Source organism: Streptococcus sp. 9.1, from assembly GCF_016648815.1.
Taxonomy (GTDB): Bacteria; Bacillota; Bacilli; order Lactobacillales; family Streptococcaceae; genus Streptococcus; species Streptococcus salivarius_E.
In genome coordinates this window covers 1-57,671 of sequence record NZ_JACLQS010000009.1, presented here as the reverse complement: position 1 = coordinate 57,671, position 57,671 = coordinate 1, and the positions used below count along the sequence as shown (strand labels likewise).

Annotated in this window: 54 protein-coding genes and 1 other annotated feature (1 of these 55 running past the window's edge); of the genes, 45 read left to right on the top strand and 9 right to left on the bottom strand. The window is 40.5% G+C overall.

The genetic code is table 11. The features are described from left to right. From fabF to H7T93_RS07205, 6 genes are all read left to right on the top strand, one after another. Positions 1-709: the 3' portion of a beta-ketoacyl-ACP synthase II gene (gene fabF / locus H7T93_RS07230; RefSeq protein ID WP_022495982.1), read on the top strand. The gene continues 524 nt to the left of window position 1, outside the view; 709 of the gene's 1,233 nt are visible here — the last part of the coding sequence; its start codon lies off the left edge, out of view; it ends in the stop codon at positions 707-709. Between the two features lie 3 nt (positions 710-712). Next, positions 713-1,207, top strand: coding sequence for an acetyl-CoA carboxylase biotin carboxyl carrier protein (accB, locus tag H7T93_RS07225; RefSeq protein ID WP_002886657.1), 495 nt, complete (start codon positions 713-715; stop codon positions 1,205-1,207). Beyond that, positions 1,204-1,629 carry a 3-hydroxyacyl-ACP dehydratase FabZ gene (gene fabZ / locus H7T93_RS07220; RefSeq protein WP_002885470.1) on the top strand — a complete coding sequence of 142 codons (426 nt, stop codon included), beginning with the start codon at positions 1,204-1,206 and terminating at the stop codon, positions 1,627-1,629. Before accB ends, fabZ begins: the two co-directional genes overlap by 4 nt. Before the next feature lie 118 nt (positions 1,630-1,747). Continuing rightward, complete coding sequence (locus H7T93_RS07215; protein WP_002886659.1) at positions 1,748-3,118, top strand: acetyl-CoA carboxylase biotin carboxylase subunit; 1,371 nt, start codon at positions 1,748-1,750, stop codon at positions 3,116-3,118. A gap of 5 nt (positions 3,119-3,123) precedes the next feature. Continuing rightward, entirely contained in the window at positions 3,124-3,990 is an 867-nt protein-coding gene (accD, locus tag H7T93_RS07210; RefSeq protein ID WP_014633562.1) for an acetyl-CoA carboxylase, carboxyltransferase subunit beta, read from the top strand. Further along, a complete protein-coding gene (locus tag H7T93_RS07205; protein WP_002886662.1) occupies positions 3,987-4,757 on the top strand; it encodes an acetyl-CoA carboxylase carboxyl transferase subunit alpha in 771 nt (256 codons plus the stop codon). The genes accD and H7T93_RS07205 overlap by 4 nt, the downstream gene beginning before the upstream one ends. A 29-nt stretch (positions 4,758-4,786) precedes the next feature. Here H7T93_RS07205 and H7T93_RS07200 read toward each other — a convergent pair whose 3' ends face one another. Next, positions 4,787-5,269 (bottom strand): S-ribosylhomocysteine lyase, encoded by a 483-nt coding sequence (locus tag H7T93_RS07200; RefSeq protein WP_002885585.1) that lies wholly within the window; start codon positions 5,267-5,269, stop codon positions 4,787-4,789. Between the two features lie 143 nt (positions 5,270-5,412). Between H7T93_RS07200 and H7T93_RS07195 the strand changes: the two genes are divergently transcribed. The 5 genes from H7T93_RS07195 (at position 5,413) to gorA (ending at position 12,391) form a co-directional block, all read left to right on the top strand. Then, positions 5,413-7,020, top strand: coding sequence for a ribonuclease Y (locus H7T93_RS07195; protein ID WP_201041717.1), 1,608 nt, complete (start codon positions 5,413-5,415; stop codon positions 7,018-7,020). Between the two features lie 211 nt (positions 7,021-7,231). Continuing rightward, positions 7,232-7,978: a DeoR/GlpR family DNA-binding transcription regulator gene (locus H7T93_RS07190; protein WP_002890068.1), complete on the top strand. Its 747-nt coding sequence runs from the start codon at positions 7,232-7,234 to the stop codon at positions 7,976-7,978. Further along, entirely contained in the window at positions 7,975-8,886 is a 912-nt protein-coding gene (pfkB, locus tag H7T93_RS07185) for a 1-phosphofructokinase (protein WP_002885581.1), read from the top strand. Before H7T93_RS07190 ends, pfkB begins: the two co-directional genes overlap by 4 nt. Next, entirely contained in the window at positions 8,883-10,889 is a 2,007-nt protein-coding gene (locus H7T93_RS07180) for a fructose-specific PTS transporter subunit EIIC (protein WP_195918125.1), read from the top strand. The genes pfkB and H7T93_RS07180 overlap by 4 nt, the downstream gene beginning before the upstream one ends. Positions 10,890-11,038: 149 nt before the next feature. Next, positions 11,039-12,391: a glutathione-disulfide reductase gene (gene gorA, locus H7T93_RS07175; protein ID WP_201041716.1), complete on the top strand. Its 1,353-nt coding sequence runs from the start codon at positions 11,039-11,041 to the stop codon at positions 12,389-12,391. 224 nt (positions 12,392-12,615) lie between these two features. Here the strand turns inward: gorA and H7T93_RS07170 are convergent, their stop codons facing one another. Together H7T93_RS07170 and H7T93_RS07165 are read right to left on the bottom strand one after the other, a co-directional pair. Then, positions 12,616-13,860 (bottom strand): bifunctional folylpolyglutamate synthase/dihydrofolate synthase, encoded by a 1,245-nt coding sequence (locus H7T93_RS07170; RefSeq protein ID WP_002885570.1) that lies wholly within the window; start codon positions 13,858-13,860, stop codon positions 12,616-12,618. A 44-nt stretch (positions 13,861-13,904) separates the two neighbouring features. Beyond that, entirely contained in the window at positions 13,905-14,366 is a 462-nt protein-coding gene (locus tag H7T93_RS07165; RefSeq protein ID WP_002885527.1) for a DUF6556 family protein, read from the bottom strand. A gap of 108 nt (positions 14,367-14,474) precedes the next feature. On the opposite strand from H7T93_RS07165, the gene H7T93_RS07160 reads away from it, so the two are divergent. The 13 genes from H7T93_RS07160 (at position 14,475) to H7T93_RS07100 (ending at position 27,398) form a co-directional block, all read left to right on the top strand. Continuing rightward, positions 14,475-15,620, top strand: a complete 1,146-nt coding sequence (locus H7T93_RS07160) for a cysteine desulfurase family protein (RefSeq protein ID WP_002885484.1) — start codon at positions 14,475-14,477, stop codon at positions 15,618-15,620. 54 nt (positions 15,621-15,674) lie between these two features. Then, the gene (gene thiI, locus H7T93_RS07155) at positions 15,675-16,898 is read left to right on the top strand and encodes a tRNA uracil 4-sulfurtransferase ThiI (RefSeq protein ID WP_155211752.1); all 1,224 of its coding nucleotides are present in this window, start codon (positions 15,675-15,677) and stop codon (positions 16,896-16,898) included. A 105-nt stretch (positions 16,899-17,003) separates the two neighbouring features. Then, positions 17,004-18,515 (top strand): accessory Sec system glycosyltransferase GtfA, encoded by a 1,512-nt coding sequence (gene gtfA / locus H7T93_RS07150; RefSeq protein WP_002890077.1) that lies wholly within the window; start codon positions 17,004-17,006, stop codon positions 18,513-18,515. Continuing rightward, the gene (gene gtfB, locus H7T93_RS07145) at positions 18,508-19,827 is read left to right on the top strand and encodes an accessory Sec system glycosylation chaperone GtfB (RefSeq protein WP_175057413.1); all 1,320 of its coding nucleotides are present in this window, start codon (positions 18,508-18,510) and stop codon (positions 19,825-19,827) included. Before gtfA ends, gtfB begins: the two co-directional genes overlap by 8 nt. A 4-nt stretch (positions 19,828-19,831) precedes the next feature. Next, complete coding sequence (locus tag H7T93_RS07140; RefSeq protein ID WP_175057414.1) at positions 19,832-20,368, top strand: GNAT family N-acetyltransferase; 537 nt, start codon at positions 19,832-19,834, stop codon at positions 20,366-20,368. Between the two features lie 112 nt (positions 20,369-20,480). Continuing rightward, positions 20,481-20,555, top strand: a sequence feature (ribosomal protein L21 leader region). Positions 20,556-20,595: 40 nt separating this feature from the next. Continuing rightward, complete coding sequence (gene rplU, locus H7T93_RS07135; RefSeq protein ID WP_002885597.1) at positions 20,596-20,910, top strand: 50S ribosomal protein L21; 315 nt, start codon at positions 20,596-20,598, stop codon at positions 20,908-20,910. Positions 20,911-20,945: 35 nt separating this feature from the next. Next, entirely contained in the window at positions 20,946-21,236 is a 291-nt protein-coding gene (gene rpmA / locus H7T93_RS07130) for a 50S ribosomal protein L27 (RefSeq protein WP_002885483.1), read from the top strand. A 57-nt stretch (positions 21,237-21,293) separates the two neighbouring features. Then, positions 21,294-21,989: a GNAT family N-acetyltransferase gene (locus H7T93_RS07125; protein ID WP_175057415.1), complete on the top strand. Its 696-nt coding sequence runs from the start codon at positions 21,294-21,296 to the stop codon at positions 21,987-21,989. Positions 21,990-22,188: 199 nt separating this feature from the next. Then, positions 22,189-22,563: a DUF1149 family protein gene (locus tag H7T93_RS07120; protein WP_002885550.1), complete on the top strand. Its 375-nt coding sequence runs from the start codon at positions 22,189-22,191 to the stop codon at positions 22,561-22,563. A 1-nt stretch (position 22,564) separates the two neighbouring features. After that, complete coding sequence (locus tag H7T93_RS07115; RefSeq protein WP_014633954.1) at positions 22,565-23,407, top strand: DegV family protein; 843 nt, start codon at positions 22,565-22,567, stop codon at positions 23,405-23,407. 60 nt (positions 23,408-23,467) lie between these two features. After that, on the top strand, positions 23,468-24,235 hold the full coding sequence (gene dapB / locus H7T93_RS07110) for a 4-hydroxy-tetrahydrodipicolinate reductase (protein ID WP_048676350.1): 768 nt from the start codon (positions 23,468-23,470) through the stop codon (positions 24,233-24,235). Further along, on the top strand, positions 24,232-25,434 hold the full coding sequence (locus H7T93_RS07105) for a CCA tRNA nucleotidyltransferase (protein ID WP_201041715.1): 1,203 nt from the start codon (positions 24,232-24,234) through the stop codon (positions 25,432-25,434). The genes dapB and H7T93_RS07105 overlap by 4 nt, the downstream gene beginning before the upstream one ends. An 83-nt stretch (positions 25,435-25,517) precedes the next feature. After that, positions 25,518-27,398 (top strand): ABC-F family ATP-binding cassette domain-containing protein, encoded by a 1,881-nt coding sequence (locus H7T93_RS07100; protein WP_022496253.1) that lies wholly within the window; start codon positions 25,518-25,520, stop codon positions 27,396-27,398. A gap of 78 nt (positions 27,399-27,476) precedes the next feature. Here H7T93_RS07100 and H7T93_RS07095 read toward each other — a convergent pair whose 3' ends face one another. The 3 genes from H7T93_RS07095 to H7T93_RS07085 all read right to left on the bottom strand — a co-directional run bounded on the left by H7T93_RS07095 (position 27,477) and on the right by H7T93_RS07085 (position 29,973). Further along, entirely contained in the window at positions 27,477-27,980 is a 504-nt protein-coding gene (locus tag H7T93_RS07095) for an HdeD family acid-resistance protein (protein ID WP_013990123.1), read from the bottom strand. A gap of 68 nt (positions 27,981-28,048) precedes the next feature. Continuing rightward, positions 28,049-28,810 carry an NUDIX domain-containing protein gene (locus H7T93_RS07090; protein ID WP_064520584.1) on the bottom strand — a complete coding sequence of 254 codons (762 nt, stop codon included), beginning with the start codon at positions 28,808-28,810 and terminating at the stop codon, positions 28,049-28,051. A gap of 56 nt (positions 28,811-28,866) precedes the next feature. Continuing rightward, positions 28,867-29,973, bottom strand: a complete 1,107-nt coding sequence (locus H7T93_RS07085) for an AAA family ATPase (protein ID WP_064520585.1) — start codon at positions 29,971-29,973, stop codon at positions 28,867-28,869. 357 nt (positions 29,974-30,330) lie between these two features. Between H7T93_RS07085 and gdhA the strand changes: the two genes are divergently transcribed. From gdhA to metG, 20 genes are all read left to right on the top strand, one after another. Next, positions 30,331-31,683 (top strand): NADP-specific glutamate dehydrogenase, encoded by a 1,353-nt coding sequence (gene gdhA / locus H7T93_RS07080; protein WP_037597452.1) that lies wholly within the window; start codon positions 30,331-30,333, stop codon positions 31,681-31,683. Positions 31,684-32,263: 580 nt separating this feature from the next. Beyond that, complete coding sequence (locus tag H7T93_RS07075) at positions 32,264-33,511, top strand: YfhO family protein (RefSeq protein WP_260314200.1); 1,248 nt, start codon at positions 32,264-32,266, stop codon at positions 33,509-33,511. A gap of 156 nt (positions 33,512-33,667) precedes the next feature. Beyond that, complete coding sequence (locus tag H7T93_RS07070) at positions 33,668-34,078, top strand: peptide deformylase (RefSeq protein WP_139724742.1); 411 nt, start codon at positions 33,668-33,670, stop codon at positions 34,076-34,078. A 187-nt stretch (positions 34,079-34,265) separates the two neighbouring features. Beyond that, complete coding sequence (locus tag H7T93_RS07065) at positions 34,266-34,709, top strand: MarR family winged helix-turn-helix transcriptional regulator (protein WP_070839705.1); 444 nt, start codon at positions 34,266-34,268, stop codon at positions 34,707-34,709. A 3-nt stretch (positions 34,710-34,712) separates the two neighbouring features. Further along, positions 34,713-36,527, top strand: a complete 1,815-nt coding sequence (locus H7T93_RS07060) for an ABC transporter ATP-binding protein (RefSeq protein WP_070839708.1) — start codon at positions 34,713-34,715, stop codon at positions 36,525-36,527. Further along, positions 36,517-38,295 carry an ABC transporter ATP-binding protein gene (locus tag H7T93_RS07055; protein ID WP_195520172.1) on the top strand — a complete coding sequence of 593 codons (1,779 nt, stop codon included), beginning with the start codon at positions 36,517-36,519 and terminating at the stop codon, positions 38,293-38,295. The genes H7T93_RS07060 and H7T93_RS07055 overlap by 11 nt, the downstream gene beginning before the upstream one ends. A gap of 107 nt (positions 38,296-38,402) precedes the next feature. After that, positions 38,403-39,026, top strand: a complete 624-nt coding sequence (locus tag H7T93_RS07050) for a GNAT family N-acetyltransferase (protein ID WP_195520171.1) — start codon at positions 38,403-38,405, stop codon at positions 39,024-39,026. Positions 39,027-39,173: 147 nt separating this feature from the next. Continuing rightward, complete coding sequence (locus H7T93_RS07045; protein WP_013990132.1) at positions 39,174-39,797, top strand: GTP pyrophosphokinase family protein; 624 nt, start codon at positions 39,174-39,176, stop codon at positions 39,795-39,797. Between the two features lies 1 nt (position 39,798). Beyond that, the gene (locus tag H7T93_RS07040; RefSeq protein WP_014633969.1) at positions 39,799-40,476 is read left to right on the top strand and encodes a response regulator transcription factor; all 678 of its coding nucleotides are present in this window, start codon (positions 39,799-39,801) and stop codon (positions 40,474-40,476) included. A 13-nt stretch (positions 40,477-40,489) separates the two neighbouring features. After that, positions 40,490-41,713, top strand: a complete 1,224-nt coding sequence (locus tag H7T93_RS07035; RefSeq protein ID WP_059749077.1) for a sensor histidine kinase — start codon at positions 40,490-40,492, stop codon at positions 41,711-41,713. Positions 41,714-41,950: 237 nt separating this feature from the next. Next, positions 41,951-42,688 (top strand): UMP kinase, encoded by a 738-nt coding sequence (gene pyrH, locus H7T93_RS07030; RefSeq protein WP_002885551.1) that lies wholly within the window; start codon positions 41,951-41,953, stop codon positions 42,686-42,688. 14 nt (positions 42,689-42,702) lie between these two features. Continuing rightward, positions 42,703-43,260, top strand: a complete 558-nt coding sequence (gene frr, locus H7T93_RS07025; protein ID WP_002885567.1) for a ribosome recycling factor — start codon at positions 42,703-42,705, stop codon at positions 43,258-43,260. Between the two features lie 89 nt (positions 43,261-43,349). Continuing rightward, entirely contained in the window at positions 43,350-44,207 is an 858-nt protein-coding gene (cvfB, locus tag H7T93_RS07020; protein WP_201041714.1) for an RNA-binding virulence regulatory protein CvfB, read from the top strand. Positions 44,208-44,215: 8 nt separating this feature from the next. Continuing rightward, positions 44,216-44,431, top strand: coding sequence for a YozE family protein (locus tag H7T93_RS07015; protein ID WP_002885591.1), 216 nt, complete (start codon positions 44,216-44,218; stop codon positions 44,429-44,431). 239 nt (positions 44,432-44,670) lie between these two features. Continuing rightward, a complete protein-coding gene (locus H7T93_RS07010; RefSeq protein ID WP_021144621.1) occupies positions 44,671-45,939 on the top strand; it encodes a LysM peptidoglycan-binding domain-containing protein in 1,269 nt (422 codons plus the stop codon). Positions 45,940-46,018: 79 nt separating this feature from the next. Further along, positions 46,019-47,083 carry a PhoH family protein gene (locus H7T93_RS07005; RefSeq protein WP_021144620.1) on the top strand — a complete coding sequence of 355 codons (1,065 nt, stop codon included), beginning with the start codon at positions 46,019-46,021 and terminating at the stop codon, positions 47,081-47,083. 125 nt (positions 47,084-47,208) lie between these two features. After that, positions 47,209-47,907 carry a hypothetical protein gene (locus H7T93_RS07000; protein WP_022496241.1) on the top strand — a complete coding sequence of 233 codons (699 nt, stop codon included), beginning with the start codon at positions 47,209-47,211 and terminating at the stop codon, positions 47,905-47,907. Between the two features lie 152 nt (positions 47,908-48,059). Further along, positions 48,060-49,151 carry a hypothetical protein gene (locus H7T93_RS06995; protein ID WP_195918136.1) on the top strand — a complete coding sequence of 364 codons (1,092 nt, stop codon included), beginning with the start codon at positions 48,060-48,062 and terminating at the stop codon, positions 49,149-49,151. Positions 49,152-49,280: 129 nt separating this feature from the next. Next, positions 49,281-50,159, top strand: a complete 879-nt coding sequence (locus H7T93_RS06990) for a hypothetical protein (protein ID WP_195918137.1) — start codon at positions 49,281-49,283, stop codon at positions 50,157-50,159. Positions 50,160-50,268: 109 nt separating this feature from the next. After that, entirely contained in the window at positions 50,269-52,272 is a 2,004-nt protein-coding gene (gene metG / locus H7T93_RS06985) for a methionine--tRNA ligase (protein WP_195918138.1), read from the top strand. Between the two features lie 202 nt (positions 52,273-52,474). On the opposite strand, the gene H7T93_RS06980 is transcribed toward metG, so the two are convergent. From H7T93_RS06980 to H7T93_RS06970, 3 genes are all read right to left on the bottom strand, one after another. Beyond that, on the bottom strand, positions 52,475-53,320 hold the full coding sequence (locus H7T93_RS06980) for an aldo/keto reductase (RefSeq protein WP_175057422.1): 846 nt from the start codon (positions 53,318-53,320) through the stop codon (positions 52,475-52,477). A gap of 10 nt (positions 53,321-53,330) precedes the next feature. Next, positions 53,331-54,227, bottom strand: coding sequence for a LysR family transcriptional regulator (locus H7T93_RS06975; RefSeq protein WP_175057423.1), 897 nt, complete (start codon positions 54,225-54,227; stop codon positions 53,331-53,333). 234 nt (positions 54,228-54,461) lie between these two features. Further along, positions 54,462-55,202 (bottom strand): CPBP family intramembrane glutamic endopeptidase, encoded by a 741-nt coding sequence (locus tag H7T93_RS06970; RefSeq protein ID WP_201041713.1) that lies wholly within the window; start codon positions 55,200-55,202, stop codon positions 54,462-54,464. Positions 55,203-55,612: 410 nt separating this feature from the next. Between H7T93_RS06970 and H7T93_RS06965 the strand changes: the two genes are divergently transcribed. Beyond that, positions 55,613-57,550 (top strand): GbpC/Spa domain-containing protein, encoded by a 1,938-nt coding sequence (locus tag H7T93_RS06965; protein ID WP_201041712.1) that lies wholly within the window; start codon positions 55,613-55,615, stop codon positions 57,548-57,550. The last annotated feature ends 121 nt before the right edge of the window (positions 57,551-57,671 follow it).

The window sequence follows — 57,671 nt, the reverse complement described above, 5'->3', positions numbered from 1 at the left end:
CCGTGAAATTAAATTCGGTTTGCATGATGTTGTCTTGGCTGGTGGTGCTGAAGCTTCAATCACTAAGATTGGTATCGGTGGTTTCAATGCTCTTACAGCACTTTCAACAACAGAGGATCCAGAACGTTCATCAATTCCATTTGATAAAGACCGTAATGGTTTTGTTATGGGTGAAGGTGCAGGGGTTCTCGTTATCGAAAGCTTGGAACATGCTCAAAAACGTGGTGCTAACATCTTGGCTGAGATTGTTGGTTACGGATCAAACTGTGATGCCTACCACATGACAACACCAACTCCAGACGGTTCAGGTGCTGCTAAAGCAATTAAATTGGCTATCAATGAAGCTGGTATCAAACCTGAAGATGTTGATTATGTCAATGCTCACGGGACATCAACACCTGCTAATGAAAAGGGTGAAAGTGGTGCCATTGTTTCTGTACTTGGTAAAGATGTTCCAGTTTCATCTACTAAATCATTTACAGGTCACTTGCTAGGTGCTGCTGGTGCAGTTGAGGCTATTGCAACAATCGAAGCTATTCGTCATAGCTATGTACCGAAAACTGCTGGTACAAAAGAATTGTCTGACTACATCGAAGCTAATGTTGTTTATGGTGAAGGTCAAGAAGCTGATATTGAGTATGCAATTTCAAATACCTTCGGTTTTGGTGGACACAATGCTGTTCTTGCCTTTAAACGTTGGGAGGCTTAATTCATGAATATTTCTGAAATCAAAGATTTATTGGCTCAATTTGATGCATCAACTTTACGTGAATTTTCATACAAAAATAACGGTGAAGAATTGAACTTGAGCAAAAATCAAACAAGTTCAGTAACAGCTGCCCCAGTAGCTCCTACAGTTGAAGTAGTTGCGCCAGCTCCTCAAGCTCCAGTTGCTCCAGTAGTAGCACCTGCCGCTGTTGAAACTCCAGCAACACCAGTTGAAGAAGCTTCTGCTCCTGCTCAAGCTGCTGAAGGTGAAGTGGTTGAAAGTCCACTTGTTGGTGTGGCTTACTTGTCTCCATCACCTGAAAAACCAGCCTTTGTTTCTGTTGGTGATACTGTTAAGAAAGGTCAAACGCTTCTTATTGTTGAAGCAATGAAGGTGATGAATGAAGTGCCAGCACCTAAAGATGGTGTTATTACTGAAATCTTGGTAGCGAATGAAGAAGTTGTTGACTACGGAAAAGGATTGGTACGCATCAAATGACAATTGATATTAATGCTATTCGTGAAGCTTTACCACACCGTTATCCAATGCTTTTGGTTGACCGTGTGCTAGAAGTTTCAGAAGACGAAATCACAGCTATTAAAAATGTAACGATCAATGAACCTTTCTTTAATGGACATTTTCCTCAATACCCAGTTATGCCTGGCGTTCTTATCATGGAAGCTCTTGCGCAAACAGCTGGTGTTCTTGAATTGTCTAAACCTGAAAACAAGGGCAAATTAGTCTTTTATGCAGGTATGGATAAGGTTAAATTTAAAAAACAAGTGGTTCCTGGTGACCAACTTGTTATGACAGCTAAGTTTGTTAAACGTCGTGGAACAATTGCTGTTGTTGAAGCTAAGGCTGAAGTCGATGGTAAACTTGCTGCATCAGGTACTTTGACTTTTGCTATTGGAAGCTAATGTTTTGTGAAAATCCTTCTGGCGACAGTCGGAAAGGATTTTTCTTTAGACATTGGTCTATCACATAGAAAGGAAATCAACACAGACTATCAAAAAATGTCTGATGTTATCTTGTTTTATGTTTAAAAAATTATTGATTGCCAATCGTGGTGAAATTGCAGTGCGTATTATCCGTGCAGCGCGTGAATTGGGTATCCAAACGGTTGCTATTTATTCTGAAGCGGATAAGGATTCTCTCCATACTATGCTCGCTGATGAAGCTATTTGTATCGGGCCTGCAAAATCAACGGATTCTTATTTGAATATGAATCGTGTCCTATCAGCTGCTATTGTGACTGAGGCTCAAGCTATTCATCCAGGGTTTGGTTTCTTGAGTGAAAACTCTAAATTTGCCACTCTCTGTGAAGAAATGAACATCAAGTTTATTGGTCCTTCAGGCGAAGTCATGGACAAGATGGGTGATAAAATCAATGCCCGTGCTGAAATGATTAAGGCTAATGTCCCTGTAATTCCTGGTTCAGATGGTGAAGTCTTTACAGCTGAGGAGGCTTTAGAGGTTGCCAACCGTCTTGGTTACCCAGTAATGCTTAAGGCTTCTGCTGGTGGTGGCGGTAAGGGGATTCGTAAGGTTAACACTGAAGAAGAGTTAGCTCCTGCCTTCGAATCTGCGTCACAAGAAGCTAAAGCAGCCTTTGGTAATGGGGCGATGTATATTGAAAAAGTTATTTACCCAGCTCGTCATATCGAGGTTCAAATTTTGGGAGATAGCTATGGTAATATTGTTCACCTAGGTGAGCGTGATTGCTCTCTTCAACGTAATAACCAAAAGGTTTTGGAAGAATCACCGTCAGTTGCTATTGGTAAGACACTTCGTCACGAAATTGGTTCAGCGGCTGTCCGTGCCGCTAAGGCTGTTAATTATGAAAATGCGGGTACTATCGAGTTCCTTCTTGATGAGAAAACAGGTCAGTTCTACTTTATGGAAATGAACACCCGTGTTCAAGTTGAGCACCCAGTTACAGAATTTGTAAGTGGTGTGGATATTGTTAAAGAACAAATCCGTATTGCCGCGGGTGAAAAACTCTCTGTGACCCAAGATGATATTGAAATCAAGGGGCATGCTATTGAGTGTCGTATCAATGCAGAAAATCCTAAGTTCAACTTTGCACCTAGTCCAGGGAAAATTAGCAATCTCTACCTACCTAGTGGAGGTGTTGGTCTCCGTGTAGACAGTGCAGTCTATCCTGGCTATACTATTCCCCCTTACTATGATTCAATGATTGCCAAAATCATTGTTCATGGAGAAAATCGATTTGAGGCGCTCATGAAGATGCAACGTGCTCTTTACGAGCTCGAAATCGATGGTGTTGTGACTAATGCTGACTTCCAGTTGGATTTGATTTCAGATCGTAGCGTTATCGCTGGGGATTATGACACTTCCTTCTTGATGGAGACCTTCCTACCAGCTTATCAGAATCGTGAGGAATAGAGTTTATGGGATTATTTGATCGAAAAGAAAAGTATATCCGTATCAATCCTAACCGTTCTGTACGTAATGGGATTGATCACCAAGTGCCAGAAGTTCCAGATGAACTTTTTGCAAAATGTCCTGGTTGTAAACAAGCTATTTATCAAAAGGACTTGGGACAAGCTAAAATTTGTCCAAATTGTTCTTATACCTTCCGTATTTCCGCTAAAGAACGTCTCGATTTAACAGTTGATGAGGGATCTTTCCAAGAACTGTTTACAGGTATTAAAACTGAAAATCCATTGAATTTTCCAGGTTATATGGAGAAACTAGCAACGACTAAGGAAAAAACTGGTCTTGATGAAGCTGTCGTGACTGGTGTTGCAACTATCAAGGGGCAAAAAACAGCCTTGGCCATTATGGATTCTAACTTTATTATGGCTTCAATGGGAACTGTTGTTGGTGAGAAAATCACTAAACTCTTTGAACATGCGATTGAGGAAAAACTTCCAGTTGTTATTTTTACAGCATCTGGTGGGGCCCGTATGCAAGAAGGAATCATGAGTTTGATGCAAATGGCTAAGATTTCAGCTGCTGTAAAACGTCATTCGAATGCTGGCTTGTTGTATTTGACTGTATTGACAGATCCAACAACTGGTGGGGTTACAGCAAGTTTCGCCATGGAAGGTGATATCATCTTAGCTGAGCCACAAACCTTGATTGGTTTTGCAGGTCGTCGTGTCATTGAAAACACAGTTCGCGAAACTTTGCCAGATGATTTTCAAAAGGCTGAGTTCCTTCAAGAACATGGTTTTGTTGATGCCATTGTTAAACGTACAGAGTTGGCTGATACCATTGCCACACTCTTATCATTCCATGGAGGTGTTCAATGAGCGACGTAGCACGTATTTTAAAAGAAGCGCGTGACCAAGGCCGTTTAACTGCTTTGGACTTTGCCCAAGGAATCTTCGATGACTTTATTGAACTTCATGGCGACCGTAATTTCCGTGACGATGGTGCCATTATTGGTGGTATTGGTCGTTTAAATGGCCAAGCGGTTACTGTAGTGGGTATCCAAAAAGGTAGAAACCTACAAGATAACCTTAACCGTAACTTTGGGCAACCTCATCCAGAGGGCTATCGTAAGGCTCTTCGCCTCATGAAACAGGCTGAAAAGTTTGGTCGTCCAGTTGTTACCTTTATCAATACTGCAGGTGCTTATCCTGGTGTTGGAGCAGAGGAACGTGGACAAGGTGAGGCAATTGCGCGTAACCTTATGGAAATGAGTGATCTTAAGGTGCCAATTATTGCCATCATCATTGGTGAAGGTGGTTCGGGAGGAGCTCTTGCCTTGGCGGTAGCCGATAAGGTTTGGATGCTTGAAAATACCATCTACTCTATCTTGAGTCCGGAAGGGTTTGCGACTATTCTCTGGAAAGATGGCTCACGTTCAGAAGAGGCAGCAGAGTTGATGAAGATTACATCAGGTGAGTTGCTTAACATGGGAATCGTTGATAAGGTGATCCCAGAACGTGGTTACTTTACAAGTGAAATTATTGAAGCAATTAAGACAGCAATTGTAGATGAGTTGGCAGAATTAAGCCAATTATCAACAGAGGACTTGCTTGAAGCGCGTTATCAACGTTTTAGAAAATACTAAAAAAACATTGGGATATATCCCAATGTTTTTTAAACGGTATGGCGTTCGAAGGCTTGGTCTGAGATACCTTGTTCAAGGATAAGTTTAGCCCATTCCTTAGCTGAATGAAGACTGTGATCCTTGTAGTTACCACAAGATTCAATGGTAGTCCCTGGAACATCTTCCCATGTAATCTCGTTAGCAATAGCTTCAAGACTAGATTTGATAACTTTGGCAATTTCTGTAGGATCTTGTTTACCCCACATAATCATATGGAAACCTGTACGGCAACCAAATGGTGAGCAATCAATAAGGCCATCGATACGTTGACGGATCAGTTTAGCGAGTAGGTGTTCGATAGTATGAAGACCACCTGTATCAATACTGTTTTCATTAGGTTGAATCAAACGGATATCAAAGTTTGTGATGATATCTCCTTTAGGTCCAACTTCCTCTGAAATAAGACGGACATAAGGTGCTTTTACAATAGTGTGATCAAGTTCAAAACTTTCAACAGTAACGTCTTTTGGCATGGTAATACCTCCCTATTCTAATAGAGTTATGATACCACAAAATCAGTTTAAAGTTCTAGTATTTATTTGAGAAAAAGCTATAAATATGATACACTAGAAGACGGTTTTCTTTAGGGAAACCTTAGAAAAGTTGAGGTAAAGACATGATAAACATGATAATTTTAGTTGTCTTTGCACTCATTGGTTTAGTCGTTGGATATTTAGCAATTTCTATTAAACTTAGCAAAGCTAAGGAACAAGCAGAAACTACCTTGCTAAAGGCAGAACAAGACGCTGTGAACCTTCGCAGTCAGGCGGAACATGATGCAGATCATCTGCGTGTGACTGCTGAACGCGAAAGTAAGGCTCAACGTAAAGAGTTCTTGTTAGAAGTAAAAGAGGAAGCTAGAAAATATCGAGAAGATATTGAAAAAGAATTCAAATCTGAACGTCAAGAGCTTAAACAAATGGAAAATCGTTTAACAGAACGTGCAACCAGCCTTGACCGTAAGGATGAAAATCTATCAAGTAAAGAACTTACCCTCGAGAAGAAAGAGCAGAGTCTTGCTGACAAATCTAAACATCTTAATGAGCGTGAAGAGAATGTGACTCAGTTGGAGGCTGAGAAGCAAGCTGAACTTGAACGTGTTGGTCAGATGACCATTGCAGAGGCGCGTGAGGTAATCTTAACGGAGACTGAGAATAATCTGACTCATGAGATTGCAACACGTATCAAAGATGCAGAAGCACAGGTTAAAGATACTGTTGATAAGAAGGCCAAAAACTTGTTGGCGCAAGCTATGCAACGCTTGGCTGGAGATTATGTTACTGAACAAACAGTAACCACTGTTCATCTTCCAGATGACAATATGAAAGGTCGTATCATTGGACGTGAGGGGCGTAACATCCGTACGCTTGAAAGTCTAACAGGTATTGACGTTATTATTGACGACACTCCAGAAGTGGTTGTCCTTTCTGGTTTTGATCCAGTTCGTCGTGAAATTGCACGTATGACTCTCGAGGCCTTGATTAAGGACGGTCGTATCCATCCGGCTCGTATTGAAGAGTTGGTTGAGAAGAGCCGTCAGGAAATGGATAACCGTATCCGTGAATATGGTGAAGAGGCAGCCTACGAAATTGGCGCTATGAATCTTCATCCTGATTTGATTAAGATTATGGGACGCTTGCAGTTCCGTACGTCGTATGGTCAAAACGTCCTTCGTCACTCAGTTGAAGTTGGTAAATTAGCAGGTATCATGGCTGGTGAATTGGGTGAAAATGTTGCCCTTGCTCGTCGTGCTGGATTCCTTCACGATATGGGGAAAGCCATTGACAAAGAAGTCGAAGGTAGCCACGTAGAGATTGGTGCAGAGTTTGCACGTAAGTACAAAGAACATCCAGTTGTGGTCAATGCCATTGCCAGCCACCATGGCGATGTAGAACCTGAGAGCGTTATTGCAGTTATTGTAGCTGCAGCAGATGCTTTGAGTTCGGCTCGTCCAGGGGCTCGTAATGAATCTGTTGAGAATTATGTCAAACGCCTTCGTGATTTGGAAGAAATTGCATCAAGCTTTGACGGTGTTCAAACAAGCTTCGCCCTTCAAGCTGGTCGTGAAATTCGTATTATGGTTCATCCAAACAAAATCTCAGATGATGAAGTTACGATCTTGTCTCACAAGGTACGTGAACAAATTGAGAAGAATTTGGATTACCCAGGAAATATTAAGGTTACAGTCATTCGTGAATTCCGTGCGGTTGACTATGCCAAATAAGATAAGAGAGCCGAAAGGCTTTTTTATTTTGCCCTTCATACTGAAAGGGATATTCTTTTTGAAAATGTAAGAACTTTCTTATCAAATTGCGTCATTTTGGTAGATAAGTATTTTATAATGAAATATTTTGATTTTTTTTGACTGTTTCTAGTTGACAGTTATTAAAAATTTAGTATAATAGTTTTTGTAAACGATTACAGAAGGAGAGATTATGCTAAAGTCTGAACGTAAGCAGATTATCTTGTCTCAGTTGAAACAAGATGGTTTTGTCACTTTGGAAAACTTAACTGTTTTGTTAAGTGATACTTCCGAGTCGACGATTCGTCGCGACTTGGACGAGTTAGCGGCAGATGGCCAACTTAAACGTGTTCATGGTGGTGCTGAAAGCATTCATGGTCTAAAGGAAGAAATTGCCAATAGTCAAAAAGCTATTAGAAACGTTCAAGAAAAGGCTCAGTTAGCTGGTTATGCTGCCGATTTGATTAAGGAAGGTGATGTCGTCTTTCTTGAGGCTAGTACAACAAATGAACTTTTGATTCCACATTTGGCTAATCGTCAGGTAACGGTTGTGACTAATTCTATCCACCATGCGGTTAAGCTGGTAGATCTTGGTGTTAGCACTAGGATTGTTGGAGGAAAGGTTAAACATTCAACGGATGCTTCTATTGGAAGTACTGCTCAAGAGCAAATCAGACAACTGAATTTTGATTGTGCGTTCATTGGTGCTAACGGCGTTGATGCTAATTATTTCACCACACCAGACATGGAAGAGGCAGTTATTAAACGGACGGTTATAGCTAATGCTCAAAAAGCCTATGTTCTAGCGGATGCCTCTAAACTTGGTCAGATTACCTATGCTAAGGTAGCCGAGGTCGAGAAAGTAACCATAATTACAAATGCTTCGGAAGAAGAGCTCCTAAAAGAATTAAAAGAGAAAACGAGGGTTATTGAAGTATGATTTATACTGTAACGCTGAATCCATCAATCGACTTCATTGTTCGTATCGACAAGGTAGAGATTGGTGAGGTTAACCGCATGGAGAGTGATGATAAGTTCGCTGGCGGTAAGGGGATTAATGTTAGTCGTATTTTGCAACGTTTAGGTGTCGATAATACTGCAACGGGCTTCATCGGTGGTTTTACAGGACGTTTTGTTACAGATGGTTTGGATGCAGAAGGTATTAAAACCAAGTTTGTAGCTGTGGATCAAGACACACGTATTAATGTTAAAATCAAGGCTGACCAAGAAACTGAAATTAACGGTGCAGGACCTGTCATTAATGAGTATCAATTGGCTGAATTGGAAGCAGTTCTTTCAAGTGTAAGTGCTGATGATGTGGTTGTTTTTGCTGGATCAGCACCAAGCAATCTTGGAAACAAGGTCTATAACAAATTGATTCCACTAGTGCGTGAAACTGGTGCACAGGTTGTCTGTGACTTTGAGGGTCAAACCTTGCTTGATTCCTTGGCTTACCAACCACTCTTGGTAAAACCAAATAATCATGAGTTAGAAGCTATTTTCAATGTCAAACTTAATGGTTTGGCTGATGTTGAAAAATATGCGCGTGAAATCCTTGCTAAGGGTGCACAGAACGTTATCATCTCAATGGCAGGTGATGGAGCGCTTCTTGTTACTCCAGAGGCTGCTTACTTTGCTAAACCAATCAAGGGAACAGTAAAAAACTCTGTTGGTGCGGGTGACTCAATGGTTGCTGGTTTCACTGGTGAGTTTGTTAAATCAGGTGATCCAATTGAGGCTCTCAAGTGGGGAGTAGCATGTGGAACATCTACGGCTTTCTCAGATGACTTAGCGACAATTGAATTTATTAAAGAAACATACAATAAAGTAGAGGTAGAAAAACTATGAAAATTCAGGATTTACTGAACAAAAAAGTCATGTTGCTTGACCTTCAAGCAACTACAAAAGAAGCTGCTATCGATGAAATGATTAACAGCTTGGTTGACAACGGTGTTGTGACTGACTTTGATGTTTTCAAAGCAGGTATTATGGCTCGTGAAGCACAAACATCAACTGGTTTGGGTGATGGAATCGCTATGCCACACAGTAAAAATGCTGCAGTAAAAGAAGCGACAGTACTTTTTGCTAAATCTAATAAAGGTGTAGATTACGAATCACTTGATGGTCAACCTACCGACCTCTTCTTTATGATTGCAGCTCCAGAGGGAGCAAACGACACTCACTTGGCAGCTCTTGCTGAGTTGTCAAAATACCTTATGCAAGATGGTTTTGCAGATCGTTTGCGTAAGGTGACTTCTCCAGATGAAGTGATTGCTGCTTTTAATACTGGCGAAGAAGAAGCACAAGCTGAGGAAGCTAAGAAAGCACAAGCTGTTAAAGAAGCAGCTTCAAGCGATAAACCACTTATCGTAGCTGTAACAGCTTGTACAACTGGTATTGCTCACACTTACATGGCTGAAGAATCACTGATTAAAACGGGTGAAGAAATGGGAGTCAATGTTCGTGTTGAAACTAACGGTGCTTCAGGTGTCGGAACACCATTGACTGCTGAAGAAATCAGTAAGGCTGTAGGTGTTATCGTAGCGGCAGACAAGGCAGTTGAAACAGCACGTTTTGATGGTAAAAAATTACTTTCTAAACCAGTCGCTGCAGGTATTCGTCAACCTCAAGAATTAATCCAAAATATCTTGGATGGTAAGGCTGAAGTCTTCCATGCCGAAAATGCTGGAGCTGCTCAAGAATCAAGTGAGAAATTGAGCCTCGGTGGTGCCTTCTATAAACACTTGATGAGTGGGGTATCACAAATGCTCCCATTCGTTATCGGTGGTGGTATCATGATTGCGCTTGCCTTCTTGCTTGACCAAATCATGGGTGTTCCTAAAGATCAATTGTCACATTTGGGTAGTTACAATGAACTTCCGGCTCTCTTTAAATCAATTGGTGATATTGCTTTCAGTTTCATGTTGCCTATTCTTGCAGGATATATTGCCTATTCAATTGCTGAGAAACCAGGTTTGATTGCCGGTTTTGCAGCTGGGGCTATTGCGAAAGCAGGTCTTGCTTATGGAAATATCGTAGTCTATGCAAAAGTTGCAGGTTTAGATGAGAATGCAGCAAAAGAAGCAGTTGATAAGATTTCTTCTCATCAAGTGTCATCAGGATTTCTTGGAGCATTGGTAGGTGGTTTCTTAGCTGGTGGAATTGTACTTTTGTTGAGAAAATACATTAAGGTTCCACGTGCACTCGAAGGTGCAAAATCAATCTTATTGATGCCTCTTCTTGGAGTGGCCCTCACAGGATTTGCCATGTTAGCAGTGAATATCCCAATGGCAGCAATCAATACTGGTCTTAATAACTTCTTGTCAAGCTTGTCAGGTAGCTCAGCAGTTCTCCTTGGTCTCCTTGTAGGTGGTATGATGGCAGTGGATATGGGTGGACCAGTCAATAAAGCAGCTTATGTTTTTGCTACAGGTACTCTTGCTGAAACTGTAACTTCAGGTGGTTCAGTTGTTATGGCAGCAGTTATGGCAGCTGGTATGGTTCCTCCTTTGGCAGTCTTTGTAGCAACCGTATTGTTCAAAGATAAATTCTCACAAGAAGAACGTGATTCTGGTTTGACAAATATCGTTATGGGACTCTCATTCATCACTGAAGGTGCGATCCCATTTGGTGCAGCTGACCCAGCACGCGCTATCCCAAGCTTTATCGTCGGTTCAGCTCTTACAGGTGCTCTCGTAGGTATGGCAGGAATCAAATTGATGGCACCACACGGAGGTATCTTCGTTATTGCCCTCACATCAAATGCCCTTCTCTACCTTCTCTTCATTTTGATTGGTGCTGTGGTATCAGGTATCCTTTTCGGATTCCTCCGCAAACCACTTGATAAATAAGATATGATTAAACAATCTCGTTGAGTACGGGGTTGTTTTTTTGTGTCGTAGCAGATTTTTGTCAGGGTACCTATTTTATGATAAAGTATAGGCAGAAATGGCTTATCTAGTAGCTAATACGCTGTATAAAGAAACATAAGAGGTAAAATATGGTAAAAGAATACGATTATATTGTCATTGGTGGTGGTTCTGGTGGGATTGCTAGTGCTAATCGTGCTGCTATGCACGGCGCTAAGGTTATTCTCTTTGAAGGAAAAGAGGTCGGCGGTACCTGTGTCAATGTGGGTTGTGTGCCTAAAAAGGTCATGTGGTATGGTGCTCAGGTTGCTGAGACTCTTCACTGCTATGCGGGCGAGTATGGCTTTGATGTGACGCTTAATAAGTTTGATTTTGCAAGGCTTAAGGCCAATCGTCAGGCTTATATCGACCGTATCCATGGTTCTTATGAGCGTGGTTTTGACAGCAATGGCGTTGAACGTGTCTACGAGTATGCAAGATTTGTTGACCCTCATACGGTTGAAGTAGCGGGGGAGCTTTATACAGCACCCCATATCCTTATTGCAACAGGTGGTCATGCTCTTTATCCAAATATTCCAGGTAGTGAATATGGGATTACTTCAGATGGTTTCTTTGAGTTAGATGAGGTACCAAAACGTACAGCTGTTATCGGTGCTGGCTATATCGCCGTTGAGGTTGCTGGTGTTCTCAATGCTCTTGGTAGTGACACGCATCTCTTTGTTCGTAAGGATCGCCCATTACGTACCTTTGACAAGGATATTATCGATGTCTTAGTCGATGAGATGGCTAAATCAGGTCCGACCCTTCACACGCATGCTAATGCTACAGAAGTAGTGAAAAATGCTGACGATTCTTTGACCATTAGCTTTGACAATGGAGAAACGATCACTGTTGATTGCCTCATTTGGGCTATTGGTCGTGCAGCCAATACCTCTGGCTTTGGTCTTGAAAAGACGGGCGTTGAGTTGACTGAACGAGGTAACATTTATTCAGACGCCTTTGAAAATACATCAGTTCCTGGTATCTACGCCCTTGGTGATGTGACTGGTAAACTAGATTTGACGCCAGTTGCAATCAAGGCGGGACGTCAATTGTCAGAGCGACTCTTCAACAATAAAGCCGATGCTAAGCTTGATTACACTGATGTAGCCACTGTGGTCTTTAGCCACCCAGTTATTGGTTCTGTTGGTTTGACTGAGGAAAAAGCAATTGCTAAATATGGTGCGGAGAATATCAAGGTCTATAAATCTAGTTTCACTCCAATGTATACAGCTCTTGCAAACAATCGTCAGCCGTCAACTATGAAATTAGTAACACTTGGTGAGGATGAAAAAATCATCGGTCTTCATGGCATTGGCTACGGTGTCGATGAGATGATTCAAGGCTTCTCTGTGGCTATTAAGATGGGAGCAACTAAGGCTGATTTTGATAATACGGTTGCCATTCATCCAACCGGTTCAGAAGAATTTGTAACGATGAGGTAAAAAGGTGAAGTCTGTTAACTGAGAGTTTCAGACTTTTCTTTGTGTCTGAATGGCTTCAATTGAAACCATTCACTCAACGGGTTCAGAAGAATTTGTGACGATGCGGTAGAAAAGTGAAGGCTGTTAACCGAGAGTTTCAGACTTTTCTTTGTGTTCAAATAGCAGCCTACACTTTGTGTAAAATTATAGATTGTCTAAATAAAATAAGGCCTTCAGGCCTTATTTTATTTAATTAAGTAGTTTCTTACTGCTGATATAAAGTAAAGAGATCCAGTGACAACAAATAAGTCCTCAGAATCTGATGATTCAGCTTGTGCTAGCCAGTCTCTATAGTCGGCTGCACGTTTGAAGTCTTTGGGATAGTCGTCCAAGGGCAGTGCCTCAAAAAAGTCAAAGCTGGTTACCGTTATATCATAATCTTTCAATTCCTCTAGTAAGTCTGCCAAAGGCTTTCGTCTAAGTCCTGCAAAGAGGATATGTACCCTACGATTAGCGAAGTTATCTTTTAGTACCTGCTTTAAGCTGGCAATTCCTTGAGGGTTATGGGCACCATCTAGATAAATGTTATTTCCTATCCACTCACTACGACCAGGCCAATGCGTCTCTTCGATTCCTTCTTGGATGCTCTTATCGGTAATCTTAGAAAATGTTTGAGCTAAGAGATGGGCAGCAGTGACAGCTAGCCCAGCATTGTTTTCTTGATGCTGTCCTAACATTGGAAGTTTAAGATTTGGACTTTCCCAATGGTCATAAGAAATTTGGATCGTTTGATCTTCTTTCGAAAGCAGCTGAATTTCCCTATCAATGATGGCTAAAGGAGCTTGTAGGTCATGTGATTTTTGGTCGAAGAAATGTTCAACTTCTGTAGAGACCCGACCAAGTAAGATGGGTGTATTTTCTCGCATGACGCCTGCCTTATGATTGGCAATGTCCAAAAGGCTATTGCCCAAGGTCTCAGTGTGATCAAAGCCAATCGAAGTACAGATGACAAGCTCCGGCGAAAGAACATTGGTCGAATCAAGTCGTCCACCAATTCCAGCTTCAATGATAGCCATATCAACCTGTTTAAGGTCGAAGTAGAGGAACATGAGTAAGGTGACCAATTCAAATTCCGTTGGTCTGCCAAAATTAGTGTGCTCTTCTAAACCATTGAGAATAACCTGAGCTTTCGCGACAAGGCTAATCAAATCCTTATCAGGAATTTCTGTGCCGTTAATACTAATACGTTCGTTGAAGCGAGTAATATAAGGGGAGGTGAAAGTCCCGACCTGATAGCCTGACTTTGTTAGGATATTTTGTAGGTAGCTAGTTGTTGACCCCTTACCGTTGGTCCCGACAATATGTACCGTTGGATAGTGAGACTGGGGATCTCCAGCTTGTTTCAAGAGCCAACGCATACGTTCGAGTTGAGGGCGACGGCCATTGCCCTTGAAAGAATGGATAAAATTTAGAGTTTCTGTATAGTTCATAGGATTATAGAAAAAAGGCAGGGTTTCCTAGCCTTTTACATGTCTTAGTTAGAAGCGGCGTCACCAGTTGTTGCACCACCAGTAGTCGCATTGCCAGATGTTGTGTCTGCAGTAGCTGCTGATGAAGAGGTAGTCGTATTGCCACCCGTTGTTGTATCTGCAGATGACGAATAGGTGTTAGTTCCTGCTTGGCTACTTGTTTCTGTTTCTGAATCAGTCGCATTGCCATAACTAGATGAGGAAGCACTAGATTCTTGAGTCTTATTATTGCCTTCTTTGATGACTACAGTTGATTGATTGGCTGATGAATCAGAAGTGTCCTTATTTTTAGAGGCTGTGAAATTCATGATAGTGATTGAAGCCACGATGATTGACAAAATTGTCCCGACGGCAGTAAGGACTTTTTGGAAGGCAGTGAAGCCTTTTGTAACGTGTTCAGTCACCTTTGGGGCAGATTTTTTTTCTTCTTTTGATGAATGATTACGGCGTGAGTAATTTTCAGACATGATGCTCTCCTTAAAAATATTTCGTACTTTCTATTATATGATTTTCTCGCAAAAATTGCTAAAAAAATTATGCTATAATAAATAGTAAATAAAAATCGAGGAAAAATCATGATTTATTTTGATAATTCGGCCACGACGGTGCCTTATCCAGAGGCACTTAGAACCTATCAAGAAGTGGCTACTAAAATTTTTGGGAACCCATCCAGCCTACACCAATTAGGAACATCTGCGACACGTATTTTGGAGGCTTCTCGTAAGCAAGTTGCGGAACTCATTGGAAAATCAGCCGATGAGATTTTCTTTACGTCTGGAGGAACCGAAGGTGATAACTGGGTCATCAAAGGTGTAGCTTTCGAAAAAGAGCCTTACGGCAAACACATCATTGTTTCTGATATTGAACACCCTGCGGTAAAAGAATCTGCCAAATGGCTTTCAGAGCATGGTTTCGAGGTATCTTATGCACCAGTAAATGATCAAGGGTTTGTGGATGTTGAAGCTCTTGCTGGATTATTGCGCTCTGACACGATCTTGGTTTCGGTTATGGCAGTCAATAATGAAATTGGATCAATTCAACCTATTCAAGCCATCTCAGATCTCTTGGCTAATGAGCCTACCATATCTTTCCATGTGGATGCTGTTCAGGCTATTGGGAAGATTCCAGTATCGTCCTATTTAACTGATCGTGTAGATTTTGCGACATTTTCTGGTCACAAGTTTCATGCTGTTCGTGGTGTCGGTTTTGTCTACAAAAAGGCAGGGAAAAAGATTACGCCACTCTTAACCGGTGGTGGTCAAGAAAAAGATTTTCGTTCAACAACTGAAAATGTTGCCGGCATTGCGAGTATGGCCAAGGCCTTGCGCTTGGTAACTGACAAAGAGGAATTTTCTCTTCCTAAAATTGCCAAGATGAAAAAGATTATCTTTGACGAATTGGCTAAGTACGAGGATATTACTATTTTCTCAGGTGAGGGTGAAGACTTTGCTCCCAATATTTTAACCTTTGGAATCAAGGGTGTTCGAGGTGAAGTTATTGTCCATGCTTTTGAAGAGCATCAAATCTATATTTCAACGACATCAGCATGTTCATCTAAGGCGGGGAAACCAGCGGGGACTCTCATTTCTATGGGTGTACCGACTAAGTTAGCCCAAACAGCTGTTCGTATCAGTCTTGATGATGACAATGATATGGGACAGGTGGAACAGTTCCTCACGATTTTCAAGCAGGTCTACGCCAAGACACAAAAAGTGAGATAGCAAGATTTAAGCGATTAAACAATAAAACTAAATTCACATTTAAAAGGAAAAGGAATGACACTAACATATTCAGAAATTATGGTTCGCTATGGTGAATTGTCTACCAAAGGCAAAAACCGTATGCGCTTTGTCAATAAACTTAGAAATAATATTAAAGATGTCCTATCCATCTATCCAGAAGTTAAAGTGACTTTTGATCGAGATCGTGGACATATCTACCTCAATGGTACAGACTACGAGCCAGTAGCAGAGTCTTTGAAGCAAATTTTTGGTATTCAAGCCTTTAGTCCTGTTTACAAGTTTGAAAAAGATGTCGATGTCTTGAAAAAAGCTGTTCAAGACATTATGACTGGACTCTATCGTGACGGTCTTACTTTTAAAGTAACTGCTAAACGTAGTGACCATGACTTTGTTCTCGACAGTCGTGAGCTCAATCTTACTTTAGGAAATGCAGTTTTTGATGTATTGCCTGACATCAAGGCTCAGATGAAGGGCCCAGATGTCAACCTTAAGGTAGAAATTCGTGCTGAGGCGGCTTATATTTCTCACGAGGAAATCAAAGGAGCAGGTGGACTACCTGTAGGGACTGCCGGTAAAGGAATGCTCATGCTTTCAGGTGGGATTGATTCGCCAGTGGCAGGTTATCTTGCACTTAAACGTGGTGTGGATATTGAAGCTGTCCACTTTGCAAGCCCTCCTTATACCAGTCCTGGTGCACTGAAAAAGGCTCAAGATTTGACCCGTAAGTTGACCAAGTTTGGTGGTAATATCCAGTTCATCGAAGTACCATTTACTGAAATCCAAGAGGAAATCAAAGAAAAAGCGCCTGAGGCTTATTTGATGACCTTGACGCGTCGTTTTATGATGCGTATTACTGACCGCATTCGAGAAGAACGTCGAGGTCTTGTGATTATCAATGGTGAGAGTCTTGGTCAGGTTGCCAGTCAGACTATGGAGTCTATGCAGGCGATTAATGCTGTTACATGTACGCCAGTGATTCGTCCAGTTGTCACTATGGACAAGTTGGAAATCATTGATTTGGCACAAAAAATTGATACCTTTGACATTTCCATCCAACCTTTTGAGGATTGCTGTACTATCTTTGCACCTGACCGTCCAAAGACTAATCCAAAAATCAAAAACGTTGAACAATATGAACGTCGTATGGATGTTGAAGCCTTGGTTGAACGTGCGGTTGCGGGAATCATGGTGACTGAAATCACACCTATTGAAGAAGCGCAAGACGAAGTGGATACACTTATTGAAGACTTGCTCTAGTCTAGGAGGATATAGTACTAACATAGCAGTATTTAGGTGCTACTAGAGTTAGGTATGTCCAAAAAGAAATGTCGATGTTGAGCTTTTACCCAGAAAGGAAAATACATGACTGTTTATAACATCAATTTAGGAATCGGTTGGGCATCAAGTGGTGTTGAGTACGCCCAGGCCTATCGTTCTACAATTTTCAAAAACACAGGTATTAAGGCCAAATTTGTCTTTATGGATATGTTCCTGCAGGACAATCTTTCTGATTTGACCCGTAACATGGGGTTTGAAGATGAAGACGTCATCTGGCTATACAGCTATTTTACAGACCTGAAAATTGCTCCAACGACCTATACTGTCAAGGATTTGGAAAAGGAAATCCCTTATGACATCACGCGTCGTGAGATTAATGGCAAGGTGGTTAAGCTCTTTTGTGCCAAGGAAGATATTTTTTATGCAGCCTACTTGCGTAAAGAGGGTGAAGATATCGTTCACCGTGTGGAAAAAGTATCGCGTGGTTGCTTAATTCGTAAAGACTTTTACTCTTACACTAAGATGTTCACGGAGTACTACACCCCTGTAGATAACAAGGCCCACCTCTATCAACGTCGTTTCTTCAATGAGGATGGTAGTGTTGCCTATGATGAAATTGTTGATGGTAAGGATAGTGTCTTCCGTTTCCCAGATAAGATTTTGTCTTCTAAGCATGAGTTTATTGCCTACTTTATGTCTCAACTTGGTCTAACTGACCAGGATATCGTTATCTTGGACCGTGCCACTGGCACAGGGCAGGCTGTTTTCCGTAATACCAAACCTGCTAAGCTTGGGGTTGTGGTCCATGCAGAGCACTTTAGTGAAAATGCTGTGACAGACAAGACTATTCTTTGGAATAACTTCTACGAGTATCAATTCAGTAATGCAGATAAGGTTGATTTCTTCATCACAGCGACAGAGCGTCAACGCAGCATTATGCTAGACCAGTTCAACAAATACACACCATTTACACCTAATATCGTAACGATTCCTGTGGGAAGTTTGGATAAACTGAGAGAGCCTGAGGGAGAGCGCAAACCATTCTCAATCATCACAGCTTCACGTTTGGCCAATGAAAAGCACGTAGACTGGTTGGCTAAGGCTGTTGTTAAGGCTAAAGAAAGTCTGCCACAAGTGAACTTTGATATCTTTGGTACAGGTGCTGAAGAAGCTAAGCTTAAGGCAATTATCGAGGAAAATCACGCTCAGGATTACATCCACCTCAAGGGTCACCAAGATTTAACAGAAGTCTACAAGGATTACGAACTTTACCTATCAGGTTCTAAGAGTGAAGGGTTCGGCTTGACACTTCTAGAAGCTGTTGGATCGGGCCTTGGTATGATTGGTTTTGATGTCCGTTATGGGAACCAAACTTTTATCAAGGATAATGAAAATGGTTACTTAATCCCTCGATTTGAAAAAGATGACGAGCTTGCTATTGTGGCTGCCTTGGCAGAGAAAATTGTAGCTTTCTTCAATCGTTCAGATTTAGATCATGTTCATCAAGTCTCTTATGATATCGCAAAAGGCTTTTTGACAGAGGAAATCGAGCAGAAGTGGCTTAACTTAGTAAAGGAGATGACTAATCATGATTAATTTATTTGAGAACTATAGTCAAGGTAGTTGGGATCTCCATTACTCGCTGATTGTTGCTGGCTATGTAAATACAACAGTTTGTCTTTCAGATGATGGCTTTCTGCCTAGTGATGTGACCTCACCTTACCTTTATTTCACTGGTTTTGACAAGGTTCAAGGTTCTGCACTTTACTTTAATCAGGTTCCTGTGCCTGACTACTGGGAAATTTTAGGAACAAATAGCAACGCGGAAATCTTCCGTTTTGATAAGAAACGTGGTCATATTCACTATGCGCATCCTGCTCATCAGCGTCTAGTTAAAGCTGTGGATTGGTATGATGAGTCAGGTCGCCTGCGTGTGACTGATCGCTACAATAATAAGGGGTACCGTTTCTCACAAACAACTTACAATGTTAAGCAAGAAGCGACCATTACTAGTTATTTCACTCCAGACAACAAGGAAGTTATCGTCATTAACCATTTGACCAAAGACGTTATCTTGAATTGGAAAGACAAGGTCTACATTTTCAAAAACAAATCGGAGTTTGTAGTCTTTTATCTTAAAGAAGCTGGTTATGATTTGCGACGTATCCTTTATAACTCCTTGTCAACACCTTTCTTGACAGCTATGAATCTTCCGAATTCTGGTCAAGATGTCCTCTTCTGGCAAGAGCCTATCACTGATTCAGTCCCTGGGAATATGCGCCTCCTTCTTGATAGCAATCACCGTCAAACTAAGATTGTAGTGCAAGAATACACAGCATATACGAATCTTCTAAAGTTGGTTAGTCCAGAGCAGGCTTCTCGCGTGGCCTTTCTCGGATTCATGTATCCATTTGCCCGCCAGAACAACTTCCAAAATCAAGCGCTTATCTTGACCAACTCAGATCAGATTGAACACTTGGAAAGCATTGTTAGTGAAGTGCCTACCATGCACTACCATATTGGGGCAATCACTGAAATGTCAAGTCGTTTGATGGATTTAGCTAAATATAGTAATGTTAGCCTTTATCCGAATATTACAACAGAACAGGTTAAGCGTCTCTATCAAGAGGCTGATTTCTATTTAGATATTAACCACCAAAATGAAATCCTGTCAGCGACACGTGCTGCCTTTGAAAATAACCTGCTTATCCTGGCTTTCACGAATACAAGCCATGGTCCAGATTATACTGCACCAAGCAATATTTTCTCACCAATGAATGCTGGGCAATTTAAGCAAACCCTTAAAGAAGCCTTGGGCAACCGTGACTTCCTTAGTCACTTGCTTGATCGTCAACGTGAGCACGCTCATGTAGCAACACCAGAAGATTATAAGAAGGTTATTGGTTAGGAAAATGACACTAGAGGTTCGTAACATTTATCCTCTGACATCAACATTCAAGATGGTCGCTTCGCTTTATGAAGCGGCTTTTCCTGTGGAGGAGAGACTCCCACTTTGGCAATTGTCTTGGAATAATTTGAAAAATGGACAATCTTTCTTGGCTTATTTTGATCAGGGAGTTTTTATTGGTTTTACCTATGCAATCTGTACTGATAACCTGGTCTACCTTCTCTTTCTTGCGGTTGAGGAAAGTAAACAGTCGCAGGGTTACGGTAGTCAAATTTTGGCACAAGTTAGGGAAGAAGCAGGAGAACGACCGTGTGTGCTTACGATTGAACCCATGGATGAGGAGCAAGTCTCTAATCGGGCTCAACGTCTAAAACGTTTAGCATTTTATGAACGAAATGGCTATCAGGCATTGAATCACTTCTATTTTGAAGGAAGTGAACGCTATCAAATTTTGACAACGGATAAGAGCCTTTCCTTAGTTGGTCTGGAGCGGGCTCTAGCTAAGACTTTCCTAGGAAGATATGGAATAAGAGTTGATTAGGGTAATCGTTACTTTGATAAATTTCAATGAGCAGAATAAGAATAATCAAAATAACTTTTTCTCTTGTCATTAGCATGAAAAAATGATAGAATTGTAACGTTGACTAAATGCACGTCCTGTGCAACCGCACGACTACTGTTTACAAGTGGGTTCGCCCCCGCAGTACTAGGCGAGTCTTCACAGAGGGAAACCTCAGACACATTAAAAATTTTAATAGGAGGTGCATCATGAGCACATACGCAATCATCAAAACTGGTGGAAAACAAGTTAAAGTTGAAGTAGGTCAAGCGATCTACGTTGAAAAAATCAACGCTGAAGCTGGATCAGAAGTAACTTTTAACGAAGTTGTTCTTGTCGGTGGTGATAAAACTGTAGTAGGTACTCCAGTTGTTGAGGGAGCTACTGTTGTCGGAACTATCGAAAAACAAGGTAAACAAAAGAAAGTTGTTACTTTCAAATACAAACCTAAAAAAGGTAGCCACCGTAAACAAGGTCACCGTCAACCTTATACAAAAGTTGTTATCAACGCTATCAACGCGTAAGTTAGCGACTAATCACTAAGAAAGGACACAATCTTATGTTGAAAACTCTTGAAAACTTGCAACTTTTCGCCCACAAAAAAGGTGGGGGTTCTACTTCCAATGGTCGTGATTCACAAGCTAAACGTCTTGGTGCTAAAGCAGCTGATGGACAAACTGTATCAGGTGGATCAATCCTTTACCGTCAACGCGGTACACACATCTACCCAGGTGTAAACGTAGGCCGTGGTGGTGACGATACACTCTTCGCTAAAGTTGAAGGTGTTGTACGTTTCGAACGTAAAGGTCGCGACAAAAAACAAGTATCTGTATACCCAGTTGCTAAATAATTAAGCTAAAGTCTGCACTTTTGTGTAGGCTTTTCTTTATGAAAAAAGGAGAATCCTATGCCTTTAAATCACTACCAACAAGAAGTAGGGCCAAGTCTAGCAGATGCTAGTCCGGGTAAAATGCCAGATGTTGCTCTATTAGAAGGTCGTTATTGTAGCGTTGAACATTTGACAGTGTCAGAGCATTATGAGGACATTTTAGACTTTTACTTTACTAATCAGATTCTTTCTGATTGGACCTATATGTATGCCGATCCATTTGAATCTGAAGAAGCTGTACGTCAGTGTTTGGAGGATTATGAGCAATCCGATAACCCTTATTTCTTTGCCATCAGGGATAAGGCTTCAGGTAAGGTTCTGGGAACCTTTTCACTTATGGCTATTACACCAAAAAATCGTAGTGTTGAGATGGGACGAGTGATTTTAGCACCTGCTTTACAAAAGACTCGAGCAGCCACAGAAGCTCAATACCTGCTTATGGAATATGTCTTTGAAGATCTTAACTATCGTCGTTATGAGTGGAAATGTGATAGTCTCAACCGCCCTTCTGCCAATGCAGCCATGCGTTTAGGGTTCACCTATGAGGGGCGTTTTCGTAACCATGCTATCTATAAGGGACGTAGCCGTGATACGGACTGGTTCTCGATTATTGACAGTGAGTGGCCAGTACTTAAGAAACGATTTGAGAATTGGTTGTCTCCTGAGAATTTTGATGAACAGGGACAGCAGAAATGTTCTTTGAGGGATTGTTAGCTGGCAATATAAGGGCTCTCTTCTGATGAAGGAGCCTTATTTTAGTAGTCCTAGTCCTAAATCAAAGCTCCTACTTTTCTAGTGATTATTGTTACTGTCAAAATCAGTCTAAATACTCATTTTTCTGTCAATAATATTCCCATAATAAAGCATATTTATGCTATAATAAAGAGTAATTGTATCAAGGAGAATATGACTAATGGATTTAATTCGCGAAAAAGTATTTGTTAACCGTTACCACTATGATGTTCGTAACCATGAGTGGGAAAAAGAGAATGGTGTTCCTAAAACAAATGTTGAAGTAACTTTCCAGTTGCACAATAAAGATGAAGAAGCTAACAATACGTCTGTTGTAGCTGTTTTGCAATTTATGATTGTCCGTGATGAGTTTGTTATCTCAGGGATTGTTTCTCAAATGGACCACATTCAAAACCGTATCGTCAATGAACCAAAAGACTTCTCACAAGAAGAAGCAGAAGCCTTGGCTGCACCGCTCTTGGATACGCTTCAACGTTTGACTTATGAAGTAACTGAAATTGCCTTGGATCGTCCAGGTATCAATTTGGAGTTCTAAGATGTCTCTTGCAGTTATTACGGACTCATCAGTTAATCTCCCTGCTGAAATTCAGGGCCATGCTGATGTTTATGTTTTAGATATTCCGGTCATCATTGAGGGGCAGCCTTTTGTTGAAGGAAAAAACTTGGATGTCAATCAGTTTTATGAGCAAATGGCAAACTCTGAGGAATTGCTCAAGACGTCGCAACCTAATCTAGCTGACTTGGATAACTTGCTTATGGAGTTTGAGGAGAAAGGTTATACCCATGTCGTTGGGCTTTTCCTTTCTTCAGGAATCTCTGGTTTTTGGGCCAATAGTCAGTTTTTGATTGAGGACCATGCCAAGTTGAAGATTGCTTTTCCTGATACAAAAATCACAGCAGCTCCTATGGGAACCATGGTGAGAAACGTTTTGCATTGGTCAGCTCAAGGGATGTCTTTTGAGAACATTTTGAAGAAGCTTGAGGAGCAAGTTGACCAAACGACGGCTTATATTCTTGTGGATGATCTTAATCATCTGGTTAAGGGTGGCCGTTTGTCGAATGGTTCGGCGATTTTAGGAAATCTTTTGTCTATCAAACCTATTTTGAATTTTAATGACGAAGGAAAAATCGTTGTTTTTGAAAAGGTGCGTACAGAGAAGAAAGCTGTGAAACGTTTGGTTGCCCTAGCTGAGGAAAATCGTGAAATGGAACTTAGTATCCTTCACACCAATGCTCCTGAAAAAGCTGAAGATTTTAAAAAGCAGCTAGAAGCACAGGGAATTAGCGTTTCAACAGTGGTATCCTTATGTGCTGTAATTGCGACACACTTGGGTGAAGGAGCACTAGTACTAGGTATAACACCTAAATTTACCAAATAAGTACTATCCATCTGGAATGGGGTTTGTCTATGATTAAAATCAATAGAGAGGAAAAATGACATGTCTATTAAAGTTATTGTTGCTGGATTTAAAGGAAGAATGGGTTCAACTGCGGTTGAAATGGTCAAGGGAGATGACGAATTGACTTTGGCTGCCTTGCTTGACCCATTTGCGACAGAAAAAGAAGTGGACGGTGTTCCTGTCTTCACAGATAAAGCGGATTTGGTTGGCTTTGACGCAGATGTCTGGGTGGATTTCACTATGCCAGCTGTTGCCTATGAAAATACTCGTTTTGCTTTGGAGAATGGTTTTGCACCAGTTGTGGGTACCACAGGATTTACTGAAGCACAAATTCAGGAATTGACAGACCTTTCTAAAGACAAGTCTATTGGTGGTTTGATTGCCCCTAACTTTGCTATTGGTGCTATCCTTCTTATGAAGTTTGCGGCAGAAGCTAGCAAATATTTCCCAGATCTTGAAATCATTGAGCTTCACCATGACAAGAAAAAAGATGCGCCTTCAGGTACAGCAGTGAAAACAGCTGAACTTATTCGTGAGGTTCGCGAGTCTAAACGTCAGGGAGCTGAGGATGAAGTGGAAACCCTCGCTGGAGCACGTGGTGCTGAGTTTGATGGTTTCCGCATTCACAGTGTGCGTTTGCCAGGGCTTGTAGCTCACCAAGAGGTTATCTTTGGTGCCCAAGGAGAGGGCTTGACCTTGCGTCATGATTCTTATGACCGTATTTCCTTTATGGGTGGAGTTAACCTAGGTATTAAAGAAGTGGTTAAACGTGATCAGCTTGTTTATGGTTTGGAACATTTACTATGAGATTAAGTTATTTGCCTTCTGAATTTCAGAAGGCTTTACCAATATTAGAGAAGATTAAGGCTGCGGGTTTTGAGGCTTACTTTGTTGGTGGTTCGGTACGAGATGCCCTTCTTAACCGTCCCATTCATGATGTAGACATTGCTTCATCTTCATATCCTGAGGAGACCAAGCAGATCTTCGAGCGTACGGTGGATATCGGTATTGAGCATGGGACCGTTTTGGTCTTGGAAAATGGCGGTGAGTATGAGGTGACGACCTTCCGAACAGAGGACGTCTATGTAGATTACCGTCGTCCGTCTAGCGTGTCCTTTGTGCGTTCATTGGAAGAGGACCTCAAGCGTCGTGATTTTACAGTCAATGCTTTTGCTCTTAATGAAAATGCTGAGGTTATCGACAAGTTCGATGGGCTTGCTGATTTGGACAACCGTGTTTTGAGGGCTGTTGGTAAGGCTGAGGAACGCTTTAACGAAGATGCTCTTCGTATCATGCGAGGGCTACGTTTTGCAGCGAGTTTAGACTTTGATATCGAAGAAAAAACTTTTCAGGCTATGACCAGCCATGCCCCACTTCTGGAAAAGATTTCGATTGAGCGAAGTTTCATCGAGTTCGATAAGTTGCTTTTGGCCCCACATTGGAAAAAGGGAATCAAGGCACTTCTAGCGACTAAGGCTTATCAGTACCTTCCGGATTTTCAAGAAACTGCTGAAGAATGGCAGTCTTTTGTGGCAGACTATGTGGAGGACTTTAGATTTACAAGTTCTGAACAGGCTTGGGCGGCAACTCTTTTGGCTCTCAAGCATGATAATCCACGCTCTTTCCTTAAAAAATGGAAGACGTCTGTTAATTTCCAAAAGACAGTTCAGTCCTTGATTGAGATTTTCAATTTCCGTTTGGAGAGAGCCGTGACTAAACAAGATGTTTATCAGTATGGTAAGGAGCTCTTAGAGGCGGCTGAGACTTTGAGACAGGCTCAGGGCTTGGATGTCGATTATGTGCGTATTGCCGATTTGGATGGTCAGTTGCTCATCCATGATAAGCACGAAATCGTTGTGAATGGTGGCACGCTGATGAAGGAGCTAGGATTCAAACCTGGTCCGGACCTTGGTCGTGCACTTAAAGCCATTGAAAATGCCATCGTTGATGGGAAACTAGCTAATGACAAGGAAGCTATTATGGCCTTTGTTCAAGCTATGAAATAAGTTTACGGACGTTATAAAAATGACACACCGCTACAGAGCATGCGTAGGATCCGTAGCGGTGTTATTTGTAAGAAGGAAGTAAGATGTCAGATTTTATTGTTGAAAAATTAACCAAGTCCGTTGGAGACAAGACGGTTTTTAAAGAGATTTCATTTATTATCCATGATTTGGATCGTATTGGGATTATTGGTGTCAATGGGACAGGTAAGACAACCTTGCTAGATGTTGTCTCTGAGCGTATTGGTTTTGATGGTGATGTGTCACCTTTCACTAAGGCTAATGGCTATAAGATTGCTTATTTGACTCAGGAGCCAGAATTTGATGACAGCAAGACAGTGCTTGATACAGTCTTGTCATCAGACCTTCGTGAGATGGCTTTGATTCGTGAATATGAAACCCTTATGGCAGATTATTCTGAGGAGAATCAGGCTCGCTTGGAGAAGGTTATGGCTGAGATGGATAGTCTAGATGCTTGGTCCATTGAGAGCGAGGTTAAGACAGTCTTGTCTAAGTTGGGATTGTCAGATCTCTCGCAAAAGGTCGGGGACCTCTCAGGTGGTCTTCGTCGTCGTGTGCAGTTGGCTCAGGTTCTCTTGAATGATGCAGATCTCCTGCTCTTGGATGAGCCAACCAACCATTTGGATATTGATACTATTGCTTGGTTGACGAATTTTCTCAAGTCTTCTAAAAAGACGGTACTCTTTATTACCCACGACCGTTATTTCTTGGACAATGTAGCCACACGTATCTTTGAGTTAGACCAGGCTAATTTGATTGAATATCAAGGGAATTATCAAGACTATGTGCGTCTAAAGGCCGAACAAGATGAACGAGATGCAGCAGCCCTTCACAAGAAAAAGCAACTCTATAAGCAGGAGTTGGCATGGATGCGAACGCAACCGCAGGCACGTGCAACCAAACAACAAGCTCGTATCAATCGCTTTAAGGATCTTAAGGGTGAGGTTCACCAAACGGTCAATAATGAGGATCTTGAAATTAACTTTGAGACCAGCCGTATTGGTAAGAAGGTAGTGAACTTCGAGCATGTCGATTTCGCTTATGAAGATGGCAAGCAAATTCTCAGTGATTTCAATCTTATCATGCAAAATCGTGATCGTATCGGTATTGTTGGGGATAATGGTGTCGGAAAATCGACCTTGCTCAATCTGATTAATGGTGACCTTGTGCCTACAGCTGGTGTCCTAGATATTGGTGAGACGGTACGTATTGGTTATTTCTCACAGCAAATTAAAGATATGGATGAGAGCAAGCGTGTCATTAACTACTTGCAAGAAGTTGCAGATGAAGTTAAGACAACGGTTGGGACAACCAGTATCACAGAGCTCTTGGAGCAATTCCTTTTCCCTCGTTCTACCCATGGGACACAGATTGCCAAGCTCTCTGGTGGGGAAAAGAAACGTCTTTATCTACTTAAGATTCTGATTGAAAAGCCCAACGTTCTGCTCTTGGATGAGCCGACAAATGATTTGGACATTGCAACTTTGACGGTTTTGGAAAACTTCCTTAATGGTTTTGGCGGCCCTGTCGTTACCGTAAGTCACGACCGCTATTTCTTGGACAAGGTAGCTAACAAGATTCTAGCCTTTGAAGAGGGTGGTGTTCGAGAGTTTTTTGGTAACTACACAGACTACCTTGATGAAAAAGCCTTCTTACAAGAGCAATCAGCCCTCCTCGAGAAGGAAAAAGAGCAAGCTAGCGTTAAAGTTGAGAAAGTTAAAGAAGATAAAAAACGCATGAGCTACTTTGAAAAACAAGAGTGGGCGACCATCGAGGATGAGATTGCTGACCTTGAAGCCAAAATCGAAGAGATTGAAGCAGCCATGCTTGAAAATGCTAGCGATTATGGACAGTTAGCTACCCTTCAACGTGATTTGGATGCTGCTAACGAAACCCTACTTGAAAAGTATGAACGCTATGAGTATTTGAGTGAGCTAGAGGGATAAGCTCTTTAGTAATCAAAGTATGACAAAAGCCCTGCATTTGCAAGGCTTTTTGATGTTTATGTAGTGTCTGGTTTCTTCTTACCACAAGCGGAATGAAAAGGAAAGGACTGAAACACCCGTAAAGATAATTAAGGAAGCTACCAAGCGCCCAATAAGAAAGGCTGAGAAAAACGGAGCACTAAAGAGCAAGAGCCCAAATACCAGACAAATTAAGGCGATTGACAGGGCAGGTTGTCCTGAGAAGCCGAATTGACGTTGGCGATGAGCTTGAAAGCCTTGTGTAAAGGCTGAGACAAGAAGCCACCAAGCGATAATGGTTACAGCTACACCTGAGAGCACCCATGCTGATGTTGATAGCAAAATAATCCCAAAAACAATGGAAATGATACTCTGAAGCAGTTGGAAGAAGGAGCGGTTTTCGTTATCTCGTTTAAAATAAACCATGAGACTTGAAACACCAGATATGAGCATCACTAGGGCAAACAGCCAACCAACGATGGCAAGAAGGTTTGTAGGATTAGCGAAGAAAAAGACACCCAAGAGTGTAATGAGAATGCCACTAATCAATGTAAAACTTTTCATAGGATACCTCTTATTAATTTTTCTTAATACTACTATGTAAGCATCAAATTGTCAAACAAAGACCTTCTTTAGAGTGGTTTAATATGATAAGTATAGGTGGCAGCTTTTCTGGTTCTAGTAGCTACCTGACGGCCTGTCTTTTGGAAGAGATGTTTAAAACGCCTCAAGAAGTTTGTAGAATCCATCTTAAGGTAGTCTTCATTAAAGGTCCCAAAAAGTTGACGATAGGTGGTTAGAGTATTTTCCTCAGGCATAATAGAAAGGATAGTTGGATAGTATTCGAGTCGTCCCTTGATACGTTCCATAGCTGTTAAGAGAATTTCCCAATGGTCGAAGGCAAGATCATCGTGTGACAGCGCCTTATCACCATCAGTAAGTTGCAGTTTACCATCTACCATGGCAATGTCTAACCAATGCGTAGACGCCGCATCGTCGGCCGCCTTTTCTACTTGAATATCATTAAAAGTCATGAAGCAGAGATAAGCCACTGTGATAGTCCACATCCGAGGATCCCGATAAGGTGTTCCCACTGTAATGAGTTGCTCAATGTGATCAGGGTTGAGCTTAACGGATGTTTCCTCCTGAACTTCGCGACAGACAGCTAAATTGAGATCCTCTTGCTCCTGAACGAAGCCACCACTGAGAGCATATTTTCCCATGAAGGGATGATTTTTTCGCTTGATAAGTAAGGTTTGGACTCTTCCTTCATAATAGCGGAAGATGACCGAGTCAACGGTCACTGAGGGCTTCACGTACTTATCCATTTCTTCTCGCCGATAGATGTCCAAAAATTCCTTTTCACCACCAGAGTTTTCGAAGGTTTTAGTCATAGGTTTCCTCCTTTATTTATTGTAAGTTCAAATGATGATGGCTTTACATCAGTCTTCTAAATCTCGATGTGTAGACGTTCCTTGATTGCCTTCTTAGCGTGATGGTAGTTATCCGCAAAGAAGCTGTCGCTATTACTATTTTCCCCTAAAATAACGATTTTATCCTTAAATGGTGATAGGAGGTCTAAGAGGTGCTGGGTAAACCAGTCACGTGTTTGGTTATCAGCCATAGTCATGTCACGGAAACCATCATCCACATAGTTTGATTTTGGCAGAATCACAAAAATCAAATCCCACTTTTCACGGGCCTGGGTTACCTGATAGAGCCTATCCAGCATGTCAAATTCTTCTTTAGAAATATTTTCTTTCAAATAGTAATCGATATAAACCTTGGTGACTGTTGAGTTGGTATCGGCAAAGATAAGTCCTGAGTGCTGCCCTTTATCAATGATATCAGAGGTCTGGGCATATTGATCTGTCAGGAGGTGAATATAATCGTTAGTATCTAACTCGTCATCTCGTACATTATACTTTTCTTGATACTCCCTAGCATATTCCAGAGAGCAGGGAGCGTTGTAAGTTCGGGCCAAATCTTTAACAAGAGTAGTTTTTCCACCACTAGCAGAGCCCACGACAAGGACCTTATGAGTAAAGTGACGACGGAAAGGCTTGGTGATAAAACTCCAATTTTCCATAGGATTGTCGCGAATCTCGGTAGCAGAGATGTTGATAATAGAGCGTTCGATGAGTTCTACCTGAGCTTGAGGATAATAGCGATTGAGCTCGGTCACGTACTCTGGCTCTCCAACATAAAAGGTAATCTTTTCAGGATTATCCGTATTTTTAGAGATAAGCTCTTTGACACGATTAACCCAAGGTACCCATCCCTCGGGATAGGCTGGTATCCCAGCCTCATCCAGTTTATCCACAACGACTAATTCATCATCATAGAAAACTTCTCGAACATAACGGAAACGGCGGTTGAGCGATAGGCCTGCGCGTGTCCCTCGATCTTCTTGTGTGTTGCTGCCACTTACGATGACGAGCACATTGTCATTAGCGCGTTTTGCCTTGGTAATAAGGTCAACGTGCCCAACATGCATTGGAGCGAAAGTTCCAAAAACAATGCCGATGTGCTTTCCTGATAATTGCTTTCTTTTCATAAAAAATGATCCTTTTCAAGATTTAGTAAAATTACTAAATTCATAATAACATAGTTGGGGATCTTTGTAAATGTAAAAATAGTAATTTTACTAAATTGTTTTTAGGTTATTTTAGATTTAAAGTTCAAAAAAAGTTTAAAAAATTTTGGAGAAAAACTAGAAAAATAGAATCCGTTTACATTGTTGAATTGATAACTTTTTAGGAGTAGCTTAAAAAAGATAGATCACTTGCTATGTCATAAAAGCTAACATAAAAATCAAAAAAATAGCAGAAAATACTTGACAAGAAGATTCTGAAAATTTATACTATTCATGTAATTAAATTACTAAGGTAATTATTTGAAAGGAAACATTGATATGACAACAGGTAAAGAGTACGTTGCTAGCGTTTTTGAAAAAGTGAAAGCTCAAAATGGCCATGAGGCTGAGTTCCTTCAAGCAGTTGAAGAAGTTTTCGATTCACTTGTTCCTGTCTTCGACAAATATCCTAAATATATTGAAGAAAACCTTTTGGAACGTTTGGTTGAACCAGAACGTATCGTTTCATTCCGTGTGCCATGGGTTGACGATAAAGGACAAGTACAAGTAAACCGTGGTTTTCGTGTACAATTCTCATCAGCTATTGGTCCTTACAAAGGTGGTCTTCGTTTCCACCCATCAGTAAACCAATCAATCATTAAATTCCTTGGTTTCGAACAAATCTTTAAAAACTCATTGACTGGTCAACCAATCGGTGGTGGTAAAGGTGGATCAAACTTCGATCCTAAAGGTAAATCAGATAACGAAATCATGCGTTTCTGCCAAAGCTTCATGACTGAATTGAGCAAACACATTGGTGCAGATACAGACGTACCTGCAGGTGATATCGGTGTTGGTGGACGTGAAATTGGTTATCTCTATGGCCAATACAAACGTCTTCGTAATGAGTACACAGGTGTTCTTACTGGTAAAGGTTTGAACTGGGGTGGATCACTTGCTCGTACAGAAGCAACTGGTTACGGTGCTGTTTACTTTGCAGAACAAATGCTTAATGCACGTGGTGAAAACTTTAACGGTAAAACAGCAGTTGTTTCAGGTGCTGGTAACGTTGCCATCTACGCTATTGAAAAATTGCAAAGCCTAGGTGCTAAAGCGGTAACATGTTCTGACTCATCTGGTTTTGTTTATGATCCAGACGGAATCGACGTTGACTTGTTGAAAGAAATCAAAGAAGTTAAACGTGAACGTATCGTTAAATATGCAGAAGCTCGTCCAAATGCAACCTTCACACCTGCTGGTGGTGAAAAGACAGTTTGGTCTATCAAAGCTGACTTGGCATTCCCATGTGCAACTCAAAATGAATTGGATGAAACAGATGCAGAAACACTTGTAGCAAATGGTGTATTGGCTGTTTCAGAAGGTGCTAACATGCCTTCAACTTTGGGAGCTATTGATGTCTTCCTTAAAGCTGGTGTATCATTTGGTCCTGCCAAAGCTGCTAACGCTGGTGGTGTTGCTGTATCAGCTCTTGAAATGGCACAAAACAGCGGACGTACACAATGGACATTCGAAGAAGTTGATGCTAAACTTTACGATATCATGAAAGGTATCTACGAAAATGCCGCAGCAGCTGCTAAAGAATTTGGTCATGAAGGTAACCTTGTTGTGGGTGCCAACATCGCTGGATTCCTTAAAGTTGCAGACGCTATGTCAGCTCAAGGTATTGTTTAATTAACAGCCTTGACCTGATTAATAAGCCTCTCGATAAAATAAGAAAAGAAGCCTGCGGGTTTCTTTTTTTGTTTAGACAGACTTAGGAGGAAGAGGAGTTCCGTGCTTTTTTTGGTATAATGACCTTGTAAGAAATCTCTTTCTAGAGCAGATTTTTATGAATTAGAATATGAGAGGAATAATTTTGAGTGTTGGAAAGGGTCCCTGTGGGGTAAAAAAGAAGAAGTATACTAATCAGACAATCATTCTAATAAGTTTCTTAATCAGTATGGTGTCAATACTGCCTATGTTCTTTTTTAGGGACAAGCTTTATGGTGATGATATTGTCTTTCACATTAACCGACTCTTATCTTTGGATACTGTCTGGAAGAGTCCTATTAATTTTACGACTAACGGAGGGACCGGACAATTAATCAATACCTTTTATCCCTGGTTAACTTATTATCCTATTTTCATAATCTATAAGCTGACTCAGTCGGTCTTTGTAGCCTGGATGAGTTTTCAGTTTCTTGTTCGCTTTGTAACTTGTTTGCTTAGTTTTTACGGATTACGTTTATTGAAATATTCTGATAAACAGGTGATGATATTTTCTACCTTTTATCTCTTTTCGGGGTATTTCTTGCACAATTCTTATTACCGGGCGGCCGTTGGCGAAACGCTAGCGATGATTTTTCTACCTCTAGTTTTCGTTGGCGTTCGTTTGATAACTTTTGGAGATTACAAGAAATGGTGGATTTTGACTCTTGGGATGCTTGGTTTAGTTTATTCCCATGTCTTATCGGTCCTTTTGGCTTCTGTTGGGATTTTCTTTGCGGTGGTAACTAGTTTTTGGATTTGGGATAATAAAAAAGAACGTGTCCTAGGATTTCTTAAGGCCACCCTTGTCACTCTTAGTATGTCTCTAGCTTTCTTTGTTCCTATGATAGAGCAATTCAAGTATGTCACTCTACGAACGACTTTTAAACCGCTCCTATCAAAGACAGCTTTAAGTCTGGCAGACAACTGGGAGTTGATTCTAAAAAGTGATTTAAGGACTCCATCAGTAAATCTTCTCTATCTCCTGGGCTTATTGCTAAGCCTGATTTTTGCTAAGCGTTTTGTGAAGGATAAGGAAGCTAGAATTTACCTTTTTATTTCTTTTGTTTTGGCCTTTTTGACTTTGAATAGTTTTCCTTGGCAGTTCTTACAGGCAAGTCCAGTGTCCAACCTTCAATTTCCTTGGAGATTATGGAGTTTTGCTCTGCTTTTCTTCAGTTTAGCTTTGGCGAATATTTTAGAAAATATTTCTATAAAGGCATCGACAATACTTGTCTTGTTAGGTCTTTGTCTAAATATGTTTCAGATTGTTACTGTTCAAGATAAGATGACTAAAGCAAAGAATATATTGCCAAGCGATACCAAAGTCACGAGAGAAATGCTGGCCAAGGGAACTTATAAAAATATAAATGGGGATTATACCAATAAAGAAGAGCCTTTTGGCTTTGTCTTTGACAAACACCTTTTCTTGGATAATCAGGAAATCAAGCCATTCATCAGCCGTTCTCCCAACGAGCTAGTACTTACGGTGACCAACGAGTCTAAAGAATCTAAGGTCTTGTCGTTGCCAGTTTTCTACTACAAAGGACAAGAAGCAAGGATTGATGGGAAGCGAGTAACCACTTACTTAGCTAAGGAAAAGAATCCAACTAATCTAGTCTTACCACCAGGTAAACATGGTGTTGTTTTGACCTATAGCTATACTACAGTTGCTAAAGTGGCAATGAGTGTTTCAACTATTAGTCTTTTGGTTTTTATTGGTTATTTGTATAGAGTGAAGAAAGATGACTAAAAAGGAGCCTGCGGGTTTCTTTTTTTGTCTGTTTTACTAGAGGGTGGGCCTTTTGATATAATAGGTCAAGGTGATTTATTTGGAATGAAGACCTTTGGTTCCGATAAAAGAAGGATATATCATTTCATAGTTTAGATAAGAGAAGGGAGTAAATAGATGATAAAACCTATCGTAAAGGATATCTTTTTCCTTGGACAAAAATCGACAGAAGCGACTAAAGAAGACCTCTATTTGGCTAAAGATTTGCGTGATACATTGGAGTTTCATAAGGATGCCTGTGTGGGTATGGCTGCCAATATGATTGGAGTTAAAAAGCGTGTCATTATCGTAAATATCGGTTTTGTTAATCTAGTCATGTTTAATCCTGTTTTAGTCAGCAAATCCTCACCTTTTCAAACAGAGGAGTCTTGTTTATCTTTAGAAGGAAGTCGTCCAACCAGACGTTATGAGTCGATTGAGGTAGCTTATTTAGATGAACAATGGATGCCTAAACAGTTAAGTTTTTCTGGCATGCCAGCTCAAATTATTCAACATGAATTGGACCATTTGGAGGGTATTATTATTTAGATAGCCTAGCTCAAGCGTTGTTAGGTTTTAGAGTCCAAAGCCTTAATAATCACAGTTACGTGAGTGAGAGTGGAAAAAAATATTCTTTTTCACTCTTTTTTAGTTCTCATAGGAACTTTTTTCTTGACAATAGTTCTCATAGAAACTAAAATAGTTTTCATGAGAATTATTTAAGGAGGAGCTTGCAATGCATGGAAAAGATCCTTTTAGTGACTTCAGAGAATTCATCAATACCATGGAATCTCGCGTGCAAGAGTTAGGTAAAGCGTATGGCGTTGAGCATTTAGCTGGCCCGCAAGGATTTGCTGTCAAGTATTTGTCTGACAACCAAGATAAGGAAATTTTTATCAAAGATATCGAGAAAAGACTATCTATTTCCAAGTCAGTGGCTAGTAATTTGGTTAAACGTATGGAGAAAAATGGTTTTGTTGAATTGGTGACATCTGACAAGGACAAACGCTACAAGTATGTTCATCTGACAGATTTGGGTAAAAAGAAGGCCCAAGATGTCGGACATTTCCGAGAGGCTATCCATGAACAGTTGTTAGATGGTATTTCGAAAGAAGATGCTGAAACAGCTTTTCGAGTCTTTCACCAAATTCGCAAGAATTTAGAGAAAAATAAGGAGTAACTTATGTTTAAAATTTTTAAACGTTTGACGGCAAAAGAGTTAAGTATGATTGTCTTAGCTGTGATATTTGTTTGTTTGAACGTCTATCTAAACTTGAAAATTCCAGACTATATGTCTGACATTACAACCCTCTTATCAACCAAGGGGACTAAGGCGTCGGATATTTTTGCTTGGAATACGGATGCCCCAGGGATGCGAATGCTTTTAATGTCCTTTGCGGGTTTTATGGCCTCTGTAGTGGTTGGTTTTCTAGCTGCCAGAACAGCAGCTAGTTTTACCACTCGTCTTCGTGATGATATCTTCCATCAGGTTCTAGATTTTTCGGATGCCGAGATTAAGAAATTCTCTATTCCTAGTCTTTTGACCCGCACGACAAATGATATTACACAATTACAGATGGTACTGACCATGGGGTTACAGGTTATTACACAGGGACCTATTATGGCAATCTGGGCTATTACAAAGATTGCTGATAAAAATGGGAATTGGCTTCTTGCCTTGCTTGTCGCTGTGGCCGTAATTGCCATTCTCATGCTCTTCCTCTTGATTATGGTCATGCCTAAGCAACGCTTGATTCAAACGTTGACAGATAAACTCAATAGTGTGACGCGTGAATCTCTTACTGGAATTCGTGTGGTGCGTGCCTATAACGCTGAGAGTTATCAAGAGGATAAATTTGAAAAGGCCAATACTGATTTGACCCAAAACAATCTTTTCATCGGTCGTTCTTTTGCCTTACTGACGCCGGTGATGACTGCTGTATCAAGTGGTTTGACGCTAGCTATTTATTGGATTGGTGCGCATCTGATTGAAGATGTTAAGATTCCAACAGATCCAACTAAGATTGCTGCTGCCATGGAAAATAAAATCCATCTCTTCTCAGATATGGTGGTTTACTCATCTTATGCTATGCAGGTTGTTATGGGATTCATGATGATGATTGTTGTCTTCTTCCTTCTTCCACGAGCAGTTGTAGCAGCTGGACGTATCAATGAAGTTCTAGATACCCAATCTTCAGTCTCTTACCTTGAAAATAGTTCTGAAAAACCTAAAGACGTGGGCACTGTCGAATTCGATGATGTTTCTTTCCGTTATTCTGAAACTTCAGAGCCTGTTTTGGAGCATGTTAGCTTCAAAGCTAAAAAGGGTGACACGGTTGCCTTTATTGGTTCGACTGGATCTGGTAAATCAACGCTTGTCAACCTTATCCCACGATTTTATGATGCCACGCAAGGAACTATCAAGGTTGACGGTGTGGATGTACGACATTATGATCACGAAACCTTGCACAATATAGTCGGTTATATTCCACAAAAGGCTGTGCTTTTCTCAGGTAATATCACGTCAAATATGACAATGGGAATGAGCAATAATAGTCCTCTAGATGACGCTAAAATTTGGGAAGCTCTCGAATTGGCTCAAGGAAAAGACTTTGTTGAAAATAAAGAAGGCCAACTTAAGGCAGAAGTGGCTCAAGCGGGGTCTAACTTCTCAGGTGGCCAGAAGCAACGTTTGGCTATTGCGCGTGCACTTGCCCGTAAGCCTGAAATCTTGATTTTTGACGATTCCTTCTCAGCTTTGGACTATAAGACCGATCGTAAACTGCGTCAAGAATTGTCTGAAAAAACACAAGATATGACCAAGTTGATTGTTGCTCAACGTATCTCTACTATTATGGATGCTGATCAAATCTTGGTACTTGATCAAGGTAAAGTAGTCGGGCAAGGAACCCACAAGGAACTCTTGGCTAACAATGAGGTTTACCAAGAAATTGCTTATTCACAATTGTCTAAGGAGGAGTTAGAAAATGGAAAATAAGCCAAAAACATCGTCCTATAAACGCTTAAAACCCTATATTAAAGGTTTCCCAATTCCTTTTGTCCTTGCGATTGTTGGAGCAATTATTTCAGCAGTCATTACAGTTATTGGACCAGATAAGCTTAAAGAAATTACCAATACTATTACTGAAGGTATTACACCTACCAAAATGGGGACGATTCCAGGTATTGATTTGGATAAGGTGACAAGTATTGCTATGACCTTGGCTGTTCTCTATGCCATTTCAGCGATTGTGGGTTACTTACAAAGCTTTACGGTTGCGACGGTTACCCAACGCTTTTCCCAACGTTTCCGTACAGCTATCCAAAAGAAAATCAACAGTGTTCCCCTTAATTATTTTGACAGTCATTCTCAAGGGGACACCCTCTCTCGTGTGACTAATGATGTTGACCTTTTGGGACAATCTCTTAGTCAAGGTCTGGGTACCCTAATTACTTCAAGTGTTCTCTTGGTCGCAGTCATTATTATGATGTTTTACTCAAATGTCACTATGGCTTTCACTGCGATTGGTTCTGTCTTGATAGGATTTGTTCTAGTAGCCTTCATCATGGGTTTCTCACAACCCCTTTTCAAACGTCAACAAGAAAATTTGGCTAACATTAATGGATATATTGAAGAAATCTACACAGGTCAAGCAGTTGTAACGAGTTACAATGCATCTGAAGAAAGTAGTCAAGCTTTCAAGGAGCTTAATGATAAGCTCTATAAATCGATGTGGCAATCTCAGTTTATCTCAGGTATTATGATGCCACTTATGATTTTCATTGGGAACTTTGGTTACGTCATGGTCTGTCTTGTGGGAGCTATTAAGGTTATTGATGGTAGCTTGACTATTGGTGATGTGGTGGCTTTCATGACTTATGTTCGTATTTTCTCACAACCTCTTTCTCAAATTGCACAAGGGATTACACAGCTCCAGTCAGCCACTGCAGCTATTGGTCGTATCTTTGAATTTTTGGAAGAAAAAGATATGGATGACGAATCAAGTAAGACAGCTGAATTGACAGATACTAAAGGTCAAGTTGTCTTTGATCATGTTTCCTTTGGTTATACTCCTGAAAAGACTATTATTCATGATTTTTCAGCTCTTGCTAAGCCAGGTCAAAAGATTGCGATTGTTGGTCCAACAGGTGCTGGTAAGACGACTATTGTTAACTTGCTTATGAAGTTCTATAACATCGATCAAGGCCATATCACCATTGACGGTGTGGATACTGGCGATATGAAACGTGAAACTGTCCATGACCAATTCTCTATGGTGCTTCAGGACACTTGGCTCTTTGAAGGTACTATTCGTGATAATTTAATTTACAACCAAGAAAATATCTCTGACGAGCAAGTTATTGCTGCAGCCAAGGCTGTCGGTGTTCACCACTTTATCACCACACTTCCAAAAGGTTATGACACTTATTTGGATGATTCTGTGACATTATCAGTTGGTCAGAAACAGCTCTTGACCATTGCACGTGCCCTTCTGAAGGATGCCCCTCTTCTTATCTTGGATGAAGCGACATCATCTGTTGACACCAGAACAGAAGAATTAATTCAAAAAGCCATGGACAAACTTATGGAAGGTCGGACTTCCTTTGTCATTGCTCACCGCTTATCAACTATTAGAAATGCTGATCTTATCCTTGTGATGAAAGATGGGAATATTATTGAACAAGGAAATCATGATGAGCTCATGGCAGCAGATGGTTTCTATGCTGATCTTTATAATAGTCAATTTACAGAAGAAGTTGCCTAAACTTTTCTTATAAAATTATAAGATTTTACAAAAAACCATAGAACGTATGACTGTCAGTCATGCGTTTTGTGTTATACTGAAAAAAACAGACAGATTAGGAGATTAAGATGCAATATCGCAAAGCAAGACTAGACGAAGTTCAGGAAGTGGCACAAGTATGTGCAGATGCCTTTGAAGATTATCCCTATCTTTCAATGATTGCCAGTAATTTAAAGAAGCCTGAACAGTATGAGGAATTTGTCTTAGCCTTGCAGGAAATGTTGGTGCGTTTAGCTATAAAGATGGATTCGTGTTTGGTGGCTGAAAAGGATGGTCGCATTGTTGCGGCAGCTATTTTACAGCATCAGACGGTGTCTATGCTTAACTATCTCCAGAACGGAGCGACCAAGCTTTTCCGTTTCATAAGCATTACTAAGTTGTTCAAGTATTTTAACTTCGTTGAAGAGTCTGAAAGACATCTGGAAGATTCTGCAGAATACGACTGGTACTTGATGATGTTGGCGGTGACTCCAGATTATCAAAGAAAAGGGATAGGGAGTCGTTTCTTGCTTGAAGGGGTTGAACCTTTTGTGCGTAGTACAGGAGGTCACAGTCTTGGTTTGATTACCAATCGCGATTACAATGTACCTTTCTATGAGAAAAATGGCTACAAGCAATGTGGTTATAAGGCTTTGACTTATGAAACACACAAACTAGGTAACTGGCCTTTTGTCAAATCGCTTGATGAATAGCCTTGTGCTATTTAATTAAGATAAGCAAAATGAATCTGGCTTCGGCTGGATTTTTTTCTTAGCCTTAGAGTCCTTCTTGTCTGGCTCATTCCTTATTTTTAAGCCTAACTATGCTATAATTAGGAAACGCTATTAGAGGAGGTTTATATGTCAACTCCAAGTATTTATGGGGAATATGCTCAGTATCTCCCCAAGATTCTACAAGAAATAACAGACCCGATTATTGCGGCTAATATAACTAGCAAAAAAGAAACAGGCTTTAAACTCTATGAACATTTTATTTCACGAATCAAAGAAAGCGATTCTATGCGTGAAAAGTGTCGTAGGAAAAATTTACCTGAAACCAGCCAATCTGCTCTCAAGGAAATTCGTGACAGTATTGGGATTCGAATCGTTTGTGGCTTTGTCGATGATATTTACAAAACTATTGATGTTATCAAGGCTATCCCTGGCGTTTCTATCTATAACGAGAAAGATTACATTTTAAATGCTAAGCCCAATGGCTATCGTTCTTATCACCTCATTTTGGAAATCGAAACCGAGTTTCCAGATGTTCTAGGAAATGAGAGAGGAACCTATTTTGTTGAGGTTCAGTTACGGACCATTGCTCAGGATTCCTGGGCCAGTTTGGAGCATCAGATGAAGTACAAGCACGACATCAAGAATCCAGAAATGATTACCCGTGAGCTTAAGCGTTGTGCGGATGAATTAGCTTCATGTGATTTGACCATGCAGACCATCCGTAACTTAATTCAAGAAGGAGGGGACTAGAATGGCTTTGAAAATTCTACTAGCTGAGGATGAAGAGGCTCTTTCTCGAGTTTATAAGGCAGCCCTAGAGCATCAAGGTTATGAGGTGGATCAAGCATTCAATGGGCAAGAGGCAGTAGACCTAGCTGAACAGAATGCCTATCAAGTGATGATTATGGATATTATGATGCCCATTAAAACAGGTATTGAGGCCCTAAAAGAGATTCGCTCCTCTGGGGATAGGACGCATGTCATTATGTTGACAGCTATGGCTGAAATTGATGATCGCGTGACCGGTCTTGATGCTGGGGCAGACGATTACTTGACCAAGCCAATCTCCCTTAAGGAACTTTTGGCGCGTCTGCGCTCATTAGAACGTCGTGTGAGTGAGAGCTTCACTGCCAAAATTTTGACTCTTGGTTCTGTTCGATTGGACCAAGAGGAGCAGGAGTTGGTAGCTGGAAACGCTATTCGACTTTCAAGCAGAGAGACCAAGTTAATGGCCCACTTCATGCTCAATCCTGCCAAGAAATTAACGACTGAGCACCTTTTTAAGACTATTTGGGAGGATGAGGAAGATGTGGATGAGTCGATTGTCTGGGTCTATATTTCCTATCTGCGTCAGAAATTGCAAGCCATCCAGGCCGACATCAGCATTCTTGGTGAAAAAGGTGGCGACTTTTGCCTTCTCGCCAATTAGAGAGGAGTAGCCCATGTTTAGACGTTTACGACTTCAATTTATTACGATTGCTTCCTTGGCTATCCTCTTTATCTTGGTCTTTACGGTGGGAATCATCAATACTGTAAGGTCCTTTCAGACGGAGCAGGAAATTAGTAAGGTTCTCAACACACTTACAGAAAATAATGGTAGTTTCGGAAAAACGAAAAAAATTGAGACCAATCAAGGGCGTGAAATTCCATCAGATAGTTTTCGTTTTTTCAGCGTGACCTTGTCTGGTGATGAAGTGGTCAGTCAGGACACCAGTCATACTTCCTTGATAAATGATGAAGAGGCCGCTACTTATGCCCGAGAAGCTAGCCGAATGACGAGTACTCTTGGAACCATTAGAGAAAAAAATATTAATCTCAGTTATCAGGTTAGTAAAGTCAGCAAAAATAAGATCCTTGTGGTCTTTCTAGACACGACCTCTTATTATAATTCTTCCCAAGCCTTGTTAAGTCTTTCTATCCTTTTATCAATGTTTGGCTTTATCTTTTTTGTCATCATTGTCAGTGCTTTATCAGGAATTGTCATTCGTCCCTTCATTCGAAACTACGAAAAGCAACGACGTTTTATTACCAATGCTGGTCATGAATTAAAGACACCATTGGCCATTATTTCTGCCAATACGGAATTACAAGAACTCATGACTGGAGAGAACGAATGGACCAAGTCGACGAACGACCAGGTGGCACGTTTGACCACTCTAATCAATTCTCTGGTAGCCCTATCTCGTCTGGAGGAACAGCCGGATATTGTTCTTCAAGATGTCGATTTTTCCTATATTACTGAGGATGCAGCAGAGGACTTTAAGGGGCCTGTCGTCCGAGATGGTAAATCTTTCGTTATGGACATCACACCGGATATTCATGTGAAAGCAGAAGAGAAGTCTCTCTTTGAACTTGTAACCCTCCTTGTGGATAATGCTAACAAGTATTGTGATCCAGAAGGGACAGTAACCGTAAGGCTCCGTCAGATTGGAAGGACACGAAAACGGGCTCGTCTAGAAGTATCGAACACCTATAAAGATGGTAAGGCTGTTGACTATAATAAGTTTTTTGAGCGTTTTTATCGTATTGAAGAATCCCATAATAACAGAGAACACAAAGGTTTTGGTATTGGACTGTCCATGGCCCAAAGCATGGTCAAATTATTTAAGGGGCGTATCTTTGCCTCTTATAAAAATGACACCATCACCTTTACGGTTATCTTGTAAGGATATTTTTTAAATATTTGACTAGGTGAAAACCCTAATTTATGATAAAATAGTAAGGATGAAGATTTAGTGTTTCCTTTGCAAAAAAGAAACCATTTTCCTATCCTAATCATAAAAAGGAGATGCTCGAATGAGCCCCCCTTCACCACCTTAAAAGGCTGGTAATGGACGACTTAGGAAAGATAAATCTCAGCTAAGAATCAAATCATAAAACAAAATAGTTAATAGGGAGAAATCATGGCAGAACCAAAATACAAACGTGTCCTCATTAAGCTTTCAGGTGAAGCTCTAGCTGGTGAACGAGGTGTTGGGATTGATCTTCCAACTGTCCAAGCTATGGCTAAAGAAATTGCTGAAGTAGCGGATTCAGGTATTCAAATTGCTCTAGTTATCGGTGGTGGTAACCTTTGGCGTGGTGAACCTGCAGCTGAAGCAGGAATGGATCGTGTTCAAGCGGACTATACTGGAATGCTTGGAACAACTATGAATGCCCTTGTGATGGCAGATAGTTTGAAACAACTCGGTGTTGATACACGTGTTCAAACAGCGATTGATATGAAATCTGTGGCAGAGCCTTATATTCGTGGTCGTGCCCTTCGTCACCTTGAAAAAGGTCGTATTGTTATCTTTGCAGCAGGTATTGGTTCACCATACTTCTCAACAGACACAACAGCGGCTCTTCGTGCAGCTGAAATCGAAGCTGATGCTATTCTTATGGCTAAAAACGGTGTTGATGGTGTCTACAATGACGACCCTCGTAAAAACGCTGATGCTGTTAAATTTGATGAGTTGACACACGTGGAAGTGATTAAACGTGGTTTGAAAATTATGGATGCCACAGCTTCTACCCTTTCAATGGATAATGACATTGACCTTGTTGTCTTCAACATGAACGAACCAGGAAACATCAAACGTGTTATCTTTGGTGAACAAATTGGAACAACTGTATCTAACAAAGCAGAATCACACAAATAAGAAAGAGAGAATTTATGACAAACGCAATTATTGAAAAAGCAAAAGAACGTTTCGCCCACTCACATGAGTCATTGGCCCGTGAATTTGGATCTATCCGTGCAGGTCGTGCCAATGCATCACTTCTTGACCGTATCACTGTAGAATACTATGGTGCCCCAACACCACTTAACCAATTGGCTTCAATCACTGTTCCTGAAGCACGTGTCCTTTTGATTTCACCATTTGATAAAGGCTCAATCGCTGATATTGAACGTGCAATCAACGAATCTGATCTTGGTATTAACCCAGCTAACGATGGTTCTGTTGTGCGCTTGGTTATCCCAGCACTTACAGAAGAAACGCGTAAAGAGTTGGCTAAAGAAGTGAAAAAAGTCGGTGAAAATGCTAAAATCGCTATCCGTAACATCCGCCGTGATGCTATGGATGAAGCTAAGAAGCAAGAAAAAGACAAAGAAATCACAGAAGATCAATTGAAAGCTTTGGAAAAGGATATTCAAAAAGCAACTGATGATGCTGTTAAGAAGATTGACAGCATGACAGCAGAAAAGGAAAAAGAACTCCTTACTGTTTAATCAATAGAAAAATAAGGAGAGTGGGACAGAAGCAAAAGAGCATGGACTATGTTAGCTTCCTTGTCCGACTCTCTTTTTGAGGAAAAAAGATGAATACATTACTTGGAACAATTATTACTGCCCTAGTAACTGATGAAAATGACAAATTTTATTTTGTTCAAAAGGACGGTGTGACCTTTGCCTTGTCTAAAGAAGAAGGGGAACACGCCATTGGTGACATGGTGACAGGTTTCGCCTATACAGATAGCAAGCAAAAATCACGTCTGACTCAAAAAGAAATCAAAGCCACTCATGATTCTTACGATTGGGGAGAGGTCACTGAAGTTCGTAAGGATTTGGGTGTCTTTGTAGATGTGGGAATTCCAGATAAGGAGATTGTTGTCTCTCTTGATGTTTTGCCCGAACTCAAAGAGCTTTGGCCTAAGAAAGGCGACAAGCTTTATATCAAACTCGATGTTGATAAAAAAGACCGTATTTGGGGGCTTCCTGCTGAACCTGAGGTCTTTCAACGTATGGCTGGTCCTGCTTACGATAATATGCAAAACCAAAAATGGCCAGCCATTGCCTACCGTCTCAAACTCTCAGGAACCTTTGTTTATCTACCAGAGAATAACATGCTTGGTTTCATCCATCCATCAGAACGTTATGCAGAGCCACGCTTAGGTCAGGTCCTTGAAGCGCGTGTGATTGGGTTCAGAGAAGTTGACCGTACCCTCAATCTTTCACTTAAACCACGTTCTTTTGAAATGCTTGAAAATGATGCTCAGATGATTTTGACTTATTTAGAGAGCAATGGTGGCTTCATGACGCTTAATGACAAGTCATCACCAGCAGATATCAAGGCAACCTTCGGTATTTCTAAGGGACAATTTAAGAAAGCTTTAGGTGGTCTGATGAAGGCTAAAAAAATCAAACAAGACCAGTTTGGAACAGAATTAATCGGTTAGGAGAAGGCATGAGAAAATCCTTTTATACTTGGCTGATGGCCCAGCGTAATCCAAAGTCCAATGAACCAGTAGCAATCTTGGCTGACTTGGCTTTTGAAGATTCAACCTTCCCGAAGCATACTGATGACTTCGAAGAAGTCAGTCGTTACTTGGAAGATCAAGCTAGCTTTTCCTTTAATCTGGGGCAGTTTGACCAGATTTGGGAAGATTATCTGGCTCATTAATAGCGACTAAGTCTACGATAAGCATAATGACTTTTAGCATTTTCTTTAAAAAGTAATTACCATTTGAATTGGTATGAATTGTTACAATTTTTTACAAATATCTCAGCTGTTTTTCAATAAATTAGGCTTGTTACAACTAGTTAGTAATTGCTTTAAAGTGCAGTAAATCACCCCTTTTTTGACAAAAAGTGTGGTATTATTGTAGGTGTTAAAATTGTTAAAAAAGGAATGAATTATACATGTTATCAAAATCTAAAACAACAAAGGCACTTCTTTACTCGACCGCAGCACTTTCACTTTTTGCTGCAAGTCACGTACATGCCGATGAAACTTCAAACTGGGCAGCACGTTCAGTAGATCAAATCAAAGCAGATATCGCTGTAAGTGATAACCAACAAACTTATACAGTTCAATACGGTGATACTTTGGGAAGTATCGCTGAAGCAATGGGTATCGATGTGAATGTTTTGGCTAACATCAATCAAATCACAAACATTGATTTGATTTACCCTGGAACAGTCTTGACAGCAACTTACAATGCTGATAATCAAGCTGTCTCTGTTAAAGTTGAAGCTCCAGCTTCAGAAACATCAACTACACCTGTAGTTGCAGAAGCTAATTTGACAACTAACGAAGTGACTGTCAATGGTCAATCTGTAGTTGCAGCGGACTTGACAGCTCCAGTTGAAACAGTAAGCACAACAGCTACTCAAGCACCTGCTACAGAAGAATCAACTCAAGCTGTTTCAGAAGTAACAGAAGCTATCGCATCAGCATCAGAAGCACCAGCATACGCAGAAACTGAACAACCAGTTGCTGATGCTATTGATCATGTCACTGCGTCAGCAGAAGCTACACCTGAAGCAGAAACTACTCCAGCTGCTGAAACACCAGCACAGCCTGAAGTAAAAGAAGAAGCTCCAGCGGCAGAGCAACCAGCAGCAACATCAGAAGCGTCTTCAGAAGCACCAGCGACTTCTGAAGCGCCAGCAGAGCAACCAGCAGCAACATCAGAAGCTGTTTCAGAGGCACCAGCTGCTTCAGAAGCGCCAGCAGAACAACCAGCGGTAGAACCAGCAGCAACATCAGAAGTGGCATCAGAAGCACCAGTAGCTTCAGAGGCACCAGCAGCACAACCTGCATCAACGAATACACTTCCAACGGATCCACACCTTCAACCACAAGCTGAAGCTTTCCGTCAAGATGTAGCGGCACAATTTGGTCTTACTGATATCGGTGGTTACCGTGAAGGTGATCCACAAGACCATGGTAAAGGACTTGCCGTTGACGTTATGGTACCAGTTGGTTCAGAGGTTGGTAATCAAGTCGCTCAATATGCTGTAGACAATATCTCAAATGCAGGTATCTCATATGTCATCTACAGACAACAATTCTACGCACCAGTAGATAATATCTACGGACCAGCTAACACATGGAACCAAATGCCAGACCGTGGTAGCGTTACTGAAAACCACTATGACCACGTTCACGTGTCATTTAATGAATAAGTCAGAATAATAAAAAGTCACGCCTGGCGTGATTTTTTTGATATAATGGAGAAAAATACGAAAGAAAGAGGAACTCTATTTGCAAGAGTATTCTGTTGAAATTACCCTAAATCACCCAGATGATGTCTTGTCACTTTTTGGGACCAATGAGCGCCATCTAAAACTTATCGAGGAAAACCTAAATGTTATTATTCATGCTCGAACAGAGCGTGTGCAAATCCTTGGTGATGACGAGGAAAGTGTTGAATTGGCCCGTTTGACCATTCAAGCCCTCCTTGTTTTGGTGGAGCGTGGAATGCTAGTCAACACTTCAGATGTTGTCGCAGCCTTAACCATGGCTCAAGATGGTTCGATTGATAAGTTTGTTGCTTTATATGAAGAAGAGATTATCAAGGACAACAGTGGTAAGCCTATCCGAGTGAAGACTTTAGGACAAAAGGTCTATGTTGATAGTATCAAAAATCATGATGTGGTCTTTGGGATTGGTCCAGCTGGTACAGGGAAGACCTTTTTAGCGGTTACCCTTGCGGTTACAGCCCTTAAACGTGGTCAAGTTAAACGTATAGTTCTGACACGTCCAGCAGTTGAGGCAGGAGAGAGTCTTGGTTTCTTGCCTGGTGATCTCAAGGAAAAGGTGGATCCTTACCTTCGTCCTGTTTATGATGCCCTTTATCAAATTCTTGGTAAGGAGCAAACGACCCGCCTTATGGAACGTGAAATTATTGAGATTGCCCCCCTCGCTTATATGCGTGGTCGTACCCTAGAGGATGCCTTTGTTATCCTTGATGAGGCACAAAATACAACCATCATGCAAATGAAGATGTTCTTGACTCGTCTTGGTTTTAATTCTAAGATGATTGTCAATGGGGACATGAGTCAGATTGACTTGCCACGTCGTGTTAAATCAGGCCTTGTCGATGCCATGGAGAAATTGAAAGGAATCAAGGCTATTGATTTTGTTCACTTCTCTGCTAGCGATGTCGTACGTCACCCAGTTGTAGCTGATATCATTAATGCCTATGAAAAAGATGCACCTAAGCTTGACTTTGAGGGAAAATCAGAGGAAGCAAACAAGGTTGAAGAAGAAGTAGCGTCAGGATTGACTGAATACCCAGTTATTGGTGCTGAGGATCTTAAAAAATAAATAGCTAAAAAGAGGTTTGAGAATATGTGTTCTCAACCTCTTTTCCTTTGTAGTCATGTTATCAGCTTTTCCCCTATTTTTGGTAAAATAGTATTGAAGAATGGGGCAATAAGGAGGGAAAAAGTATGACTAGGGCAAAAAAATGGAAGATTGCTATCATTGTATTACTTGGACTTGTTGCGACAGTCTTGATAGCCATAGGAGAGGGAAGATTTTGGAAGTATCAAGAGAACTATATTCCAGACGGCACTTATCAGATGATAAAATACGAGGATAAATCGGCATATTCCAATGAATTGATAAATTGGACTGAGCGAGGAGAGAATAATGATAGCTTATATGAGGATTTTATAGTTGTTGAGAATATGAAATCTCAATTTTATTATGTTTTTGTGGGGGATGGGGAACCTTTTGTCTCACCATTTGAGCATGATGAAAAGCTCCCACAGACTTTTGACCCACGTACAGGGACTTTGAAACAGGATCTAACAGTCTCTGAATATGAAGCTCTAGTGATTTCTCATATAGATAAGATTTCTAAAAAGGGAGAGGAGTATTCAAGAGTAAAAGAAGTATCTGTTCAAAGGTGTGTAGACGATTATAAAAAAATGTTGAAGCAAAAAAGAACTTATGAAAAGCGCCCTAATGGTCTCGTTCTGACTGTTTATGCTAATGATGGACATATTGAGTCGCGTAGAACTTTTAAACGATTGAGCTCAGAGGAAGCCAAAGGGGTCAAAAGTGGTTATGATAGGGATTATGAGCATGCCTTGAAGTATTATAATTATTCAAGGCATGATGGGGATTATCTCATCTGGCGTTGAACCACTTACCGAGCAAGCAGCTCTTTTCTATCGAGAATCATAGCCTAATGATTTATTAAAAAACCTTACAGTCTTTATGATAATTGTCAAATACTATTTCACCATTTATTTTGGTACAATAGAACGGTAGACCAATAAAAAAGGAGATTATTATGAACCAGCAAGAGTGGATTGAGTACTTTGAATTAGTCAACGGTCGCAAACCAACTCCCGCAGAGTTAGCTCAAGCTCAAGCAGCAGGCGAGTTTATCCTTGAACGACCTAACCCTAACGTCTTTGGCTCAAATGGACAAGCGACGGAGCAAAGACCAATTAAGCCAGCTGAACCTGTGATAACGATGACACAGCAGCCACAGTTTGCCCAAACAACAGCAACCTTCCAACAAGTCGTACCTACTAAAAAAGGTATGTCTAAGAAAACTAAGATTATTTTGGCATCAGTCTTTGGTTCCTTGGCAGCGATTTTACTTATCGTTGGAGGCTACTCACTATGGCGTTACCAATCAGGTAAGATTGCAGATGGAACATATGAGGTAGTTTCTTTCTCTCGTTATGATGAAGACAAAGATAAAATGGTTGACGGCATAGATGAATACAAGAACGAGGATTTGGAGTTTCAGTCTTTTGTAGTTGTAAAGAATAATCAATCTAGAACCTACAATTTAGTAGAGAGTGACAATAAATCATATGTTAGTTTGATGGACTATGAGATAGATGTTCCTCAGGTATTTGATCCGTGGAATAAAACACAAAGTCAAGTTTTAAATGCGGATCAAGTCGAAGATGTCACAAAAGACTTCATGAAAAAGATGAGAAAAGACTATTCCTTCTATACCAAAGAGGCAGCTGACAAAGTCGTTAAAAAAACAACAAGAGAATATAAAGATACCTTGAAGGAAAAACGTACTTATGTCAAGCATGGTGATGAATACACTCTGACTACTTATGATAAAAAAGGGAAGCTTCAGTCACGTATTACTTATAAACGTATGAGTAAGGGAGACGCTGAGGAGCGCTGGGATGACTATAAGGATGCCATCAAAGATTATAAGAAAGATTTGAAGACTTATAGTGATCAGTATGATGACTTCAAGGATTACTATGATTATGGTTATGGCTACGATTACGGCTATGGCTATGGTAATGACTATGGTGATACCTATGGCGGATATAATGATGGTAAGAATAGTGGATCAAAATCAGATTCAAGCGATAGTAGTAAAAAATCTAGTGATAAAATTTAATCAGCCAATGATGTAAATGAGTAAAGTGGTACAAGAAGGAGAGCCAAAACTCCATCTTGGTACCGCTTTATTTTTATGAAAATAGTCAAATAGCTTTGGAGTATTTTTTCTGGTAGAATGGAAGTATCAATGAAAAAGGGGATTTTTATGAACGAAAAAGAGTGGTTAGATTATTTCGAAACAATCAATAATCGTAAGCCGACAGAGGAAGAAATCCAACAAGCAAAAGCTAATGGGGAATTTATTTCTCAAGAGTCTAAGGGCGAGGGTGTTAATCCACAGCAAGTTCAGTTGAGTGACCAAGTGACACAAGCCGTTTCACAAGTTGCTCCTGCTAAGACAGGCTTGTCTAAGAAAGCTAAAATTATTATTGCTTCTGTAGTGGGGGCGATTGTCCTAGTTGCGCTTTCATTTGGTGGCTATGCATTTATGCACCTACAAGGTGGTAAAATACCTGAAGAAACCTATCTGCTTGAAACTTATCGCTTTTACCATAAAGATAAGAAGAAAATGGTTGATGGTATGGAATCTTTCAAGGAAAGTGGTCTAGAGGCTCATGATTTTGTTAAAGTCAAAGGTAATAATGTTAAATTTTATTTTTATACCTTAGCTGGCGGGAACAATCTGGTTGACTTTACGGACTATGATACTGACGAAGCATACCGTCCAGATGCTTGGTCAGGAACGCTTAAACCAACCATGTCACTATCTGAATATACCAAAGTCATTGACCAAGCGGTAGATAATCAATACAAAATAAGTGAATATCGAACTCAGGCTGATAACGATGAAAGTAAAAAGATTTACGTTAAATCCTACAAAGAGTCTCTTGAAGAAACCGTTCGATACAAGGTTAAGGGTGATAGATTGATTGTTACAACTTATAATAAGAAAGGCAAACTTATTGAAGAAAGAAGTTTCAAACGCCTATCAGGGGATGACGTGAAGAAATTAGATTATGACTATGAACGTGATGTTAGAGTTGATAAAAAGCGCTTCCAAAACTAGTAATGTTTAAAACCAGCTTAGCTGGTTTTTTTAGTGTTCAAAACGTGCTATAATAAGATGTTATATCATCAGTGTTTGCCCATTTGTTAACACATGAAAGGAAATTAAAATGACAAAAACATTCTACATCACAACACCTATCTATTACCCATCTGGTAAATTACATATTGGTTCTGCCTATACGACCATTGCTTGTGACGTCTTAGCACGTTACAAACGTATGATGAACTATGATGTCTTCTACCTTACTGGGCTTGATGAACATGGCCAAAAGATTCAACAAAAGGCTGAAGAAGCAGGAATCACACCACAAGAGTATGTGGACGGTATGGCTGTTGGTGTTAAGGACCTCTGGCAACTTTTGGATATCTCATACGATAAATTCATCCGTACGACTGATGATTATCATGAAAAAGTTGTTGCTCAAGTTTTTGAGCGTCTCTTGGAACAAGGAGATATCTATCTTGGTGAATACTCAGGTTGGTACTCAGTTTCTGATGAAGAATTTTTCACTGAAAGTCAGTTGGCAGAAGTTTACCGTGATGAGCAAGGTAATGTCATTGGTGGGGTAGCTCCATCAGGACATGAAGTAGAGTTGGTTTCTGAAGAATCATATTTCTTTAAACTCAGCAACTACGCAGACCGTTTGACTGCCTTCTTTAAAGAACACCCAGAATTTATCCAACCTGATGGTCGTATGAATGAAATGCTGAAAAACTTCATCGAGCCAGGTTTGGAAGATTTGGCTGTATCACGTACAACCTTTACTTGGGGAGTAAAAGTACCATCAGATCCAAAACACGTGGTTTATGTGTGGATTGATGCTCTTATCAACTATATCACTGCCCTTGGTTATGGTCAGGATGAGCATGGTAACTTTGATTTATTCTGGCAAAATGATGAAAACCACGAAATCATCCACATGATTGGTAAGGATATCCTTCGTTTCCACTCAATCTACTGGCCAATCATCCTTATGGCTCTTGATTTGCCATTACCTACACGTCTTGTTGCCCACGGTTGGTTCGTCATGAAAGACGGTAAGATGTCTAAGTCTAAAGGAAACGTAATCTATCCAGAAATGTTGGTAGAGCGTTTTGGTCTTGATCCACTCCGTTACTACCTCATGCGTAGTCTTCCAGTCGGTTCAGATGGTACCTTCACACCAGAGGACTATGTGGCTCGTATCAACTACGAATTGGCTAACGACCTTGGAAACCTCCTCAACCGTACAGTTGCCATGATTAACAAGTATTTCGGTGGTCAAGTGCCTGCCTATGTTGAGAACGTTACAGACTTTGATGCTGATTTGGCTAAGGTTGTGGCTGAGAATATCGAAGAATTCCACAAACAAATGAATGCTGTAGATTTCCCACGTGCCTTGGACGCTGTTTGGAATATCATTTCACGTACCAATAAGTATATCGATGAAACAGCTCCTTGGGTCCTTGCCAAAGAAGATGGTGACAAGGAACAATTGGCAGCGGTTATGGCTCACTTGGCGGCTAGCCTTCGTGTGGTAGCCCACCTCATCCAACCATTCATGATGACAACTTCAAATGCCATTATGGAACAACTTGGATTGCCAGTAGTATTTGACCTTGAAAATCTTGAACTTTCTGGCTTCCCAGAAAATGTGACAGTCGTTTCAAAAGGAACTCCAATCTTCCCACGTCTGGACATGGACGAAGAGATTGTCTACATCCAATCTCAAATGAACTCAGGCAAACCTCAAGAGAAGGAATGGAACCCAGAAGAGGTCGAACTTAAGTCTGAAAAAGACCAAATTAAATTTGACGACTTTGACAAGGTTGAAATCCGTGTCGCTGAAGTTAAAGAAGTAGAAAAAGTCGAAGGTTCAGACAAATTGCTTCGCTTCCGTCTTGATGCTGGTGACGGTGAAGATCGTCAAATCCTCTCAGGTATCGCTAAATTCTATCCAAACGAACAAGAATTGGTCGGTAAGAAACTTCAAGTCGTGGCTAATCTCAAACCACGTAAGATGATGAAGAAATATGTCAGCCAAGGTATGATTCTTTCCGCAGAACATGACGGCAAACTCACAGTCTTGACAGTAGATCCATCGGTTCCAAACGGAAGTGTGATTGGGTAAAATATCATAAAAAATAGTTTTTCAATTTTTTGAATTGGGAAACTGTTTTTTACTAATCTTCAGTTGTGAGTAAAGCGCTTGAAACAGATCTTTGTTGAGTGCTCGAAAGTTTTGCTTCCTTAAAATCGGAATGATCTACTCTTAAGGAAAGTCTTAAGAGGACCTAGTGTATAAGAAAACGAGTTCAGTCGAACTCGTTTTTTTATACACTATATTTCAATAAATGCTTAATGCGTTCCACACTTTCATCAGGTCCATAAGCATTTGGGTATCGGTCTAGTTTACCGATAGCGTCAAGGTCTGCTTGGTCTAGGTGGAAGTCAAAGCTATTAAAGTTTTCCTTCATTCGTTCGATATGGGTAGTTTTAGGGATGGTCAGAATGCCTTGCTGGGTTTGCCATCTGAGGATGACCTGGGCAACTGTCTTGCCATGTTTTTCAGCAATAGCAGTCAGAGTTGGGTCCTCAAAAATACCATCCTCTCCTCTATGAAAAGGAGCCCAGGCTTGCGTTAGGGTGCCAAATTCCTTATCAGCTTTCTGGATCAGTTTGTGTTGTTTATAGGGATGCAACTCGATTTGATTGACTGCTGGAATGACCGGTGTCTGCAAGGCAAAATCCGCCAAACGCCCTGTTGAGAAGTTAGAAACACCAATGGCTCTAATAAGTTCTTCATGCTTAAGCTCAATCATAGCACGCCAGGCACCATGTAAGTCGCCAAAAGGTTGATGAATCAAATATAAATCAAGATAGTCAGTATCTAGTTTGCGAAGTGTTTCTTTTAGGGCTAATTTGGTGTCTTCATAGCCAAGCTGGCTAATCCAGGCCTTACTAGTCAGGAAAATCTCCTCGCGAGGGATACCAGATGCCTTAATGGCACGTCCCACGGCTTCCTCATTTCGATAAAGGCTAGCAGTATCAATCAATCGATAGCCTACAGAAAGAGCATCTTCAACGGCTTTTTGACATTCTTTTTGATCGAAAATTTGCCAGACACCAAAACCAAGCACGGGTATTTTGATGCCATTATTAAGTGTTTGAAATTCCATTTTCTTCTCCTTAGTGGTGGGGTAGTAAGCTATCCTGAATTTCCTCGATAAATGCTTGAATAATTGCGGATTGTTTCTGTTTATTATTGGTCACAAAACCCAAGGTGTGCTTTGGACTGTTCTTTAGTGGAAGTAAAACAATTTGGTCCTTAATGAAACTATTAACAATACCGAGGCCAGAAGCGTAACTATCTGAGGCACAGAGCAAATTCATGACACTGCCTCGGTCATTACTGTAAATCACTTGTTGGTCAGGCAGAACCTCGAGAGGATCTTCGTCAAAATGGATTCCAGAGCTTTCTTGACGAAAGCGGACCTGTGGGTATCCCTCTAAATCTTTGAGGTTAAGGGATTTTTTGTTAGCTAGGGGATGTTGGCGACCTAAGAAAATCTTAGTTTCAAACTCTCCGAGTGGGGTGAAAGTCAGATCCATGTGTTGGAAACTGCGTTCAAGGATATGGTCATTGTCTTCATCTAGATAAATAATCCCCAGATCACTTTCGAAGCTCTCAACGCTTTTGAGAATCTTCCTAGTCGTTGTTTCAATCAGTTGAAATTCTTGATAATCACTACGAAAACGTTGGGCAATGTGAGCCATGGGAAGTGATAAGAAATCGTAGTGGTGACTGGCAACAGTGAATGATTTCTTGAATGATTTACGGTAACGTCCTTCTAGGAGATCTAACTCTCCAAGAATACGTTTTGCGTATTTGAGAAAATCATGACCGTCATCAGTTAGTTTGGCTCCTGTATTGGAACGCTCAAAGAGTTGGACACCAAGTTCTTCCTCTAAGTCACGGATGGATGCTGAGAGATTGGGCTGAGTCAAAAAGAGTTTTTTAGCAGCCTTACTAAAAGACCCTGTTTCAGCGATAGTCTGAACATAGCGACATTGTTGAAAATTCATAAGCATCCCCTTTAAAAAATATGATTGTAGGTCATATTATAACAAAATGAGAAGTCTAAAATCAGCAAAATTCTGATAGGAATAGATGAAGACCTGATATGAAATTTCTATGAATAAATCGTTTTTAATTATGGAAATTGAGATAAGTCGTAAGAAAGCAGTTCTGACAAATGAAAAAACTGCATCCACAGGTTAGACACTGAAAATCTAACTTATGGGATGCAGTTTGAAATATTAATCATTAAGATATCTAATGGCTTTCAATTTTTTAGGACGAATAAGGAAGAGTCCTAGGGCAATTAAAGGTAGCCAGAAAATGAAATTCCAGATACTTGTAGCTGGTGCAGCCTGTGTTGATTGCGAGATAAGGACACTACCAAAATCAATCAAAAAGTGCAGAATAATAGTCCACCAGAGGCTACCGGTACGTAGGTAAATAGCAGCAAAGAATATGCCTATAGCTGTTGCATAATAAACTTGGAACAGGGTAGCGTTCAAGGGCTGGTGAGTAAGATTTCCGAGATGGGCCAATCCAAAAAATATGGCAGACAAGAAAACGACTCCTAAAACCTGTTTTGAAGATCTAATACCATCTTGAAAGGCGAGCTTAAGGAAAAGTCCACGAAAAAAATATTCCTCAAAAAAACCGGCTCCTAAGGCAATAATCAAGGCAGTTCCTATCATGTGAGGTGCTTTACTGATACCCAAAGCAACCGCAGAAAGAAAGAAAAAATCTGCCAAAAGAACCAACCAACAAACACTTAGGGTTTCAGACCAACTTATCTTTTTTGTCGATTTGATCTTTAATCCGAGGCGTCTCTGTACGATGAAATAGTACACACACATAAGGCCAAGCGTTTTAATGAGATAAGCTATATTCTCAGGCAGAGGCCTAAGAATCAAACGAAGTACAAGGTTCGCTAAAATAATACTAATCCCAAGAAGGATCAGCAATCTCATTTCTTTTTTTGTCATTGAAAAGTCCCCCAACTTTCTTAACATTTTTTTCAAGCATACGACGAAAAACGCTTAAAGTCAAGGTCTTGAAGGTGTTTTTTATGTGTTTTTAGTTATGAAGAGGCCAGTTCTTGATGACCTGCTTCTAATAGAAAGCCTATTCTATCGTTGAAACAGTTTATTATGAGAAATAAATGAACAGTTATAAGAAAGTATTAAGTAAAAACTCTGTAAAATCCTTACGAATTACTCTTTATTGTAAAGAAATGATTAAAATATAACAAAAGTGTGTCAAATTTTAAAAACATGTAGCAAATATATAATTTTTTTTTCAGAAAGCTATTGCCAAATTTTGAAAATCACGGTAGTATATTAAACGGTGAAGAAAATAGGTTAATAAAATGTTAACCAAGAAGGAGAAAGTGTAAATGAAAGTCAATCCATTTAAAACAACATTGTATTCAAGCGTATTGCTTGCAGGACTTGCAGCTACAAGTGTAGCAGCTGCAGATGAAGCTAAAGATGTAGCAACAACTACTGATACTGATGCAACTGTATCAAATACAGCTACAGAATCAAGTGCTAATCTTGTTAAAACAACAGGAGATGCAGCAGTTGTCACTACAGTACCTGGAACAGAAGAAAAAACTACTACTGAAACAGATACTACTGTAAAAACAACAACTAAAGCTATTGCTGAAGTTTCAAATCCTGACTTCAATAATGCTGTTGAAGCTGCAACAACGACATCAGCAGCATCAAAAGATTCTGCTGATGTTAAAGCTGTTCAAAATCAAGCAGCTAAAGATGCTCAAGAAGCTTCAAATACAGTTGTTTCTGAAAATAAATTGACTCGTGAAGAAGCTGATGCAGCTCTTACATCTGCTAAAGCAAATGTTGTTGCAACAGGGGGATTCACAGCTACAGAAGAAGCAGGTGTTAAACACACTAGCGTTGAAGCTGCTAACAATGACAATAAAGTTCAAACAACAGCTTTGACAACTGCGGTTTCAGAATATAAACAAAAACTTGCAGATTACAAGACACAATTGGATAAATACTACCAAGACGTTCTTGCTTATGCTGCTTGGGAAAAAGCTTATAAAGAATACACTGGTGGAACAACTGCTCGTCTTTTGACAAAAGGATTGGCTGAAAATGCTACTGGTTTAATCTATAAAACAGAATCTGATGCTACAATGACTGTTGAAAACTCAGCAGGTTCTGTTGACTACTTGGATAAAACAATCCAATCAGGTCACTCAGTAGATGACATTCTTGAACAATTCAATACATCTCGTTACATTCCAAGTGACTTCAGTGCCGCTAATGGTTCACAATACACTATCAATGCTGACGGTGAATATACTGAAGATGTATGGTTGAAGATGGCTACAGGTCAAACATTGACTGTAACATACAACAACCTAAACGGAACATCATTCAATGGTACTCCAGTTAAAAAAATCGTTGCAACTTACACTTTGGTAGAAACACCAAGTACAGATGGTTCAGCCATTGTTAAGTTGTACCACGATCCAACTAAGACACTTTTCATTGGTTCACAAACTGACGACACTAACAAAAAACTTCACGTTAAGATGAACTTGAACTTCTTTGATTCTGAGTCATCAGTGACACCACTTGATTTGTCTAAGAACGGATCAGTTTTGAGTATCTCATCACTTAACCACTGGAACACTGAGCTTGGAAACCACATCGAAAAAGTTGGTTTGAATGGTAATGAATACGTTCAAATTCCTGGTTCATCTATCACTTTGCATGAAGATGGTTATGCTTATGCAACAAACGATAACGAATTTGTGGCTAACGGTTCACGCTTTAACAGTGACCCAACAGTTGATCCAACAACTGGTGAAGTTACAGATGAAGGTTGGGATGCAATTAACCCAGATGGAACACCTCGTACGAAGAATGCCTACTATGGTGCTGCTGCAACAATCTTCAAGGGTGAACCAATGGACTTCATCGTAAGCGGAAATAATCTTAACGTTCCAACTGCTTACTGGTTCGCAACTAACTCAACAGTAGTTGTTCCTGAATTGCCAGAAGAACCAAACAAACCTGTTCTTCCAAATACTGTTTCAGCAAAAGTTACTTACCACAAAAACTTTGTATCTGTTGAAGAAACAACTGAGAAACCAAAACCTCAAGTACCAACAACTCCAACAGAACCTACACCAGGTAAACCTGTAACACCAACATCAGTACCTGTAAAAGAAGAAGCTCCAGCTCTTCCATCTACTGGTGAAAAATCAACAGCAGCTTCTGCAGCAGCAGGTGCAGCTATGGTGACATCAGCTTTGGCCTTGTTCGGTATCTCAACTTACAAACGTAAACACTAAGATAATACATAAAAAAGCTAGGAAATTTCCTAGTTTTTTTAGTTTGATAAATTGCAAGAATAAGTGCAACATTTACTCGAACTCATCCTCTAGAGCTTCACAAGCAGTTCTGTAAGCTAAA

Bases quoted from the DNA above. Each gene is read 5' to 3' on its own strand.
- H7T93_RS07085 (WP_064520585.1), bottom strand. From the start codon at position 29,973: ATGAAAAGAAAGCAATTATCAGGAAAGCACATCGGCATTGTTTTTGGA.
- gorA (WP_201041716.1), top strand. From the start codon at position 11,039: ATGGTAAAAGAATACGATTATATTGTCATTGGTGGTGGTTCTGGTGGG.
- H7T93_RS07060 (WP_070839708.1), top strand. From the start codon at position 34,713: ATGTTTAAAATTTTTAAACGTTTGACGGCAAAAGAGTTAAGTATGATT.
- H7T93_RS07170 (WP_002885570.1), bottom strand. From the start codon at position 13,860: ATGAACTATACAGAAACTCTAAATTTTATCCATTCTTTCAAGGGCAAT.
- rplU (WP_002885597.1), top strand. From the start codon at position 20,596: ATGAGCACATACGCAATCATCAAAACTGGTGGAAAACAAGTTAAAGTT.
- H7T93_RS07200 (WP_002885585.1), bottom strand. From the start codon at position 5,269: ATGCCAAAAGACGTTACTGTTGAAAGTTTTGAACTTGATCACACTATT.
- H7T93_RS07205 (WP_002886662.1), top strand. From the start codon at position 3,987: ATGAGCGACGTAGCACGTATTTTAAAAGAAGCGCGTGACCAAGGCCGT.
- H7T93_RS07010 (WP_021144621.1), top strand. From the start codon at position 44,671: ATGTTATCAAAATCTAAAACAACAAAGGCACTTCTTTACTCGACCGCA.
- H7T93_RS07165 (WP_002885527.1), bottom strand. From the start codon at position 14,366: ATGTCTGAAAATTACTCACGCCGTAATCATTCATCAAAAGAAGAAAAA.
- H7T93_RS07160 (WP_002885484.1), top strand. From the start codon at position 14,475: ATGATTTATTTTGATAATTCGGCCACGACGGTGCCTTATCCAGAGGCA.
- H7T93_RS07075 (WP_260314200.1), top strand. From the start codon at position 32,264: ATGATATTTTCTACCTTTTATCTCTTTTCGGGGTATTTCTTGCACAAT.
- H7T93_RS07115 (WP_014633954.1), top strand. From the start codon at position 22,565: ATGTCTCTTGCAGTTATTACGGACTCATCAGTTAATCTCCCTGCTGAA.
- H7T93_RS07035 (WP_059749077.1), top strand. From the start codon at position 40,490: ATGTTTAGACGTTTACGACTTCAATTTATTACGATTGCTTCCTTGGCT.
- H7T93_RS07195 (WP_201041717.1), top strand. From the start codon at position 5,413: ATGATAAACATGATAATTTTAGTTGTCTTTGCACTCATTGGTTTAGTC.
- pyrH (WP_002885551.1), top strand. From the start codon at position 41,951: ATGGCAGAACCAAAATACAAACGTGTCCTCATTAAGCTTTCAGGTGAA.
- H7T93_RS06995 (WP_195918136.1), top strand. From the start codon at position 48,060: ATGAACCAGCAAGAGTGGATTGAGTACTTTGAATTAGTCAACGGTCGC.
- H7T93_RS07045 (WP_013990132.1), top strand. From the start codon at position 39,174: ATGTCAACTCCAAGTATTTATGGGGAATATGCTCAGTATCTCCCCAAG.
- metG (WP_195918138.1), top strand. From the start codon at position 50,269: ATGACAAAAACATTCTACATCACAACACCTATCTATTACCCATCTGGT.
- H7T93_RS07015 (WP_002885591.1), top strand. From the start codon at position 44,216: ATGAGAAAATCCTTTTATACTTGGCTGATGGCCCAGCGTAATCCAAAG.
- H7T93_RS07090 (WP_064520584.1), bottom strand. From the start codon at position 28,810: ATGACTAAAACCTTCGAAAACTCTGGTGGTGAAAAGGAATTTTTGGAC.
- H7T93_RS07095 (WP_013990123.1), bottom strand. From the start codon at position 27,980: ATGAAAAGTTTTACATTGATTAGTGGCATTCTCATTACACTCTTGGGT.
- H7T93_RS06990 (WP_195918137.1), top strand. From the start codon at position 49,281: ATGAAAAAGGGGATTTTTATGAACGAAAAAGAGTGGTTAGATTATTTC.
- H7T93_RS07125 (WP_175057415.1), top strand. From the start codon at position 21,294: ATGCCTTTAAATCACTACCAACAAGAAGTAGGGCCAAGTCTAGCAGAT.
- accB (WP_002886657.1), top strand. From the start codon at position 713: ATGAATATTTCTGAAATCAAAGATTTATTGGCTCAATTTGATGCATCA.
- gdhA (WP_037597452.1), top strand. From the start codon at position 30,331: ATGACAACAGGTAAAGAGTACGTTGCTAGCGTTTTTGAAAAAGTGAAA.
- cvfB (WP_201041714.1), top strand. From the start codon at position 43,350: ATGAATACATTACTTGGAACAATTATTACTGCCCTAGTAACTGATGAA.
- H7T93_RS06965 (WP_201041712.1), top strand. From the start codon at position 55,613: ATGAAAGTCAATCCATTTAAAACAACATTGTATTCAAGCGTATTGCTT.
- H7T93_RS07180 (WP_195918125.1), top strand. From the start codon at position 8,883: ATGAAAATTCAGGATTTACTGAACAAAAAAGTCATGTTGCTTGACCTT.
- gtfB (WP_175057413.1), top strand. From the start codon at position 18,508: ATGATTAATTTATTTGAGAACTATAGTCAAGGTAGTTGGGATCTCCAT.
- H7T93_RS07215 (WP_002886659.1), top strand. From the start codon at position 1,748: ATGTTTAAAAAATTATTGATTGCCAATCGTGGTGAAATTGCAGTGCGT.
- pfkB (WP_002885581.1), top strand. From the start codon at position 7,975: ATGATTTATACTGTAACGCTGAATCCATCAATCGACTTCATTGTTCGT.
- H7T93_RS07100 (WP_022496253.1), top strand. From the start codon at position 25,518: ATGTCAGATTTTATTGTTGAAAAATTAACCAAGTCCGTTGGAGACAAG.
- H7T93_RS07050 (WP_195520171.1), top strand. From the start codon at position 38,403: ATGCAATATCGCAAAGCAAGACTAGACGAAGTTCAGGAAGTGGCACAA.
- rpmA (WP_002885483.1), top strand. From the start codon at position 20,946: ATGTTGAAAACTCTTGAAAACTTGCAACTTTTCGCCCACAAAAAAGGT.
- H7T93_RS06975 (WP_175057423.1), bottom strand. From the start codon at position 54,227: ATGAATTTTCAACAATGTCGCTATGTTCAGACTATCGCTGAAACAGGG.
- thiI (WP_155211752.1), top strand. From the start codon at position 15,675: ATGACACTAACATATTCAGAAATTATGGTTCGCTATGGTGAATTGTCT.
- H7T93_RS07105 (WP_201041715.1), top strand. From the start codon at position 24,232: ATGAGATTAAGTTATTTGCCTTCTGAATTTCAGAAGGCTTTACCAATA.
- H7T93_RS07070 (WP_139724742.1), top strand. From the start codon at position 33,668: ATGATAAAACCTATCGTAAAGGATATCTTTTTCCTTGGACAAAAATCG.
- frr (WP_002885567.1), top strand. From the start codon at position 42,703: ATGACAAACGCAATTATTGAAAAAGCAAAAGAACGTTTCGCCCACTCA.
- H7T93_RS06980 (WP_175057422.1), bottom strand. From the start codon at position 53,320: ATGGAATTTCAAACACTTAATAATGGCATCAAAATACCCGTGCTTGGT.
- fabZ (WP_002885470.1), top strand. From the start codon at position 1,204: ATGACAATTGATATTAATGCTATTCGTGAAGCTTTACCACACCGTTAT.
- gtfA (WP_002890077.1), top strand. From the start codon at position 17,004: ATGACTGTTTATAACATCAATTTAGGAATCGGTTGGGCATCAAGTGGT.
- H7T93_RS07120 (WP_002885550.1), top strand. From the start codon at position 22,189: ATGGATTTAATTCGCGAAAAAGTATTTGTTAACCGTTACCACTATGAT.
- H7T93_RS07190 (WP_002890068.1), top strand. From the start codon at position 7,232: ATGCTAAAGTCTGAACGTAAGCAGATTATCTTGTCTCAGTTGAAACAA.
- H7T93_RS07000 (WP_022496241.1), top strand. From the start codon at position 47,209: ATGACTAGGGCAAAAAAATGGAAGATTGCTATCATTGTATTACTTGGA.
- H7T93_RS07065 (WP_070839705.1), top strand. From the start codon at position 34,266: ATGCATGGAAAAGATCCTTTTAGTGACTTCAGAGAATTCATCAATACC.
- H7T93_RS07040 (WP_014633969.1), top strand. From the start codon at position 39,799: ATGGCTTTGAAAATTCTACTAGCTGAGGATGAAGAGGCTCTTTCTCGA.
- accD (WP_014633562.1), top strand. From the start codon at position 3,124: ATGGGATTATTTGATCGAAAAGAAAAGTATATCCGTATCAATCCTAAC.
- dapB (WP_048676350.1), top strand. From the start codon at position 23,468: ATGTCTATTAAAGTTATTGTTGCTGGATTTAAAGGAAGAATGGGTTCA.
- H7T93_RS07140 (WP_175057414.1), top strand. From the start codon at position 19,832: ATGACACTAGAGGTTCGTAACATTTATCCTCTGACATCAACATTCAAG.
- H7T93_RS07055 (WP_195520172.1), top strand. From the start codon at position 36,517: ATGGAAAATAAGCCAAAAACATCGTCCTATAAACGCTTAAAACCCTAT.
- H7T93_RS06970 (WP_201041713.1), bottom strand. From the start codon at position 55,202: ATGACAAAAAAAGAAATGAGATTGCTGATCCTTCTTGGGATTAGTATT.